Genomic DNA, 55697 nt, shown 5'->3' with positions numbered 1-55697 from the left:
GGTTCCAGGCTGAAAGGCGATGGCTCCTGTATTGCGGACATTCTTGAGGGGGCGTTCTGGTGGACGGGAACCAAACTGCTCACGGCCCATGAGCAGGTTGGGAAAGAGCCGTCACCTGAATGGGGGTTCTTTAAAGTTGCGGCCAGGCTTTACACCAGAACGGAGCACAATGAGCCGCACACGATGGGTTATCGGCATAAAGAATGGCCGGATGACTTGATTATAAAACTTAAAAACTATCCGGGATTGGAGCTTTGGCTCAATGCGCCTCCGCCTCATTTTAAGAATGTCGGAAGCATTAAGGTTTTTGTAATACCTGATTGGCGTCGTCGTGATGGAACGCCACGTCTTATATATTGTGATGGTCTAAATTCTGCTAGTGATGAAGTTGTTGCGAGTGGGTTGAGTCAAACAGAATTGCTGACGTTTAGCAGGCCGGAATTGGAAAATTTAGATTTTCGAAGGCTGAATACCCGTTGTTCAGTCGAGCTTCATAGCTTCGACTTTGTCGGAGGGGATGGTCGTGTAAGTTTGGGTACCAGTTCGTTACGCGGCGCTCCTGAAGCGCTTAGGTTTGTCAGTGAGTATCTTTCTGCTTCAATTATTACAGGGAAGTAATGATGAGTTATATTTTTAATGATCTAGAAAAAACGGAAATTTTCAAAGCCGCAAATGCATGCGGCGGAATGAATTTCCGGGCAGAACATATGAGGTACGAAGCTGAGAAGATGGAGGGGGGGAACTGCACGCGTTTATACCAAGCACTATCCGATATCATTGGAAGTAAATTCAGGGGGGGTGCTGAGTTTGAGGAAGAAGTGGTAGATATAATCAGAAGCGCAAAGCTTTGGCTGGACGTCGCGATTGATGCTAATGGCGGACGGGGCGCTTACTCTGCATTGATCCGTGCTTACACATTGCGGCAAGGTGAGCTCAGGTTAAATAAAGTGTTCAGCGAAATTCAGATGCAAGAGTCGTCCAATCAGGTCGCTGTCAACTTTATGAACTCCCTGATGAACGGCTCGGTTAAATTTGATCTGCCTCCATGGACCGTTCCTTCCATCGATCAAGTCGCCGCGATTGATGCTAGTGCGATTGGAGAGGTGTTGTTTAGCAAGGAGATTGGGATAGAAGATTCTGCTTCAAGTCAAAATGCCGGCTGGTCCGGAACAATCGGCTTTAGCCTGTTAGGCGGAAAACCTCCCTATGAAACCTGGAGGCTGATATCCGCAGGTGATCCAGGTTCAGATATCAAAGGCAGTCATGAACTGGCCAAAGTTAATAGGTTGGATGATTATAAAAATATCCTGTTTGCGATGGATTCCTACAGTGCCGGTTTGAGGTCGGTAATAAAGAACTTCGGTGTCAATATGGTTGGCACTTTGTTTTCAGTGTTGCCAGAGCAAATCAACATCGGCCTGGCCAGCGGAAATATCAACCCGCTCATCCAATATGTTGTGAAAGACACCCCTGTTTCTCCCATCGTTAACCTGATTCTGCGATATGGCCTGAATGACTTTTTCGACATGTTCAGGCGTACCTACGACGGTAATTCTGCCGCGATGCCCACCACCAATGAAACCTTTGCTACTAACGCCTATGCATTTTTTTCGGCCCTTCTACCGACTCAGTCTCAAAGCATCGTTACCAGGACAATCGGGGAATACGGCAGTGCTACTGCGTGGGCGACGTTGGCTGCCGAGGCAACACCGGTCGGCGAAGCTTTGCGCAATTCGCTTAAACAGCTCAGTGAAGTAGTGATTGAACGAGCGGACGGTTACTCGGGACGGGGACTGGAGCTTTACGATCCACAAACTGGCGAAGGCGTCATTACAGAGCAATGGATTGCCGATCGTGCGCAAATGTTGGCCCGATTGATTTCCAGAACCAATGGCTCGTACGGCGAAAATACCTTGCGGAAATTTTCCTACTCGGATCTCGCCTCAGGGAAACAGGCGCCGATGTCGACGGGGGTATCAAACCCGCTGGTCATGTTTGGTGATGATGGGGGGCGATCTTTCGCAGGTGGTGCAAACGCCGATCACCTGTATGGCGGCGCGGGTAATGATTCGATCAATGGATTGACCGGCAATGACTTCGTTGAAGGGGGGCGCGGTCGTGATTCGTTAACCGGAGGCGAGGGTAATGATGCTCTTTATGGAATGGCCGACGATGACGTATTGGTCGGTGGGAGGGGCAACGACTTCCTTATCGGTGGCGAAGGCAACGATCGCTACGAGTTCTCTACCGGTGATGGAATCGATGAGATTTTCGAAGCCGGAATCGCTGGACAGATAGTGATAAATGGCCTGCCAATCCCGGCGCTAAAGCGCAGTACGCTGCTGAGCAACACTTGGTTCACTGACGATCGAGCGATTGCTGTAACGCTCATCGAAGAACTCAATGAAAGTACGTTGAACATCAAATACGGACCTGGCGATCTGATCGTCATCAAGAACTTCCAGCCGGGAATGTTCGGTATTCGTCTGCCTGACTATCAAGGGCAAACAGTCTCCTCCCCTGATCTCATCTTGCAAGGCGACTGGAAAGCCAAAGACACCGATCCTGCTACGCCCGGTGAACAAGTCTCTTACGATGAGTTGGGCAACGTCTTGGTATTGCCCAAAGTAAAACAAAGGAACAAAGCCGACGTGCTCTACGGTTCTGCAAAAGACGACGTCATTCTCGGTCTTGGCGGTTCTGATCGGCTATTTGGCAAAGCTGGCGACGATCGCCTGTTCGGAGATAAACAAACAACGCTCGAGAAAGCCTTGGCCGATGGTTCAGCCAAAGGCAAGGCAAGTCGTGGCGATTGGCTGGACGGAGGGGAGGGAGACGATCTGTTGATCGGCACGGCTTCCCGAGACGTATTGCTCGGTGGAAACAATCGGGACACGTTGGTCGGCGGAGCAGGAGACGATGTTTTATACGGTGATAACTCGACCGGGATGGTCGAACAGAATTGGAGTTTCAAGCAGGTTGAAAGACTTGTCGGCAGCATCAGTTATCACACTACCGTCTTTTCCAAAGCCTCTCCGAATGCTTCATCGGAGGGCGATAACGATGTTCTTTATGGTCAAGGTGGCCGGGACGTACTCAATGGTGGCTGGGGCGAAGATCTACTGGACGGTGGAGCTGAAGATGATCTTTTGTGGGGTGAGGGAGGGAATGACACGCTATTGGGCGGGCACGGCAACGACACATTGTCTGGCGACGATCTCGACAGCAGTGTTGGACTCCAGAGCAAGCACCATGGCGACGATTTACTGGATGGCGGCATGGGCGATGATCGGCTTGCCGGCAATGGTGGTAACGATGTGTTGTATGGCGGTCCCGGCAACGATGACCTGAAGGGTGACGATGTTGGATTGGACGGAGTTGCCGGCAACGCCGCCATTTTTTTCGGACGTGATTTGCTGGACGGTGGCGCGGGAGACGACACTCTCTGTGGCGGCGGCGCTGATGATTCGCTGTTGGGGGGCACCGGTAACGATGACCTGACCGGTGATTACCCCAACCATCCCGTTCGTTATCACGGTGATGACTTTCTTGATGGCGGTGAGGGGGATGACACCCTCAGAGGGGCGGGCGGCTCGGACACACTCATCGGTGGGTCGGGGGCAGATGCGCTGGATGGTGACGCCGCTGAATTGCAATCAGGTGGAGTCAACAATGATTACCTTCAAGGTGATGCAGGAAACGATACGCTTTTGGGCGGTTTGGGCGCCGACACACTTTATGGAGGCGCGGATAATGACGTTTTGGTGGGGGATTACGAACAAAAAGCCGAAGCGGATCATGGTCCGGATTATATGGATGGAGGTTCAGGCAATGACACGCTGCAAGGTGGCGGTGGAAACGACACATTAATTGGCGGGGAGGGAATGGACTATCTTCGCGGCGATTCAGGTAATAACGTTTTCGAGGGGGGGACCGGTAACGACTTGCTCGAAAGCGAGGACGGCGATGATATTTACTGCTTTGGCATCAGTGATGGACTTGATGTTATTAACGATCCCGGTGGCAAGAATGTCATCAGGTTTGGAGCAGGATTCTCTGCAGAAAACTTGCAAGTGGACATCATTGAGATCAATGCAGGACGGGTGTTGCGGCTGTCCAACGGAAAGGGTGATGCGGTTCTGCTCCGACGCCACGAAAACTGGCAGGGTTCGACTTTCAGCTTTAGCGATGGCGTGACTCTCAGCTATCAAGACGTCATGAAGAAAATACAGCGTCCGATAGAAGTGGTCGATCCGCCGGTGACGAATCTGGTAATGATCGAAGAACATAAAGACATAACTGAAGTCAGCAGTACGGGTGACTTTCAGGCTCCTTCAGACGGTAATGTTCTGGATGAAAACGCCGGTTCCGCCTCAGGTAATGGCGCCGATTGTACAAGTCAGTTTCTTGCGGAATTAAAAGAAAAACGTTCGACGAGCAGGCGCGCAAAGGGTTTTATTTTGAATGAAAAGGGTATCTGGGTTCGTAATCAGATAGTCACTAATGATACGGGCTTTACCACCCATACTGATCTGCTCATCGAAAGCGTCGAAAATGGAGCATTGTCTGCTACACCGCAATGGATGGGGTCTGCCGCTGACGATGCTGTGATCAGTGAACGGCAGTCTGAATCCACCTCCCAAGTCGAATACAAAAATGTTAAGGCCGAGGGAGCAATTTCATCATCGGTTCAGAAACCTTACTACTATCGTTCTGGAACGGGCAGTGGGTTTTCGTTCAAGACTGGAGACGTAATAGTCGAGGACAGAAAAGACTCAGGCGCTATTGAGGGATGGTTCATCTATCCGGCGGGAAGCTTTGGCGTTGGCGAGACTGTTCGTAAAGAGTTTCGCTGGAACGTCACGACTGAAACCATCAAACATAAAATCGTGCAGGGCAGCGATGCTGGCGGGCGAGTAAATGTCGAAGTCGGAAACCTTTTCCTGGGAGGTGCAGGGGATGATGTAATCGTCGCCTACGCCGGTTCGCCGCTCGATTATGGCGCAGTGGGGGGCAGAACACTGGGCGCCCTGCTATCTGCCGGGGCAGGTAACGATACGTTGCTTGGCTCTGAAGGCGCGGATTACCTGATCGCTGGTGCAGGGGAAGATTGGCTTTACGGTGAGGACGGTGCCGATACGTACATCGTGCAATCGCATGCTGGCGCAACGACCGTTATTGCGGACGTATTGAACCCTGTTTTTCTCCGGCCTGAAGTGGGCGTTACCGGATGGAGTGACGAATACGGAGTGCTCGACCAAGACACTGTCATCCTTCCTGATGAGGCTATGCGTGATCAACTGCAGTTAAGTTGGGGGGCGGCTCTGATTGAAGCAGTCAATGTTGAGTTGGCACCTGATCCGCATCGCGATGCCTATCGCCGTCCACTTCGGGCAAAGATGCTGTATTCGACGCTCGATATCAGATGGGGAGGATCACAACAGGTTCGGATTGTGTTGCCTCATGCTGGTGATCTGGCCGGTTCGGGTATTGAGATTATAAAGTTTGCTGATGGAACGAGCGTCAGTTTGAAGCAACTTTTAGAGTCGAGCCAGTTAAGTGCGGTGCCAGATACTTACCATCAAGGTGTAATCGTTAATAGCTCAACGCACTTCAAATCCATTCGTGAAGGACAAGCTCTCCCGCTGGTTGGAGGTCATGGCAATGACACGCTAAGCGGGTCAGGAGAGATTCGAGGCTTACGAGGTGATGATCTGTTAACAGGCAATGTTGGCGATGACATTCTGATGGGGGGTGCAGGAAACGACACGCTGTCCGGTGGCGCTGGTAACGACCTTTACAGATATGACGGACTCGGACGAGATGTCGTGATGAATGCCGGGGGCGGTACTGATGGAGTCGACTTCTCCACCTCTGGATTGTCTATTGATAACCTTAAATTTCACCGTGAAAACGACGACCTTGTCGTCGTTGTGGATTACGGCATGTCGCCGAAGATCCGGGTTTCCAATCATTTCTCAGGTGGTGATGCTGCTATCAGTTTTATAAGAGTCAACGAAGCCGGGAAGTCTGTCCGCGACTATTCCGCGAACGAGCTTTCTGGCCTGCTACATCCTCTTCCTCCGCTTCGTGACGTCGAGGATATCTTGACAAGAAATGACGAAGAGGCGTTGCAGGCACTGGCGGAAATAGTGAAATTTTACGACTTGAACGTCTAGCCACAATCGAGAGGCCTGCCCGCGATAGCGTTCGAAAATCGGCCATCGCAGGCATTGACGGGATTCAATACTGCGTCAAATCCGCCAACGGATGCCGCCCCTCCCAGACTTTGTGAAAGTGCGCCTCGACCACCGCATCCGGCACATGGTTGATGTCCGGCCAATGCCAATGCGGTTTCTGATCCTTGTCGATCAGCCGCGCACGAACCCCTTCGCTGAACTCCGGGTGCCGGCAGCAGTTGAGGCTCAGGGTGTACTCCATCTGAAAGACTTCGGCCAGCGACATGTGCCGCGCCCGGATAATCTGCTCCCAGACCAGATGCGCGGTCAGCGGTGAGCCTTCGCTCATGGTTTTCGCCGCCCGTGCGATCAATGGATCGCTGCTGTCGCGTTGCAGGCTGATGGCTTTCCAGGCGCAGGCAACGTCGCTGACATCAAGCAGTTCGTCGATCTGCTGACGGCGCGGCAGCCACTGCGCTTCGGGCATCTGCGCCACGGCTTCCTGTTGCAGGGCCTTGAGCAGACTGTTGAGTTGCATGTCGGTCTGTTCCTGCCAGTTCAATTGCAGCAAGCCTTCGATCAGTTGCGGTTGCTGTTCATCCAGCAGAAAACGATCGGCCAGATCGAGATCGATCGCATCGCGCGCGTTCATGTGCGCGCCGGTCAGACCCAGAAACAAGCCGAGCTTGCCCGGCAGACGTGCGAGAAACCAACTGGCGCCGACGTCCGGATACAGACCAATGGTGATTTCCGGCATCGCCAAGCGGCTGCTCGGCGTGACAATCCGCGTGCTCGCGCCTTGCAACAGGCCCATACCGCCACCGAGCACGTAACCATGGCCCCAGCAGATCAACGGTTTCGGATAGGTGTGCAGGCTGTAATCGAGGCGATATTCCGCGCTGAAAAACTGTGCGGCCAGCGGCGGCACTTCGCCGGGGTGGGCACGACAGGCTTCGACCAGGCTGCGCACTTCGCCGCCGGCGCAAAAGGCTTTGGCGCCATTGCCGCGCAGCAATACGCAGACGATTTGTGGATCCTTGGCCCAGGCGTTCAGTTTGTCGCTGAGGGCGTTGATCATCGGCAGGGACAGCGCGTTCAGCGATTTTTCAGCATCCAGGCTGGCGATGCCGATGCGGGCGCCATCGGTGCCGGTGAGTTCTTCGAAGTGCAGATTCATCGTGACCTCGATCGGGAATTTGAACGATCAGTATGATCGTTGTGGGGGAAAGTGCCGGATCGGTGTCAGAGCAATTGACAAGCGTGGTCGGCTTTCCTAGGGTTCGCCCCATTGTTTTTGCCGGGTATGACCATGACTGCTGACGACCGTATCAAACTCGAACCGAGCTGGAAGGAGGCACTGCGTGCTGAGTTCGACCAGCCTTACATGGCAGAGTTGCGCCAGTTTCTGCAGCAGGAGCGGGCGGCCGGCAAGGAAATCTATCCGCCGGGGCCGATGATTTTCAATGCCTTGAACTCGACGCCACTGGATAAAGTGAAGGTGGTGATTCTCGGCCAGGACCCGTATCACGGCCCGGGCCAGGCGCATGGTTTGTGCTTCTCGGTGCAACCAGGCGTGCCGGCGCCGCCATCGCTGGTCAACATCTATAAAGAATTGAAGCGCGACCTGAACATCGATATCCCCAATCACGGCTACCTGCAGAGCTGGGCCGATCAGGGCGTGTTGATGATCAACACCACCATGACCGTCGAGCGCGCCAACGCCAATGCGCACAAGGACAAGGGCTGGCAGTTTTTCACTGATCGGATCATTGAACTGGTCAGCGAACGCCAGCCGCATCTGGTGTTCATGCTCTGGGGCGCGCATGCGCAAAGCAAGCAGAAGCTGATCGATGCGACCAAGCATCTGGTGCTGACGTCGGTGCATCCGTCGCCGTTGTCGGCTTATCGCGGGTTCCTCGGTTGCGGGCACTTTGGCCGGACCAACAAGTTTCTTGAGCAGAATGGCGAGACGCCGATCGAGTGGCGTCTGCCGCCGATTTGAAGGGCCCCATCGCTGGCTTGCCAGCGATGAAGTCGACACGGTCTTACTCGGGATTACGATTCCAGTACTTGAACAACGGCTCCGCCAGAAACAGCACAAACAGCAACCGCATCACCTGCATCGCCGTCACCAGCGGCACCGACAGTTGCAGCGTCTCCGCCGTCAGACTCATTTCGGCAATTCCGCCGGGCATCATGCCCAGCGTCAGCGAACGCAGATCCAGATGCGTCAGCGCACTCAACCCCAACGCCGCCAGCGTCGCGATCAACATGGTCAACGCCGTGCCGATCAACGTGCGCCCCATGAATGAAGGCGCACGCCGGAAGAATTGCCGGTTGAAGTGACAGCCCAAACCGCTGCCAATCAACCACTGGCCAATCTGACTGCCGCCATCCGGCAAACCGATGTGCAGATCCCAGGCGATACTCACCGTGGCACTCACCAGCAGAGGCCCGAACAGCCACGGGTTCGGTTGGCGCAAACGTTGCCAGAGCCACGCGAGCAAACCACCCGCCGGAAACAAAATCGCCAGCCAGCGCCAATCGACGCTGCCAGCGTGGGCAATCGGGTTGCCGTCGCCAAGCAAATACTTGAACGCCGCCGGCACACACAACACCACCACCAACACCCGCAGACTCTGTCCCGCCGCGACGTGGCTGAGCATCGCGCCGTTGCGTGCGCCGAGGTTGACCATCTCTCCGGATCCACCGGGCATGCTCGAAAAAAACGCCGTGGCGCGATCCTCGCCGGTGCGCCGCATCAGCCACACGCCGACTACCGCCGACAGGCTGGTGACCAGCGCACCGAAGAAGATCAAACCGAAATGGCTGAGCACCTGCTCCATCACCACTGGAGTGAAGTGCAGGCCGATGCCGATGCCGACAATCCACTGGCCGCACTTGCGGCCGCCAGGGATTTCCGTGAGTTGCCAGGGGGTCAGGCAGCGTACGAGGATGATCGCCAACAACGAGCCGACCATCCACGGCAGTGGCCAGCCGATCTGGCTGGCGAGGTAACCGCCGAGCAGACCGACCAGCGGGGTTCCCCACCAGGACTTGAGGGAAGACCGATCAAACATCGGCGATGGCGCGTTGCGCGGCCGAACGTTTACGCCAGATGCGGATGATCGGCATCAGCAGCATGATCGCTGTGAGTACCCAGCAACCGAAGGTGATCGGACTCGACCAGAGAATCTCCAATGCACCGTTGGAGATCGACAGGGCACGACGCAGGTTCTGCTCCATCAGACCACCGAGGATGAAGCCCAGCAGCAGCGGCGACAACGGGAAATCCAGCTTGCGCAGGATGTAACCGAAGATGCCGATGCCGATCATCAGGAACAGGTCGAACGTGGTGGCATGCACCGCGTAAACGCCGATCCCGGTAATGATCGCGATGACCGGCACCAGTGCCCAGTTCGGCACGGCGAGGATGCGGGTGAATACGCGGATCATCGGGATGTTGAGGATCACCAGCATGACGTTGGCGATGAACAACGACGCGATCAGGCCCCAGACGATGTCTGGTTGTTGCTGGAACAGCAGCGGGCCGGGAGTAATGTTGTACAGCGACAGCGCGCCGATCATCACCGCCGTGGTGCCCGAACCGGGTACACCGAGGGTCAGCATCGGCACCAGAGCGCCGCACGCTGCGCCGCCGATGGCGGTTTCCGGGGCGGCGAGGCCACGGGCATCACCTTCACCGAACTTGCCGGTGGTACCGGCAATGCGTTTCTCGGTCATATAGGCCACGGCGCTGGCAAGGGTCGCGCCGGCACCCGGCAATACGCCCATGATGAAACCGAGGACGCCGCAACGCAGGTTCACGGTGAATACCGATGCCGCTTCCTTGAAGTTGAACATCATGCGACCGGTGGCTTTCACCGCTTCCTGGCCGTGGTGGGTTTTTTCCAGCAGCAGAAGAATTTCGCTGATGGAGAACAGGCCCAGCACCAATACGACGAACTGAATGCCGTCGGTCAGGTGAATGTTGTCGCCGGTGAAGCGATAAACGCCGCTGTTGGCGTCGATGCCGACGGTCGAGAGGAACAGGCCGATCAACGCCGCGATAAAGGTTTTCAACGGCCGGTCACCGGCCATGCCACCGAGACAGACAATCGCAAACACCATCAATACGAAGTATTCCGCCGGGCCGAAGGCAATCGCCCATTTCGCCAGCAGCGGGGCGAACAGCACCATGCCGCAAGTGGCGATAAACGCACCGATGAACGAGCTCCACGCCGACAGCGACAGCGCCACACCGGCCAGGCCTTTGCGGGCCATCGGGTAGCCGTCGAGGGTGGTCATCACGGTGGAGGCTTCGCCCGGAATGTTCAGCAGGATCGAGCTGATCCGGCCACCGTATTCGCAGCCCAGATACACCGCTGCCAGCAGGATCAATGCCGACTCCGGTGGCAAGCCGAGTGCAAATGCGATCGGGATCAGCAACGCCACGCCGTTGATCGGCCCCAGGCCCGGCAGCAGGCCGACCACGGTGCCGATCAGCGTGCCGCACAGCGCGGTCACCAGGTTGTACGGGCTCAGCGCGACGCCGAAACCCTGACCCAAATAGCCAAGAGTATCCATATCAGTTCTCCAGAACGCTGAGCAGGCCGAGAGGTAGCGGAACGTCCATCACACGGTCGAACAACAGGTAAAGACCGATGGCCATCAGGCTGATGATCACCGCGCTCGGCAACCAGCGGCCACCGTAGAGGCGAGCCATCGGTACGCCGGTGAGGATGCTGGCGACGATGAAGCCGAGGGGTTCGAAGGTGCCGGCGAACACCAGCAGCAGCACCACGCAGATGCCGATCTTGGTCAGGGTTTCGCGATCCAGCGGCGGCTCGTCATCACTGTGTTTGATCGCTGCCGGACGGAACACCATGTACAGCAGCGCCGCGCCCATCAGCGCAAGCATCAATAGAGGGAAAGCGCGCGGGCCGACGGGTTCGTATGAAAAAGCCGCTTGGTACGGCCACGCCATCAGTGCCAGGCCGACGCAGACCAGCAACAGCATCGAGGCGAAAATGCGTTGTAAAAGTGTGGACATGACAAACTCCTGGGCCATGCCCCCGTCAAGGGACATGGCCGTGGGATGCAGGGACGGTTACTGGATCAGGCCGAACTCTTTGGCCAGCACTTTGTAGTCCGCGACCTGCTTCTTCACGTAGGTGTCGAGTTCCGGGCCGGTCATGGCGAACGGGAACAGTTCACGCTGATCGCGCAGCTTGGCGAACTCGTCGGAGGCCAGCAGTTTGTCAAACGCGTCTTTCCACCAGGCGTAATCTTCATCGCTGACTTTTGGCCCCAGATAGAAACCGCGCACCACTGGCCAGACGATGTCGTAGCCCTGCTCGCGAGCGGTGGGGATGTCTTTCATTTCCGGCTCGTCGAGACGCTTGTCGGCGAACACCGCGAGCAGGCGCATGTCGCCGCTCTGGATGTGCGGCATGGAGTCGGAGATGTCGGTGCTGCCGACCTGGATGTGGCCGCCGAGCAGGGCGGTGGCGATTTCGCCGCCACCTTCGAGCGCCACATAGCGCAGGTCACGCGGGTTGATCCCGGCGGCCTTGGCGATCAGTGCGGTTTGCATCCAGTCCTGGCTGCCGACCGTGCCACCGGAACCGATGACCACCGAGCCTGGATCTTTCTTCAACGCCTGAACGAGATCGTCGAGGGTCTTGTAGGGCGAATCGCTTTTCACCGCGATGGCGCCGTAGCTAGTGCCAACCGCTGCCAGCCAGCGCACGTTGGTCTCATCGAAACGACCGAACTTGCCTTGCGCCAGGTTCAGCAGCGAACCGCTCGACCACGCGACCAGCGTGCCGGCATCGGCCGGACGCTGAGCAACCACCGCGTTGTAAGCCACTGCGCCGACACCGCCGGGCATGTAGGTGACGCGCATCGGTTTGCTCAGCAGTTTCTGATTGACCAGTGCGCTCTGCACCAGTTTGCAGGTCAGGTCAAAACCACCGCCCGGCGATGCCGGCGCAATGCATTCCGGACGTTTTGGTTCAGCCAGCAACTGGCCAGCAACCAGCATCATGCCGGCCGCCAAAGCAACTTTACGCAGTGAAAAATTCATTGGTCTCTCCACAGTTTTTTTGTTGTAAGGGCTTTTGTGTAGGAGCTGCCGAGGGCTGCGATCTTTTGATCTTTTGATCTCCCGACCACAACACCAAGGCATTTCAATCAATTACCAAAGGGCAACGCTATAGCTCACCAGCAAACGCACTTCATCCGCATCGCGAGCCGAGTAATTGGAACGGTAAGTAGCATTCCTCAAACGCACCGCGACATCCTTCAAGGCGCCGCTTTGTACTACATATTTGATCTCGGTGTTGCGCTCCCACTCTTTGCCTTCTTCACCGTTCTTGAGCTTGATGTTGTCACCGCTCAAGTAGCGGCTCATGAAGCTCAGGCCGGGGATGCCAAACCTGGCGAAGTCAAAGTCGTAGCGCGCCTGCCAGGAGCGTTCTTCAGCGCCGGCGAAGTCGTTGATCTGCACGAAGTTGACCAGGTACGGGTCGCTGCCATCGACGTAGGGGAAGGCGCTGTCGCCGGACATGTGCTGATAACCGGCGCTGAATTTGTGGCCGCTGAGTGCGTAGCTGACCAGACCGTTGAGCGAGCGGTTGTCGATCTCGCCGCCACGGGCCGCGCCTTGGTCATCACTGACGGCGAAACGCAGGTCGGTGGCGAACGTGCCCGGCCCCATCGGCCGCGAGGCAACGAGGCCAAAGAAGTGCTGGTTGTAGACATCGTCCAGTTGCGCGAAGTGATAACTGCCGGTGATCTTGTCGGTGAACTTGTAGTCGACGCCGCCAAAATCGAAGTGTTTGCCGGCAGCGGTACCGGCGAAACGGCTGTTCTTGTTGTTGAGGGCGATGTCTTCGAAGTCGGTGCTGTCGCGATCCTTGGCTTTCTCCAGTCGACCACCGGTGAACGTCAGGTTCTTGATCTCTTTGGAGGTCAGCAAACCGCCTTCAAACGTCTGCGGCAGGATGCGTCCGTCGTTGGGTTTGAGGATCGGCAGTTCGGGAATCAGGCTGCCGATTTTCAGTTCCGTGGCGGAGATTTTCACTTTGCCGGTCAGACCCAGCTTGGAGTATTCGTCTGCTGCACGCCCGTCGTCATGGGTCGGCAACAGACCGGTGCCGGTGCGGTCCGGGCTTGAATCGAGTTTCACCCCCAGCATGCCCAGCGCATCGACACCGAACCCCACGGTGCCGTCGGTGTAACCCGATTGCAGATTGAGCATGAAGCCTTGGGCCCATTCGTCACGCTTGGACTGTTGAGCGCTGGTGCCATCGCGAAAGTCGCGGTTGAAATACATGTTGCGGGTTTCGAAAGTGGCGCTGCTGTCTTCGATGAAGTCGGCAAAACTCAACGGCGAAAAACCGGCAAGAGCGGCGGCGCTGGCGAGGGCGGTGTGGCTGAGACGGGAAGGGCGAACAGGCGTGGACGCCTGCGGCTGCATGGACGGCATGCGGGTGTACTCCGTTTATTGTTCTTATTGGTCGAAAACGCTTCGTGGCGTTTTTCGTAGCGCTGTGTGGCAGCAGCGACGGCAGCCGGGACTGTCCGTGGGCCGACTCTAACCGGCTAACCTTTCGCTAACCTTTCAGCTGACTTTCAGCGTTTTCGGGCTTCACAGCGCCAGTTGCGGCTGTAAACTCCGCGGCAAAGCGTGGCGTCGGCCATCCCTGAACGAGGTAAAAATCCATGCGTGTTCTGCTCGTCGAAGACCATCTGCAACTGGCCGAAAGTGTCGCGCAGGCGCTCAAGAGCACCGGTCTGACCGTGGATGTGTTGCACGATGGCGTGGCCGCCGATCTGGCCTTGAGCAGCGAGGAGTACGCGGTGGCGATCCTCGATGTCGGCCTGCCGCGCATGGACGGTTTCGAAGTACTCGCGCGTTTGCGCGCACGCGGAAAAAATCTGCCGGTGCTGATGCTGACCGCGCGCAGTGATGTGAAGGACCGCGTGCATGGCCTCAATCTGGGCGCTGACGATTACCTCGCCAAACCATTTGAACTGACTGAGCTGGAGGCGCGGGTCAAAGCCCTGCTGCGCCGCAGTGTGCTCGGCGGCGAACGCCAGCAGCGTTGCGGCGTGCTGGCGTATGACCTCGACACCCGGCGTTTCACCCTAGGCGAAGAGTTGCTGACCCTGACCTCCCGCGAGCAAGCCGTGCTGGAAGCGCTGATCGCCCGACCGGGCAGGGTAATGAGCAAGGAGCAATTGGCTTCGCAAGTGTTCGGCCTCGACGAGGAAGCCAGCCCCGATGCCATCGAAATCTACGTGCATCGCCTGCGCAAGAAACTCGACGGCCAACCGGTGGCAATCGTGACTTTCCGTGGTCTCGGTTATCTGCTGGAAAGCCGCGATGCATAAGCCCAGCAGCCTGCGTTGGCGGTTGCTGTGGAACCTCGCGTTATTGCTGGTGGTGTTGATGCTCGCCAGTGGTTTGAGCGCCTATTGGAATGGACGTGAAGCGGCCGACACCGCGTATGACCGCACCCTGCTGGCCTCGGCGCGAACCATCGCTGCCGGGCTGTCGCAGCGTGACGGCAGCCTCAGCGCCGACGTGCCTTACGTGGCGCTCGATACCTTCGCCTACGACAGCGCCGGGCGGATTTATTATCAGGTCAACGATATTCATCAGAAGCTGATTTCCGGCTACGAAAACCTCCCCGGACCGCCGCCCGGCACCAAGCGCACCGACAGCTATCCGGCGCTTGCGCGGTTCTACAACGCGTCCTACAACGGCCAGAACGTGCGCGTGGTCAGTCTGTTGAAAGCGGTCACCGAACCGAACATGAACGGCATGGCGGAAATTCGCGTCGCTGAAACCGACGAAGCGCGAGTGAGCATGGCGCGCAGTCTCGCGGCCGATACGTTGCTGCGTCTGGGCATGCTGGCAATCGGCGCGTTGCTGTTGGTGTGGTTCGCGGTCAGCGCTGCGTTGCGTCCGTTGGAGCGTTTGCGCACGGCGGTTGAAGAGCGTCAGCCCGACGATTTGCGTCCGCTGCCGTTGGTCGAGGTGCAGCATGAGCTATGGCCACTGGTGCGTGCGCTCAATCATTTCACCGAGCGTCTGCGCGGGCAGTTTGAACGGCAGGCGCAGTTCATTGCCGATGCGGCGCATGAGTTACGTACACCATTGGCGGCGTTGAAGGCGCGGCTTGAGTTGGGCCTGCGCTCAACGGAGCCTGAGACCTGGCGCAGTACTTTGGAGTCGTCTGCGCAAAGCACTGATCGCCTGACTCATCTGGCCAATCAGTTGCTGTCGCTGGCACGCGTCGAAAACGGTGCGCGGGCGATTGCCGAGGGCGGGGCGCAGTTGCTCGATCTGAGCCAGTTGGCGCGCGAACTGGGCATGGCCATGGCGCCGCTGGCGCACAAGCGCGGGGTAGCGCTGGCGCTGGAGGCGGACGAACCTGTCTGGTTACGCGGTGAGCCGACGTTACTGAATGAGTTGCTGAGTAATCTTGTGGACAACGCATTGGCGCACACGCCACCGGGCGGCAACGTGATTTTGCGGGTGACTGCGCCGGCGGTGCTGGAGGTGGAAGACGATGGGCCGGGGATTCCGTTGGAGGAGCGTGATCGGGTGTTCGAACGCTTCTATCGGCGTAATCAGCAGGTGGCGGGTTCTGGCCTGGGCTTGGCGATTGTCGGTGAGATCTGCCGGGCGCATCTGGCGCAGATCAGTCTGCATGATGGCGAGCAGGCGGGGTTGAAGGTGCGGGTCAGTTTTATCGCCGGGTGATGGGCAAATTGGCTTTTGTGGCGAGGGAGCTTGCTCCCGCTCGGCTGCGCAGCAGTCGTAATTCCTCAAATCGCGGTGTATCTGATAAAAAAAATCGCCGGGTTTTGGGGCCGCTTCGCAGCCCAGCGGGAGCAAGCTCCCTCGCCACCGGTTTTAGTAAAACATCGTCCGCGACTCTTCCAGGTCCGCACACAACGCCTTGTTCTCTGGATCGATCCCAAGCTTCCTGAACGCCGGAACACTCAACGGATCAATCCGCGCAAATGGATGGTCGGTGCCCTTGTGGCAATACAGGCTCGCCACTTGCACCAGATCGACGTAATCAATGGCCGTCGAGTCGCGCTTGAAGTCCTGATAGCGCCCCGGCAATTCCACCAGGCGCTCCGGAAATTCCCAGACCCGCAGCAGCTTGTCGCCCAGCAACGGATGAATGTGGTCGATCACATGGTTGAGACTGACCGGGTCGGAAAGCAATTCGTAGTGATCTTCGGCGTAGGTCAGGATCGGCAGAACGCCGATCTGGTGTACCAGCCCTCCGAGCGCTGCCTGATCCGGTTTGAGTTGGGTGTAGCGGCGGCACAGGGCATAACTGACCCCGGCGATTTCCAGGCTCATGCGCCAGACTTCGCGCATCTTGTGTTCGACCACTTCGGAGCTGGCGTGGAAAATCTGCTCCATCACCAGGCCAATCGCCAGGTTGCTGCTGTAGTTGATGCCCAGCCGGGTGATGGCGGTGTGCAGGTCGGTGACTTCCTGTGCGGCGCGCAGCAACGGGCTGTTGACCACTTTGATCAGGCGCGCCGATAACGCCGTGTCCCGGCCGATCACTTTGCTCAGGTCGCTGACGCTGATTTCCGGGTCTTCGGCGGCCTTGCGAATTTGCAGGGCCACTTCCGGCAACGTTGGCAGAACCAGGTCATCGTTATCGATGGCCTCAACCAAATCCTGTTGGACCTTTTCCGCCAGTTCGCTCATTTAAACTCTCTAGGGTGTTGCGACAAATGCTGCGATCAGCGCTGGATTTCGCGGTCGCGATCCAGTTCGTACGGCAGGTCGAGCAAGTGCAGCGCCGGGCCTTCGAGGGTGCCCAGATGTAAATCACCGGCTTCGGCAGCTTCGGCTTGCAGCACCGCCAGGAGTTCAATGTTTTGTCCGGCATTGGCGGCCAGCACCACTTCGCCGATCGAACTGTTGTGGCTTGGCGCGAACAACTGTGTGCCAGGCTCCGGCAAGTCGGCAGCGTCCAGGCTCAGGCGATACAGGCGGCGCTTGAGTTTGCCGAGGTATTGCATGCGCGCGACGATTTCCTGGCCGGTGTAGCAGCCTTTCTTGAAACTCACGCCGCCCACGGCTTGCAGGTTGAGCATTTGCGGGATGAACAGCTCGCGAGTGCTCGGCATGACCTGACCGATACCGGCGCGGATCTGGCCCAGCAGCCATTGGTTCAGCTCGCCTTCCGGCAATGTTGCCGCCAGTTTGGCTTTGATCGCCTGAGCCTGATCGGCAGGCACCCAGAGTTCTGCGCGGTCTGGCGAAACACGAATGGCGATCAGGTTGTCGTTACGCACGACACCGTCGGTTTCTGCCGGCAGCTCGAGACCCAGGCCGGTCAGGGCGTTATCGCCATGTGCCAAGCCAAAGCGCACCCAGGCGGCGCTTTCATCGGTGAGTTTCGATTTGGAGAACACTGCGTACTTTTTCAGATCCGCCAGTTGCGGCTCGAGCAACTCGCTGGCCATCGCCAGGACCACGCCGTCACCTTCCAGCAGAATGCGGAAACTCGACTGCATCCGGCCTTTCTGGGTGCAACGGGCACCGAGGCTGGCGCGAGTGTCGCTCAGGTAATTGAGATTGCAGGTCAACTGGCCTTGCAGGAATTTTCCGGCATCCGCGCCGCGAACCGCGAGAACGCCTTCATGAGACAGGGTGCAGAAAAAAGCAGAATCGGCCATGGGTCATCGCAGGGTAAATAGACTGGGGCACATCATAAGGGCGCGTTGTTGAAATGGGTAGTTGATAAAGGATCGATGGTGCCCGACCAAAGCCGACTGTGCGACCCGTCTCGGGGCTGTATACTTGCCGGCAAATTTGAGGAGGGCCCCATGGTCGAACAAGTTGAACTGAACCGCCTGTTTTGGCACAGCCGTCGCGGCATGCTTGAGCTTGACGTGTTGCTGGTGCCATTCGTGAAGGAGGTCTACGCGACTCTGAACCAGGTGGATCGCGATCTGTATGTCCGTTTGCTGACATGCGAGGATCAGGACATGTTCGGTTGGTTCATGGAGCGCAGCGAGTCTGAAGACCCGGAACTGCAGCGCATGGTCCGGATGATCCTGGATCGTGTCCAGCCCAAGTAATTCGTTCGAATGCCGCTGGCATGCCTCTCGGCAGTTGCTGGCGGCGTATCTGTCGGCCCAGGCGTTCGCTCTGGGTGTGGTGTTTCTCCTATCGATTCCACTCTGGGCCAGTCTGCTCGCGGCGTTCGGCTGTGTGCTGCATGGCTTTTGGGTGTTGCCACGGCAGATTCTGCTGACGCATCCGCAGGCATTTTGTGGATTGCGTCGGGATGCCGATGGCTGGCAATTGTGGAATCAGGCGAAGGGCTGGCAAGCGGTGCAAATGCGCCCGGACAGCCTGGCGCTGCCGCTGATTGTGGTGCTGCGCTTTCGTCTGCGCGGGGAATGGCGGGTCAGATCGATCTGCGTGCCGCGAGACTCGCAGGTCGCCGATGTGCATCGACGCCTGCGAGTACGGCTCAAGTTCAGCCGGCGTAGGTGGGCGGCACCAGAATAGTGTCGAGCGCTTCGGGCAGCATGTCCGGATAGTCGAGGGTGTAATGCAGGCCGCGACTTTCCTTGCGTTCCATGGCTGAGCTGATCATCAGTTCGGCGACCTGGGCGAGGTTGCGCAGCTCGATCAGGTCACGGCTGACTTTATAGTTGCTGTAGAACTCATCGATCTCATCGAGTAGCAGGCGCACGCGGTGCTGCGCCCGTTGCAGACGCTTGTTGGTGCGCACGATGCCGACGTAGTCCCACATGAACCGGCGCAGCTCATCCCAGTTGTGCGCGATGATCACGTCTTCATCGGAGTCGGTGACCTGGCTGGCGTCCCAGACGGGCAGGGCGCTTGGCGCATCGACATCGTCCAACTGCGCGAGAATGTCCGCCGCCGCCGAACGGGCGTAAACGAAGCACTCCAGCAGCGAGTTGCTGGCCATGCGGTTGGCGCCATGCAGACCGGTGAAGCTGGTCTCGCCGATTGCATACAGTCCAGGCACGTCGGTGCGGCCGTTTTGGTCGACCATCACACCGCCACAGGTGTAATGCGCGGCGGGGACGACCGGGATCGGCTGTTTGGTGATGTCGATGCCGAAACCGAGGCAGCGCTCATAAACAGTGGGGAAGTGCGTCTTGATGAAGTCTTCGGGTTTGTGGCTGATGTCGAGATAGACGCAGTCGACACCCAGGCGCTTCATTTCATGGTCGATGGCCCGGGCAACGATATCGCGCGGCGCCAGTTCGGCGCGTTTGTCGAAGCGATACATGAAGCGTTCACCGTTTGGCAGCTTCAAGTGCGCGCCTTCGCCGCGCAGTGCTTCAGTGATCAGGAAGCTCTTGGCCTGCGGGTGATACAGGCAGGTCGGGTGGAACTGGTTGAATTCCAGGTTCGCTACCCGGCAACCCGAGCGCCAGGCCATGGCAATGCCATCACCGCAGGCGCCATCGGGGTTGCTGGTATAGAGGTAGACCTTGGCGGCGCCACCCGACGCCAGAATCACGAAGCGCGCGCCGTAGGTGTCGACTTCGCCGGTCTTGCGGTTCAGCACGTAGGCGCCGAGGCAGCGGTCGCCTTCCATGCCCAGGCGGCGTTCGGTAATCAGATCGACGGCGACGCGCTGCTCAAGCAACTCGATGTTCGAGCGTTCTTTGGCTTGGGCCAGCAAGGTTTTGAAGATCGCCGCCCCAGTGGCATCGGCCGCGTGGATGATGCGTCGATGGCTGTGACCGCCTTCCCGGGTCAGGTGAAACTCGAATCCGCCGTCTTCAGTGCCGGATTGTTCGTCGCGGGTGAACGGTACGCCTTGATCGATCAGCCACTGAATGGCTTCGCGGCTGTGCTCGACGGTGAAGCGCACGGCGTCTTCATGGCACAGTCCGCCGCCGGCATTGAGGGTGTCATCGACGTGGGATTCGACAGTATCGGTGTCGTCGAGAACGGCAGCGACGCCACCTTGTGCCCAGAAAGTGGAACCGTTGGCGAGATCGCCTTTGCTCAACACGGCAATGCGCAAATGACCCGGCAGGGTCAGCGCGAGACTCAAACCGGCAGCACCGCTGCCAATGACCAGAACATCATGTTGGAATTGTTGGCTCATTACAGGATTCCGCTCAAAGCGACCCGGGTCGGGGGTGGCGCAAGACAGCTGGTTCGGCGAGTCAAGACAGCCACACAGCCCACTAGTATATAGAGGGGTGGGGCGGCACAATAGCCGGCCACATATGGCATTGTGAAACTACTGTGACGGAAAAAACCGTGTGCTTCGTCGGATGTTTTTTTCGCCTGTATCGGGAAAAGACCACTGTATCGCCGCTGAAACACCGTTTTTCTGCACCGGGTCGCCCAATGTCAGTGGGGTGCGGCTATAAATATTTGGAACTTTTGCCAAAGGCCCAAGATCAATAGTCGGTGCCAGAAATAAGGGACGTGTCGGCTTCAGTGCGGAATCCGCGATTGGATTCCTGCCGGCGAAACCGATGACAAGATTATTCGCGCAGCCGGTTTATCCCGCGCTGCGTTTTTCGTGCGTGCCAAATCAGAGCGCGCAGGAAACTTGCCTGGAGGGGGAGAACTTTTGCGAAAAGCCCGAGTCTATGTTTGCAAGTCTGGTCGTTTAGTTATGCAAGTCTCCTTCGGGCTTATCGAGGAGTGTTCATGCTAACCCAGGAAGAGGATCAGCAGCTGGTCGAACGCGTTCAGCGTGGCGACAAGCGAGCGTTCGATCTGCTGGTGCTGAAATATCAGCACAAAATTCTCGGGTTGATCGTGCGTTTTGTGCACGACACCCATGAAGCCCAGGACGTGGCTCAGGAAGCCTTTATCAAGGCGTATCGAGCACTTGGAAACTTTCGCGGCGACAGTGCGTTTTATACGTGGCTGTACCGTATTGCCATTAACACGGCAAAGAATTACCTGGTTTCACGCGGCCGTCGGCCGCCGGATAGCGATGTAAGTTCCGAGGATGCAGAGTTCTACGACGGCGATCACGGCCTCAAGGATCTCGAATCACCAGAACGTGCACTGCTGCGGGATGAGATCGAAGGCACCGTCCATCGAACCATTCAGCAACTGCCAGAGGATTTGCGTACGGCGTTAACTTTACGTGAATTCGATGGTCTGAGTTACGAGGACATTGCGAGCGTCATGCAGTGTCCGGTGGGTACCGTGCGCTCCCGGATTTTCCGCGCCCGGGAGGCCATCGATAAAGCCCTGCAGCCGTTGTTGCAGGAAAACTGAGACAGCGGCGACAGCCAAGAGAGGAACGCCATGAGTCGTGAAGCCCTGCAGGAATCGCTGTCCGCAGTGATGGATAACGAAGCGGACGAACTGGAATTGCGTCGAGTGATCAATGCACTTGATGACGTAGAAACCCGTGAGACCTGGGCTCGTTACCAGATCGCTCGGGCAGCCATGCACAAGGATTTGCTGCTGCCACGTCTGGATATCGCTGCGGCAGTGTCTGCTGCGCTGGAAGACGAAACAGCACCGGCGAAAGTATCGCGCAGTCCATGGCGTAGCCTCGGCCGCCTGGCTGTTGCAGCCTCGGTGACTGTTGCCGTTCTGGCCGGTGTTCGCCTGTACAACCAGGACGAGATCGCTGGTGTCGAACTGGCACAGCAATCCAATCAGCCAACCCTGGCCACTCCACAGGTCAAAGGTCCGGCTGTTCTGGCAGGCTATAGTGAGAGTTCGGAAGCTACTGGCCCTATGGCCAACGGCGTACTGCAAGGTCAACCAGGCTGGCACGATCAGCGTCTGCCAGGCTACTTGCGTCAGCACGCTCAACAGGCTGCACTGAAAGGTACTGAAAGCGCGCTGCCTTACGCACGTGCTGCAAGCCTGGAAAACCGTTAAGGAGGATCATGCGCGCCATACCTCTACTTTCGCTTCTGCTGAGTGGCTGGTTCATTGTTCCAGCCCACGCCGATGAGGCTCAGGACTGGTTGACCCGCCTGGGCCAGGCCGAGCAGCAGCAAAGCTTTCACGGCACCTTCGTTTACGAGCGTAACGGTAGTTTTTCTACCCACAACATCTGGCATCGCGTCCAGAATGGCCAGGTCCGCGAGCGTTTACTCCAGCTCGACGGTTCGGCACAGGAAGTCGTGCGCATTGATGGGCATACTCAATGCGTCAGCGGCACCCTGATAGCCGGACTGGGGGATTCTCCCAACTCTGCCGCTCGTCCTCTCGATCCGCAAAAGCTGAAAAATTGGTATGACCTTGCCGTCATTGGCAAGTCGCGCGTGGCCGGACGCGATGCGGTGATCGTATCGCTGACCCCTCGCGACCAGCATCGATACGGTTTCGAACTGCATCTGGACAAACAGACCGGTCTGCCCCTGAAGTCATTGCTGTTGAATGACAAAGGGCAGTTGCTCGAACGTTTCCAGTTCACCAGTCTGGACACCGATGACGTCCCGTCGGACAAGGATCTTCTGGCTGACACCGACTGCAAGCCCGTTACGCTCGATAGCGACAAGGCTTCAGCCGTGAAGACTGCGCAGGTCTGGCATTCGGACTGGCTGCCGCCGGGTTTCGAATTGACCAGCAGCACCTCGCACAAAGATCCGGAAACCAAGACGCAGGTCAACAGCCTCATGTATGACGATGGCCTGGCGCGATTCTCGGTCTTCCTTGAGCCGCTGAACGGTGCAACTGTCACCGATACGCGGACTCAACTGGGTCCGACGGTTGCCGTTTCGCGTCGCCTGACCACGCCGCAAGGTGAAATGATGGTTACGGTGGTGGGTGAGATTCCGATCGGCACCGCCGAAAGAATTGCCCTGTCCATGCGTAACAATGACGGCACTTCAACCAGCAAGCAGTGAGCTGATTTCAGTCATTTCCACCTCTTATTCGAGACGTAGATGAAATGTTTGCTGAGCATTTTCATTTGCAAATACCCCGAAAATTTTTTATAGGTCAGAGCTTCACGGCTCTGGCCTTGTTTGTTGTTGCCGGAACAAAAATGCCGGTCGGTGGTTTCCGGTGTTCCTTGCTCCATATCGCTTAACCCTGCTCGTCGTAACGGGAGCTGTATGTCGATACCTAGCTTGAAGTCTTATCTCTCCATTTTCGCCACCGTGCTGGTGCTGGGCCAGGCAGTCCCTGCTGCGCAAGCAGCCGATCTGCCTGATTTCACCCAGCTGGTCGAACAAGCCTCGCCTGCGGTAGTGAACATCAGTACCACGCAGAAGCTGCCGGATCGCAAAGTGAACCAGCAGATGCCTGATCTGGAAGGCTTGCCGCCCATGCTGCGCGAGTTCTTCGAGCGCGGCATGCCGCAGCAGCGTTCGCCGCGCGGTGATCGTCAGCGTGAAGCACAGTCGCTGGGGTCGGGCTTCATCATTTCCCCGGACGGTTACATCCTCACCAACAACCATGTGATCGCCGATGCTGACGAAATCCTCGTTCGCCTCGCTGATCGCAGTGAAATGAAAGCCAAGCTGGTCGGCACTGATCCACGTTCCGACGTGGCCTTGCTGAAAATCGAAGGCAAGGATCTTCCGGTGCTCAAGCTCGGCAAATCCCAGGATCTGAAAGCCGGCCAATGGGTCGTAGCGATCGGTTCGCCATTCGGCTTTGACCACACGGTGACCCAAGGCATCGTCAGCGCCGTCGGTCGCAGCCTGCCGAACGAAAACTATGTGCCGTTCATCCAGACCGACGTGCCGATCAACCCGGGTAACTCCGGTGGCCCGCTGTTCAACCTGAACGGTGAAGTAGTCGGCATCAACTCGCAGATTTACACCCGCTCCGGTGGTTTCATGGGCGTGTCGTTCGCCATTCCGATCGACGTGGCGATGGATGTTTCCAATCAACTGAAGAGCGGTGGCAAAGTCAGCCGTGGCTGGTTGGGCGTCGTCATCCAGGAAGTGAACAAGGACCTCGCCGAGTCATTTGGACTGGAAAAACCGGCCGGTGCACTGGTTGCGCAGATTCAGGATGACGGCCCGGCTGCCAAGGGTGGGCTGCAAGTCGGCGACGTGATTCTCAGCATGAACGGTCAGCCGATCGTCATGTCTGCCGACCTGCCACATCTGGTCGGTGCACTGAAGGCTGGCGCCAAAGCCAATCTGGAAGTGATTCGTGAAGGTAAGCGCAAAAACGTCGAACTGACGGTTGGCGCCATCCCGGATGAAGACAAGGAGCTGGATGCACTACCGAAGACCGGCGCTGAAAGCACCAGCAATCGCCTCGGTGTTTCGGTTGGCGAACTGACCGCCGAGCAGAAGAAAACCTACGACCTCAAAGGTGGTGTGGTGATCAAGGAGGTGCAGGACGGCCCTGCTGCCCTGATCGGTCTGCAGCCAGGTGATGTGATCACGCACCTGAACAATCAGGCCATCGGCTCTACCAAGGAGTTCGGTGAGATCGCCAAGGCGCTGCCGAAGAACCGTTCAGTGTCGATGCGTGTTCTGCGTCAAGGTCGCGCCAGCTTCATTACCTTCAAACTGGCTGAGTAATCCAGCGGTAAGTTAAAAAAGAAACCGCCTCGAAAGAGGCGGTTTTTTTGTGCCTGAAGCTTTTGTCTTGCGCTGATGAACTCAGCCCATCATGTCCTTGATCATGCGTTCCTGCTCCATCAGCTCACGCTGACGGGCATCGATCCGCGAGGACAGCGGGAAGTTGTTGCCGGCCTTGCGCTTGGCGAAGTCCAGTTGCTGGATCGCCTGACGATAATCGCCTACCAGCGCAAAGTATTCGGCGCGGGCCTGATGCAGGCCGATGATATTGCCCGACAGGCCGCGAGTCTCGGCCACCTGATACCAGACGTCCGGATCATCCGGGCGCGACTTGAGCAGGCCTTCCAGCGCCTTCTCGGCATCCGCCGCACGATTCTCTTTTAGCAGCAGATCGACACGAACCTGATTCAGCGGGTAGTTGCCCGGATATTGCGTGAGCATCCGGTCAACCCGCGACTGTGCGTCGGGCAAGCGATTGTTGGTGATGTCCAGATCGACTTGCGCGAGGTTGTAGATGATCTCGTTCGGCGACTTCGCCAGCAGTTGTTTCAAGTTTTCGCGCGCTTCATTCAATTGGCCGCCCTTGATTTGCGCGATGGCCAGGCCATAACGCGCGACATCGCTTTGCGGGTTCTCATCCAGCTGCGCGCGGAAGCGTTTGGCGCCCAGGCCCGGAGTTTCTTCGTAGATCAACTGCACGCGCGCGCGAATCAACTGATAGCGCATGGTGTCTTCGATGCCGCCCGGTTTGGCCTGTTCGGCGCGGTTACGGGTGTCGGCGATACGCGACTCGGTTACCGGGTGAGTCAGCAGGAATTCCGGCGGTTTGGCGTCGAAGCGATATTGGCGCATCAGACGCTCGAACATGGTCGGCATCGAGCGCGGATCGTATCCGGCCTTTTCCAGATTGAGGATGCCGATGCGGTCGGCTTCCTGTTCGTTCTGCCGGGAGAAAGTCCGTTGCGACTGAATCGCCGCCGCTTGCGTACCGGCAATGGTCGCGATCCCGGCTTCACCGCCGCCGGCCGCCGCAATGACGATGCCGGCGAGCAGCGCGGCCATCATCGGCACCTGCATGCGCTGCGAGGCTTCGACGCCACGGGCGAAGTGGCGTTGCGACAAGTGAGCCAATTCGTGCGCCAGTACCGACGCGTACTCGCCTTCGGTCTGCGCATTGAGGAACAGGCCGCCGTTGACTCCGACAACGCCACCAGGCGCTGCGAAAGCGTTGAGCTGCGGACTGTTGATCAGAATGAATTCGAGGCGGCGGTCGGTGACCTGGCTGGTCTCCACCAGCTTGTAAACGCTGGACTCGACGTAGTCCTTGAGCTGCGGATCGTTGAGCTGTGAAACCTGGCTGCGCAGCATGGCCAGCCAGGCGCGACCGAGCTGATATTCCTGTTGCGGTGAGACGATGGCAGAACTGGCGTCGCCAAGTGACGGCAGATCGTCGGCAAAGCCCGGTGAGGCGAGCAGGCAAGCGAGCGTCAGCAGGGTAGGGCGCAGAAAAGTCATGCACAAAGCCTTAGAAGACAAAGACCTTACTGTAGCCGGACACCGGGCCTGCGACCAGATATTCTAGGCAGCTCGACGACCACAACCGGAGTGACGCAATGACTGACGCTGTAGCCCATGATGTTGAACTGGACGCCAGTGGCCTCAATTGCCCGTTGCCGTTGCTCAAGGCAAAAATGGAACTGAACAAGTTGGCCAGTGGTGCGGTGCTCAAGGTGATCGCCACCGATGCCGGTTCGCAGCGCGACTTCCGCACCTTTGCCAAATTGGCCGGTCATACGCTGCTGCGCGAAGAAGACGAAGCAGGCATTTACCGCTATTGGTTGAAAAAAGCCTGATACCGCCAGCGTAAAAGACCTAAGGAATATTGATGTTCAAAGTGTTACGCGACTGGATTCAGCGCTACTTCTCCGATGAAGAAGCCGTGGTGCTGGCGGTGCTGTTGTTTCTCGCTTTTACCGCCGTGCTCACCCTCGGTGGCATGCTCGCGCCAGTGTTGGCGGGAATGGTGCTGGCGTATCTGATGCAAGGGCTGGTCGTCAGCCTCGAACGCCTGCGCGTCCCCGGCGCCGCCGCAGTGGGACTGGTATTTGCGTTGTTCATGGGCGTGCTGATGGTATTCATTGTCGTGGTCGTGCCGTTGCTCTGGCACCAGTTGATCACGCTGTTCAACGAACTGCCGGGCATGCTCGCCAAGTGGCAATCGCTGCTGCTGTTGCTGCCGGAGCGCTATCCGCATCTGGTCTCCGACGAGCAGGTGCTGCAAGCCATCGAAGTGGCGCGCGGCGAGATCGGCAAGTTCGGCCAGTGGGCGCTGACGTTTTCGCTCTCGAGTCTGCCGCTGCTGGTGAACATCATGATCTATCTGGTGCTGGTGCCGATCCTGGTGTTTTTCTTCCTCAAGGATCGCGCCATGATCGGCGAGTGGGTGCGCGGTTATCTGCCGCGTGAGCGGGCACTGATTACCCGGGTCGCGCAGGAAATGAACCGGCAGATCGCCAACTACATTCGCGGCAAGGTTATCGAGATCGTGATTTGTGGCGGTGTGACCTACATCGCTTTCGTTGCGCTCGGACTCAACTACGCGGCGCTGCTGGCGTTGTTGGTCGGCGTGTCGGTGGTGGTACCGTACGTTGGCGCCGTGGTGGTGACCGTGCCGGTGTTGCTGATTGCGCTGTTCCAGTGGGGCTGGAGCGATCAGTTCATTTATTTGATGGCGGTCTACGGGATCATTCAGACACTGGATGGCAACGTGCTGGTGCCATTGCTGTTCTCGGAGGCGGTCAACCTGCACCCGGTGGCAATCATCTGCGCGGTGCTGTTGTTTGGCGGCTTGTGGGGATTCTGGGGAGTGTTCTTTGCGATCCCGCTGGCGACGCTGTTCAAGGCTGTGCTGGATGCGTGGCCGCGCAAGGAGCCTGAAGTTTCGCCGCTGCTTTGAAAGCAAAGATCGCAGCCTTCGGCAGCTCCTGCAGGGGTCGTGTTACCGCGAAATATGCGATCGGACATCGAACCCTGTAGGGGCTGCCGCAGGCTGCGATCTTTTGATCTCAGGCCTTGTTCAGATCCTGAGCAGCAGCCAAAACCGCATCAACATGCCCCGGCACTTTCACGCCACGCCATTCCTGGCGCAGCACACCGTCCTTATCGATCAGGAAAGTGCTGCGATCAACGCCCAGGTATTCTTTGCCGTAAAGTTTCTTCAGCTTGATCACGTCGAACAGCTGGCAGACAGCCTCGTCCTTGTCGCTGATCAGTTCGAACGGAAAAGCCTGCTTGCCCTTGAAGTTCTCGTGGGACTTCACGCTGTCGCGCGAAATGCCGAAAATTTCCGTATTGGCAGCCTGAAAAGCTGCGTATTGATCACGAAAGCCCTGGCCTTCCGTGGTGCAGCCCGGGGTGCTGTCCTTCGGATAGAAGTAAATCACCACTTGCTTGCCTTTCAGGGCAGACAGGCTGACGGTCTGCCCGCTGGTGGCAGGTGCTTCGAAATCCGCAACCGGTTGGTCGATGACAACGGCCATGAAAGCTTCCTTACATTGGGTTTTGTGGGCGCCAAGGCTCGATCAGTGCGTCCAGGTTCATCGCATCGGCGAAGTCGAGGAACTGATCACGCAGCCAGCTGATCTGGGTGCCGGCCGGCAGGGTCACGGTGAACGTGGCGTTGAGCATGGTGCCGCCGGTCTGTGGCGCCTGATACGTATCGCACGTCAGGTTTTCCAGTTCGACATTGTGATCCATGAAGAACTGGCACAGCTCATTGATGATGTCCGGGCGATACGCGGAACTGACGTAAGCCACGTACGGCAGGGCCTGTGGACGATTTTCCAGCGCGGCGCTGCGCACCACGTTAACGGTGAACGCGTGCTTTTTGGCGAGCCCCGACAGGCTGCCTTCCAGGCGGGCGAGGGCGTCCCAGCTGCCGGTGATCTCAAGGATCAGCGCGCTGCACTCGCCGTGGCGGGTCAGGCGTGACGTGACTACGGCGCAGCGATTTTCATGGCTGGCGCGGCACAGGACGTTGGTCAGCTCCATGGGGTTGGCGCCGAGGGCACTGATGACAAGGAATTGTTCGCGGACTGTGGGGGTGGACATGCAGCATTCCTAAAGCGATGAGCGGTCGGTAGGTTAACGGGCGTTGGTCGCCGGGAGTGCCTGTGATGACCCGATCTGGCTGTCCTTTCAGAAAACTCCGGCAAGCTCGCGGCTCGCTCCACTATAGCGGGAGCGCGTCGATGCGACGCAGGAACGGGGTCTGGGAGGCCGTAAAGGGAGGCTGGAACCCGGCGTACAAGCTGATCAATACCGATCAAAGTCTGAAGGGTAGCGAAAAGCGGCGCCAAGGGGAATGGCGGCAGCGCAGTACTTCGCTTGTGCAAGCATCTTGGCGCCAGTACCATTACCGCTCTCTTTTTCCGGCAGGAGCGGTTTCATGATTGCGGGCAGTATGGTGGCACTGGTCACTCCCATGGATGCACAAGGGCGTCTTGACTGGGACAGCCTCAGCAAACTCGTGGACTTCCATCTCAAGAACGGCACCCATGCCATTGTCGCGGTCGGTACTACCGGCGAGTCGGCAACCCTTGATGTTGAAGAACACATCGCCGTCATCAAAGCCGTGGTCAAACAGGTTGCAGGGCGTATTCCGGTCATCGCCGGCACTGGCGCCAACTCGACCCGCGAAGCCGTCGAGCTGACCCGCAACGCCAAGGAAGCCGGTGCCGATGCCTGCCTGCTGGTCGTTCCGTACTACAACAAGCCGACCCAGGAAGGCTTGTACCAGCACTTCAAGTTCATCGCTGAAGCGGTCGACATTCCACAGATTCTCTACAACGTTCCTGGCCGCACGTCTTGCGACATGCAGGCCGAGACCGTGATTCGCCTGTCCACCGTGCCGAACATCATCGGTATCAAGGAAGCCACTGGCGATCTGAAGCGCGCCAAGGCGATCATCGATGGTGTGAGCAAGGACTTCATCGTGCTGTCCGGCGATGATCCGACCGCCGTCGAGCTCATCCTGCTGGGTGGCAAAGGCAATATCTCTGTTACCGCCAACGTCGCTCCGCGCGAAATGGCCGACCTGTGCGAGGCCGCGCTCAAGGGCGACGCCGACACCGCACGGGCAATCAACGAAAAACTGATGCCGCTGCACAAAGACCTGTTCATCGAAGCCAACCCGATTCCGGTGAAATGGGCTTTGGTTGAAATGGGCCTGATGCACGAAGGCATCCGCCTGCCGCTGACCTGGCTGAGCACACCTTGTCATGAAACGTTGCGCTCGGCCCTGCGCCAGTGCAGCGTCCTGGTTTAATTGAGGAAGTACAACGCATGAAGCGAATGGCCGGACTTTCCGCACTTGCCTTGATTATCTCCAGCACCAGTGGCTGCGGATGGGTCTGGGGCCCGGAAGGTTATTTCCGTGACCGTGGTAGCGATTACCTGGAAGCGCAACAGACTGCACCGATGCAACTGCCACCGGATGTCAGCACTTCCAAGCGTCTGGATCCGCTGCTGCCGATCCCGCGCAACGTTGCTGATGACACCGCCAAGGGCGAGTACGTGGTTCCACGTCCTCAGCCGTTGTCGGCGATCGCCGATGCCACCGACTACTCGCTGCAGAAGAGCGGCGATTCGCGTTGGGTCATGGCCCAGCATCCACCGGCCGAAGTCTGGCCAGTGGCGGTGCAGTTCTTCCAGGACAACGGTTTCCGTCTGGATGAACAGCGTCCGCAAACCGGCGAATTCACCACCACCTGGCAGCATTCCGATGAGCTGTCCGCGTCGATGGCCAAGCGCCTGAGCGCGGCCGGCATCGCCAGCGACAGCGAAACCCGCGTCCGTGTCCGCATCGAGCCAGGCGTGCAGCGCAACACCAGTGAAATCTACGTGGTCAGCGCCGAGCGTCCTGCCGGCAGCACTGCCGATGTCGATTTCACCAACCGTTCGGTCAACACTGGCCTGGACGCAGCCCTGGTCGACGACATGCTCGCGAGCATGAGCCGGATCTCCGAGAAGGGCGGTTCGGTGTCGATGCTGGCCTCGCGTGATTTCGATACGCCGAGCCGTGTCAGCCTCAGCGAAGACGGCAGCGGCAACCCGGTGTTGAACGTCGGTACCGATCTGGACCGTGCCTGGTCGAGTGTTGGCCGTGCGCTGGAGCAAGGCGAATGGCGCGTTGAAGACATCAACCGCAGCCTCGGCCTGTACTACATCAACCTGGCCGAAAAAGCCGAAAAGAAAGACGACAAGCCTGGTTTCTTCAGCAGCCTGTTCGGCAGCGCGCCGACCAAGGAAGAAGTTGAGTCCCGTGCCGAGCGTTATCAGGTTCGCCTGAGCAAGGTTGGCGAGAACATTCAGGTGACCGTCGAGAAAAACATCAACACCGTTGCGCCGGCTGAAGTGGCGCGCAAAGTGCTGAGCGTGATTCAGGACAACCTGGGCTGATCAACCATGCGTTTTGCCGTTCTCGGCAGCGGTAGCCAAGGGAACGGCACGCTGATCGCCAGTGCTGATACGTATGTGCTGGTGGATTGTGGTTTTTCCCTGCGGGAAACCGAAAAACGCCTGTTGCGCCTGGGTGTGAACCCGGCGCAACTGAGCGCGATACTCGTAACCCACGAACATGCCGACCACGTGCATGGCGTGGGTTTACTGTCTCGGCGCTACAATCTACCGGTCTACCTCAGTCGCGGCACACTGCGCGGGATGCGCAAACCGATTGAACCCGCAGGCTTTCTGGCCGGCGGCGAGCAACTGCAGATCGGTGCTCTGAACATCGGGGTCATTGCCGTGGCCCATGATGCGCAGGAACCGACCCAATATGTTTTCAGTGATCACGAGCAGCGGCGCTTCGGCCTGCTGACCGACCTGGGTTCCTATTGCGAGCGGGTGCTGGACGGTTATCGGGATCTCGATGCGTTGATGATCGAGTCCAACCATTGTCGCGACATGCTGGCCCGTGGTCATTACCCGTACTTTCTCAAGCAGCGGGTGGGCGGCGAGCTGGGACATTTGAACAACCATCAGGCGGCATTCCTGGTGTCCGAGTTGGGTTGGCAGGGTTTGCAACACCTGGTCCTGGCCCATCTGAGCAGCAAGAACAACATGCCGCAGCTGGCCCGGCAATGTTTCGTCGACACCCTCGGGTGCGACCCGGACTGGCTGCAACTGGCCGATCAAGATTCAGGGCTCGACTGGCGCCACATCGCCTAGCCCACCTACTTAGCAAGCGGAGCCCATCATGGAAAAACGTAAGAACTCTACCGCGGCAAAGCCAAATCGGTTTACAAGACCGACGACGCTGACCGCTTGATCCTGCTGTTTCGCAACGACACCTCGGCGTTCGACGGCAAGCGCATCGAGCAGCGCGCCCGCAAAGGCATGGTCAACAACAAGTTCAACGCCTTCATCATGCAGAAACTCGAAGCGGCCGGCATTCCGACCCAATTCGACAAACTGCTGGCCGACAACGAAGTTCTGGTGAAGAAGCTCGACATGATCCCGGTCGAGTGCGTTGTGCGTAACTACGCTGCCGGTAGCCTGGTCAAGCGTCTGGGCGTCGAAGAAGGCCTGAAGCTCAACCCTTACACCTTCGAACTGTTCCTCAAGGACGACGCCAAGGGCGACCCGTTCATCAACGAATCCCACGTCGTGGCATTCGGTTGGGGCACCGCTGAGCAACTGGTTCGCATGAAAGAACTGTCGCTCAAGGTCAACGAAGTCCTGACCAAGCTGTTCGACGACGCCGGCCTGCTGCTGGTCGACTTCAAGCTTGAGTTCGGCGTATTCAGCGACGGCTCCATCGTCCTCGGTGACGAGTTCAGCCCGGACGGCTGCCGTCTGTGGGACAAGGACACCAAGAAGAAAATGGACAAGGACCGCTTCCGCCAGGGCCTCGGTGACGTCATCGAAGCCTACGAAGAAGTCGCCAATCGTCTGGGCGTACCGCTTTAATCGACGCAAGCATCTGATAGCACGAAGAAATTTTCGAAAGAGGGTTTGCTTTCGGTAAAAGTGTTGTTATGATGCGCGCCGTTGGAGAGATGCCAGAGTGGCCGAATGGGACGGATTCGAAATCCGTTGTACCTTCACCGGTACCTAGGGTTCGAATCCCTATCTCTCCGCCATTACATAGAAAAAGCCCCGTAGCTGAGAAGCTACGGGGCTTTTTTGTTTCCGGATTCCATGAATTTCAATGCTCATTCTTTTAGAGAACGACTCGGCTGCTTTCAATAGGGTTGCGCACGATCTACTCAGTTTGAGTGCCTCTCTGTCCGCCATCCCTTTGCAGTGATATCGTCAGGCTATCACGGAGTCGGAAAGGGTGAGCAGAATGAAGATAATACTGGTCGTAGCTGCTTTAGCATCAGCGGTGGCATTTTCAGCCGGCGTGCAGGCGCGTGGCAGCAGCTCCTTTGGGCATTCGTCGTACAAGTCCAGCTATTCATCTGGAAGTCGTTCTGATCACTCCGTTGCTGGATATACACGAAGCAATGGCACCTATGTTCGACCCGCCCATGCTACAAATCCAGATTCCACAAAAAACAATAACTACAGTACTAAGGGAAATGTGAATCCGTACACTGGAAAATACGGTACTAAATCTCGTGATGGTCAGTAATCACTAGATTTCTGTGTTTCGTTGGAGCATTGCGAGGTGGTTGATGAAGGCACTTTATGGCGTCTGTTTGCTCGTATCGATGGCTGGATGCGCAACTGCCCTTGCTGATACATTCGACAGCTACGAATGCACGGATGATTGCTCAGGACACCAGGCCGGCTATGACTGGGCCGAAGAAAACGACATTGACGATGAGTCCTCTTGCGACACCCCGTCGCAGTCCTTCAATGAAGGTTGTCAGTCTTTTGTCGAGGGTGGCGGAGCATCTATATCTTCAGATGACGACGATGATGACGACGATTGAATGCCATCGACGGTCTTCGCAAATCTCGTATTTTGTCTACAACAAAGCCCCACAGGCCTGAACCCGTGGGGCTTTTTCATTTGCGCAAGGCTACATCACCCCGCGCCCCAGCCGTTCACGGCTGCGAGTGGCCCAACTTGCGTTTGATCAATTCATACACATCCTTATGCGTCGAGTTATGCAGCGACTTGTCCATGCACGCGGTTGTCAGGAAGGTTTTCACTTCGTCCCTGGCATGCGGGTAGAGGCCGGCGACATAGTCAGCTTCGTGTTCTTGCGTGCAGTTGAAGTGCTTGTCGTCTTTCGCTTTGTCTCTAGCCATTTCTGCGGCTCCTTTTGAGTTCGAGTGATGTGGCGAAACAGGGCTGAATCGCCCCATACGTCGATGAGCGTAGGAGCGCAGAAATGGCTCGCCAGTCGTTCGGTCAAAAAAGGAAGTGGCTGTAGGACGCAGCCCTGCATTGGCTCGCGCGATTAAATTTCCCTCACCGGGGTGTCGCCCTGCACGGCTTTGATCAACTCGATCACATGAATGCAGTCGGCCTTGTTCACGTATGACTCGCCACTGGCGATGGTCTCGTGATTGCCCGCGCGCAGCCTCCAGCGCCATTGCCCTTTGCCCGTGCTCGGGATGCCTCTGGATTGCCTGTAAATCTCGAAATACATTCAGTTCGCTCCATGCGATTTATGTGTGCGACATCCTGTGTGACGCATCGACGCAAGCCTAGCGCAGGCGGGTATTTTGGCTATCGGACATTTGTTTCCAATCGTTGGTGAATGTTTCTGAAGGCCACGGGCTAGCGCGCAGCAATCGGCCTCTGGATTGGCCAATATGACGCCGCCTGACCCTTGCAACGCCGACGACGCTACTGCTTAATACGGGACGGCTCATGGCATCGAAAATCATTCGATGACCGACAAACACTATAAAAAGAGCACTCCCTTGACCGAGCACGGAACGCAACAGGTTGCGCGGGTAACGTTGTCGCTGGTGATCCCTGTTTTTAACGAAGAGGACAGCCTCGACACGTTTCTGCTGCGCATCGACGAAGTCTTTCAGACACAAGCGTTGATCGACCTTGAGCTGGTATTCGTCAACGACGGCAGCACTGATGCCACGCTTGAACGCCTGCTCGAGCGTCAACAGCAAGACTCGCGTGTGCGGATCGTCGACCTGAGCCGTAATTTCGGTAAGGAAGCGGCGTTGTCTGCTGGTTTGCAGATTGCCACCGGGCAGATCGTCGTACCGATCGATGCTGATTTGCAGGACCCGCCCGAAGTCATCCTGCAAATGATCGAGCGCTGGCGAGAAGGCTTTGAAGTGGTGCTCGGCCACCGCATCAGCCGGCGCAGCGATACCTGGGCCAAACAAACATCGGCCCACTGGTTCTATCGCCTGCACAACAAGATCGCCGAACAGCCATTGCCCGAAAACGTCGGTGATTTCCGCCTGATGGATCGCTGCGTGGTCGATGCCTTGCTGACCTTGCCCGAATCCCGTCGATTCATGAAAGGCCTGTTTGCCTGGGTCGGCTTTCGTACCACTCACGTCGATTACGAGCGCCCCGAGCGCGCGGCCGGGCAGAGTAAATTCAACGGCTGGCGGCTGTGGAACTTCGCCCTCGAAGGCATTACCAGCTTCAGTACCGAACCGTTGCGAGTCTGGACGTACGTCGGCGCGCTGGTGTCGCTGGTGTCTTTTGCCTTCGCGATTTTCATTGTCGTGCGCACGTTGGTCTCGGGCATCGATTTGCCCGGTTATGCCTCATTGATGGTTGCCGTGACGTTTCTCGGAGGTTTGCAATTGATCGGCATTGGCGTGCTCGGTGAATACCTCGGCCGTACCTACATTGAAGCGAAGCGCCGACCGGTTTTTCTGGTGCGTCGTGTCTACGACTCGAAGGACTGAAACATGGATCTCAAGGAAACCGACATCCTCGGCGACAGCATCAACGAGCATTGGTATTACTGCTCCAAAGCGGCGGCAACCACGCGTTTGCTGGGTGATGCGCCGATCAGACGAATCCTCGACGTGGGCGCCGGTTCCGGATTTTTCTCGCATCATCTGCTGACGCATACCGCCGCGCAGGAGGCATGGTGCGTCGACATCAGCTATCCAGCCGACTCGAGCACGACGACTGCCGGCAAACCGGTGCATTACCGGCGCGGGATTGAAAACCTCGACGCCGACCTGGTGTTGCTGATGGACGTGCTGGAGCACGTTGACGATGACCTCGGCCTGCTCAGGATGTACGTCGATAAAGTGCCTTCCGGCAGCCGTTTTCTGATGACGGTGCCGGCGTTCCAGTTCCTCTGGAGCGGCCATGACGATTTCCTTGAACACAAGCGCCGCTACACCCTGGCGCAGTTCGAAACGCTGGCGCGCGATGCCGGCCTGACCGTGCAGCGCGGTGCCTATTATTTCGGCGCGGTGTTCCCGATTGCGGCGGCGTTACGGTTGTTGCCGCAAGGCCCGCAGGCCTCAGCGCCGCGCTCACAGCTCAAGCGTCATCACCCGCTGGTAAACGGCGTACTGAAAACCCTGTGCAGCCTTGAACTGCCGCTGATGGGCATGAATCGTCTGGCCGGTTTGAGCGTTTTCGTGTTGGCGCAAAAACCGTGACCTCAGGCGAAAAATCAGCGCTGATCCAGCGCGGTTTACGCTTTGCCGTGACCGGTGTGTTTGTCACGGCTCTGCATGCGCTGGTCGCGGTGTTGTTCATCAACTTCATCAGCCCGCAGCCGCCCTTGGCCAACGGTGTTGCGTTTGCCGTGGCGACGGTTGTTTCCTACGTGATCAATACCACCTGGAGTTTTTCCGCCCGACTGCGTGGCAGAACGTTGCTGCGCTTTCTGCTGGTATCGGTGGGCGGATTCCTGTTGGCGATGTTCGTTGCCTGGGCTGCGCAGATGGCCGGGTTGCATTATTTGTTGGGAATCGTCGCGGTGGCGCTGACCATTCCGGCATTCACTTTTGTACTGCACAACTTCTGGACGTATCGATGAAGGATTCCACAAAACGCCTGGCTGTCACTCTGTTGCCGTTGATGATCGGCGTATTGGCGTTCTTCATCGTCGTCGGCCCTCGGGCGCTTGATCCGCAGAATATTGCCTGGCTGGGGCAAGGCGATCCGGCAACGCACTATCTGGGATGGGCATTTTTCCGTCAGGCGCCGTGGACGTTTCCGCTCGGCCTGAATCCGACATACGGACTGGAGTTGAGCAACGGCCTGATCTTTTCCGACTCCAATCCGCTGCTGGCATTGTTGTTCAAGCCATTTGCTGCATGGCTTCCGCAGACATTTCAGTATTTCGGAATCTGGTTTCTCGCCTGTTTTGTCCTGCAAGCATGGTTCGCCTGGAAACTGGTCGGGCTGGTCACCTCCAGTGTCACTTTGCGGGCATTGGGTTGTGCACTTTTTCTGTTTGCTCCGCCGATGATCATCCGCATGCCGACCCATTTGTCGCTGGCCGGACATTTTCTGATTCTGGCCGCCTTGTACCTGGCCTTGCGCCCGGTGGACCCGCGGCGACGTCTGGCCTGGGGGATTTTGCTGGCGTGCACCGCGCTGATTCATGCGTATTTTCTGGCCATGGTCGCGCTGCTCTGGCTGGCCGATCTGCTCGCTCGGTATTTCAAAGCGCGGCTGACCTTGCGTGATGTCGCCATCGAACTGGTTCTGCTGTTTGCCTTGGTGAGTTTTTGCTGCTGGCAGGCGGGGTATTTTTCCGTCAACGGCTCCGATGCGGTTTCCGACGGATTTGGCTTGTACCGAGCCAATGTGCTGACACTGTTCAGTCCCAATCACTGGTCATACCTTCTCAAGGATCTGCCTGGTGGTCTGGGTGATACGGAAGGTTTCAGTTATCTCGGACTGGGCCTGTTATTGCTGGCCGTCTGTGGGCTGGTCGGGTGGCTGCAAGGGCAGACCGGGTTGGCGCAGTCGCTGCGTCGGCACTGGCTTGTGCTGATCGCGCTGGCCGGGCTGACGGTGTTTGCGGTGTCCAACAACATTGCCGTTGCAGGGGCGAATTTCACCTATCCGTTACCGGACAAGATAATCGCCATCGCCAATATTTTCCGGGCCTCGGGACGCATGTTCTGGCCGGTGTATTACGCGTTCATTCTGTTGATCATTTACCTGGTTGTTCGCGCCAATAAACCGCGTGTGGCAACCGTGCTGATGGCGCTGGCGCTGGCCGTTCAAGTTGCGGATACGCACAGCGGCTGGTCGTTGGTGCGCAAGCAGTTGATGGTCGCGCCAAGCACGCAATGGAAGACGCCCTTTGTCGACCCGTTCTGGAAAAATGCCGCCGAGCATTATCAGAAAGTCCGCTGGATCCTTCCGCAGAACCTGTCGCCGGAGTGGATGAACGTCGCCGCATTCGCCGCAACGCATGGGCTGCCGACCGACGCTGTCTATCTGGGACGGATGGGCAAGGACCAGTGGGAGGTGGCTGATCAGCACAGCCGCACGATGTTGGCTTCGGGGCAATATGACGCGGATTCGTTGTACCTGCTCAGTGATCGGGCACTGCTGCAGGCAGTTTCCACCGTCAATACCGAAACGGATCTGTTCACCCGTATCGATGGATTCCGGGTGCTGGCGCCGGGCTGGAAAAAGTGTCGTGAATGCGTGCAGGTGCCCGTCGATCAGACGCCACAACAGCTAGTGCCTGAGTTCGTCTCCGGAGCAAAAGCGCAGTTCAGCTATGGTGCTGCTGGTAAGGATTATCTCGCGCGCGGCTGGTCGGATGCCGAAACCTGGGGCGTCTGGTCCAGCGGTGCCGAAGCGGAAATGGTCATGCGAGTGAACGATTCGGCCCGCACCCTGCATCTTCAGGCCACGGCGTTCCTTGCCCCGGGGCATATGCGCCAACGCGTGGTGATCAAGCTCAATGGCATCGAAGCACTGGCGACCACGCTGGACCAGCCGGAAGGCAACAGTCTCCAATTGCAGCTCACTCCGGCTATCCGCCAACGCATCACGCAAGAGGGTTTGCTGCGGGTGCAACTGCAGTTCGCCGATGCGATCAGTCCTGAGCAGTTGGGCGTCGGCCAGGATCGCCGACAACTCGCCATAGGCCTGAAGGCAATGTCGATCAACTGAGCCGTGTCCGCATAGACGTTGTCGGCGGACCTTTCTACACTGCCCTTCAGACTGGGGATCGGGGGGCAATGGATGAACCGCAATGAACTACGCAAGGCCGACATCAACCTGATGGTGGTGTTCGAGACCTTGATGCTCGAGCGCAACGTGACCCGGGCGGCGGAGAAACTGTTCCTCGGCCAGCCGACCATCAGCTCGGCGCTCAATCGCCTGCGCACGATGCTCAACGATCCGCTGTTCATCCGCGTCGGCCATCGCATGGAGCCGACCGCCCGGGCCGAAGATATCTTTCGCCATCTCAAGCCTGCGCTCGACTCACTGTCGGTGGCACTGAGCCTGACCCGCGATTTCGATCCGGCGGTCAGCACCATGACCTTTCGCATCGGCCTGTCCGACGACGTCGAGTTCGGCTTGCTGCCGCCGCTGTTGCGCGCCTTGCGCCAGGAAGCGCCGAACGTGGTGTTTGTCGTGCAGCATGTCGATTACTGGCGGATTCCCGATTTGCTCGCCGCTGGCGACATTACTGTCGGCATCAGCCAGACCCGTGGCCTGCCGGCGAATGCCAAACGCAAACTGCTGCGGCACATTCAGCCAAGCATCCTGCGCGCGGACGCGTCGGCTACACCGCTGACCCTCGACGAATATTGCGCACGGCCGCACGTACTGGTGTCGCACACGGCGAATGTCAGTGGTTTCGCTGATGAATGGCTGGCGGAACTCGGGCGCACTCGCCAGGTGGTGCTGTCGGTGCCGCAATACAGCGCGTTGCCGGCGTTGCTGGCTGGTACCGATCTGATCGCCAGCCTGCCGGATTACACCGCCGCCGCGATGGCCACCTCGGGATTGCTGTTCAAGGAACCGTTTCCGTTCAAGACGCCGACACTGGACCTGTCGATGGTCTGGCTCAGCCATGTCGACAGCGATCCGGCCGAGCGTTGGTTGCGTTCAAGGCTGGAAGCTTTCATGAGTGAACGACCGGTGATTCCATCCTGATCAACACCGCACCTGTAGGAGCTGCGGCACGCTGCGATCTTTTGATCTTTGAATCTCAAGATCAAAAGATCGCAGCCTCGTTTCACTCGACAGCTCCTACAGGGAAAAATGCGCAGAGCTGCTTGTGGTATATGTACGAACTTTCCGCTGACTCACTGGAGCCTCCCGATGCCACACCTGCACTTGGAATACACCGCCAACCTGCCGCAGTTGAACGCCGACGTCGCTTTGATCCGGCTTAACAATACGTTGGTGGGGTCCGGTCAGTTCGCGGCGGAGTTCGATATCAAGAGCCGCGCGACCAAGGTCGAGACGTTCAAGGTCGGCACGGCCATGGCCGAGCGCGCCTTCGTCTACGTGAAACTGGCGCTGCTCAGCGGTCGTTCGGCGGAGATCAAGAAACAGCTGTCGCAGAGTTTGCTGGCGGTGTTGCAGGATCTCTGCGAATGGCCGGACGGGCTCGAAGTGCAGTTGTGTGTCGAGTTGGTCGACATCGAACGCGAGTCCTACAGCAAAACCGCCATCGGCGTTTAAGCCTCAAGCCGCTTCCAGCTCACTGCACACCGTGATCACCTGTTCGCGCAGCCAGACATTGGCGCTGTCCTGATCGACCGTCTGGCTCCACTGCATGTCGAGGGTGAACCCCGGCAGGCCGTTCGGCGCCTCGCAGTGATTGAACACCGCTTCGTTGGTGAGCAGACGCTGAATGCGCCGGGGCAGGGTGAGGATGAAATCGGTGCCGGTGATCATCTTCAACGCGGCGCTATAGCTGTTCGAGCGTGCGACAATCTGGCGTTTCTGCGCTTGCCGTGCCAGCCAGCCGTCGACCATGTTGGTGGTCGAGGTCCACGGTGTCGGGAACACGTGCCGCCGCTCGGTAAAGGCCTGCAGACTCAGGCGCGGTTCCAGCGGCGTGGCACGTTTGTCGAAGACGCAGACCAGATCGTCTTCGAGCAACATCCGTGACTTGAGGTCGGTGTGATGGCGGTGGAAGTTGGGGCCGAAACTGATCACCAGGTCGAGGCTGCCGTCGCGCAACTCATCGGCTGGCACGTCGGTTTCAAACTTGTGCATGTTGACCATCACTGGCAAGTCATCGAAATCGAAGCGCTTCAACAGCCGTGGCAGGATCAGTTGCTCGAAGTATTCCGGGGCACAGATATTGAACGTGACGGCCTGCTGGCTCGGGTCGAACGCCGGGGCACCGGCATGACACAGGTTGATGCTTTCGAGGATCTTCTGCACATGGCCGTACATGCTGCTGGCCTTGTAGGTCGGCCGCATGCCGGTGCGCGTGTTGATGAACAACTCGTCTTCAAAACTGGTGCGCAGTTTCTTCAGGCAGTAACTGACGGTGGACTGGCTGACAAACAGCGTTTCCGAGACATCGGTGACGCTGCTTTGCTCATACACGGCGATAAACACCATGAGATCCTGCATGTCGAGCTTTCGAAGCAAGTTACTGTTCAGCATCCGTTCCGTCCCGCTGTGCTCCTTGCGCTGAATCCGCGCAAACGTGTGCGAACGATCCTAACGGAACGATGGTGCCAGGACAAAGCCTTGTAGGACATTTCACGGACAGTTGTGGGACAGAAACTTTTAGCAACACGACGTCGTCCGACAAAGGGCTAAAACATGGCCAGAGGCCTCTAGTCGGTTCAGTCAAAGTGCCGCGTGTAATGCCGGGGATCGAAGCGCCACACCATCAACAGCATGATCACCATCACCGCCGTCAGCGACCACCAGGCCCATTCGAAACTGCCTAATTGATCGCGGACAATCCCGGCCATCAACGGCGAGAGCCCGGCAATCAGGTAACCGATGCCTTGCACAAAAGCCGTCAGGCCCCCGGCGCGTTGCGGGTTATCGAGATGATCCAGCGAGACGATCAGACTCATCGGAAACAGCCCGCCAATGCCCAGCCCCAACAAACAGAGCCAGAGCAGGCTGAGATGTTGCGGACTGAGGATCAAACCGCAGAAACCGGCGATGATCAGCCCGAGCAAGGCCATCAGCACCCCGCGCCGGTCACGGCTGCGATTGGCGATGGCCGGCACTACCAGGCCGGAAATCACCTCCATCGCCGTCAGAAAACCTAACAGCAGCCCTGCGTTTTGTTCACTCCAGCCCTTTTCCACGTAGTACGGCGCCAGCCAGGCGAGCACACAGGTGTAGGACGCCGTGCCCAAGCCGAAGAAGATTGCGAGTAGCCAGGCGCGGGAATTGTTGAAGAACGACTCTTTCTGTGTCGCCACGGCAGCCGGGGATGACAGATTTTTACGCTGCGTCCAGCCAGACACAAAGGCCAGCAATGCCAACGCAGCCCAGACAGCCAGTGCGATCCGCCAACTGCCGGTGTGCGCCAGCATCAGTGGCGCGAACGACGCCGCGATGGCCGCACCGCCCATGATCGAAGTGACGTACAAGCCCATGCATAGCGCCACGTTGTCGGGGAAGCGCGATTTGATCAGCGCCGGCATCAATGCCTGAATCAGCGCAATGCCAATGCCCGCCAGCACGGCACTGGCAATCAATTCGGCAGCAGAGTCGATCATCAGCCGCGACAGCGTCGCCAATCCGATGATCAGTAACGACAGCAGTACGGTGCGCAGTTCGCCGAGACGCTGACTGATGCGAATGCCGAAAAACATCGCCAGCCCCATCGCCATCACCGGCAGCATGGTCAACAGCGAGGCGAGGCTGAAACTCAACGCAATGTCACCACGAATCGCCGAGAGCAACGGCCCGACCGCCGCCATCGAAGGACGCAGGTTGAGCGCGACGAGTATGATCGCGAACATCAGCCAGACTGCTGGGCGGGCGGTGGTGGTGCGGACGTTTTCCATCATCGGACCTTTGAGCGGAGCTGACGATTTAGCGCAGCCCCGTCACCGCCGCGCAAACCAGAAAACCCGCCCCGCAACCTAAAAATCAAATACCCGCTACGACGCCTGTAGGAGCTGCCGAAGGTTCGGGCCGCGTTCGGACGATCTTTTGATCTTGAAGCAGGATCAAGATCAAAAGATCGCAGCCTGCGGCAGCTCCTACAGGGGTGTTTTCTGAATAAAAGCTGAATCATTCTCAAATACTTGGCATGTTTCAGAGTATTCCGACAAGCCAACTAATCGTTGGCGTCTTTTTCACAAAAAATTGATGGTTGCCTGCTTAAAGTTTGTCACGCCTTGGTTAATGAAATTTTCACAAATAACCGAGGCGCGTCCTTTCGGGAAGTAATTACCTTTATGTTGAAGTTAAAAGCCGTGCGCCCGGAATGGGTGACGTTAATTGCCAGCGCCTTTCTTTTGATCGGTTTCAATTTCGTGCTCTGGCAGCATCTGTTCGACATCACTGCCGCAGACGGCAAAGGCATCGCCATGCGCGTGGCTTTCGCGGTGATGATCTTTGCGGCGTTCAACATTGTGCTGACGTTCCTGGCCTTTCGGCCACTGCTTAAACCGGTTCTGACGTTGATGTTCTTGCTCAGCGCCGGCGTGGCTTATTTCATGAGCCAGTATGGCGTGATGATTGATGCGGGGATGTTTAGAAACTTCGCCGAAACCAATATCACCGAAGTGCGTGATCTGCTGTCGTTGAAGTTGTTGGCTTATATAGTGTTGCTCGGTGTCTTGCCTTCATGGTTGTTGTGGAAAGTTCCGGTCAACTATCGTCGCTGGCACCGCGAGTTGTTCAGTAAAGTTATTGTCAGTGTGGCGTCGACAGCAGTCATCGGTGGTGTTGCACTGGCCAACTACCAAGGGTTGTCGTCGCTGTTTCGCAATCACCATGAAATTCGTTTGATGCTGGTGCCGAGCAACTACATTGGCGCATCGGCCGGCTATCTTCGCGAGCTGGTGGCTTCGGCAGAGCAACCGTTTATCAAGATTGGTGAAGACGCTCAGCGTAATCCCGATGTGAAGCTGCAGCCGCGTAAATCGCTGACGGTATTGGTGGTGGGTGAAAGTGCCCGTGCCGAGAACTTTGGCATTCTCGGCTACAACCGGGACACCACGCCGCAACTCGACAAGGAAGCCGGGCTGATTGCCTTCACCGACGTGCATTCCTGTGGTACGGAAACCGCTGTCTCGGTGCCGTGCATGTTCTCCAACATGGGGCGCAAGGATTACGACGCGAGCAAGGCGAAGAACGAAGAAGGCCTGCTCGACGTGCTCAAGCGTGCTGGTATCGATGTGATCTGGCGCGATAACCAGTCAGGCTGCAAAGGTACCTGTGATCGCGTGACGGTGCAGGATGTCAGCAACTTGAAAGACCCGACCCTGTGCGCCAACAGCGAATGCCGTGACGAAATTCTGCTGCTAGGCCTGCAAAGCTTTATTGATCATCTGGACAAAGACACCGTGCTGGTTCTGCACCAGATGGGCAGCCACGGCCCGGAATACTTCAAGCGTTATCCAAAAGAGTACGAGCACTTTACGCCGGTCTGTGAAAGTAACGCGCTGAACAATTGCAGCCGCGAAAGTATCGTCAACGGCTACGACAACACGCTGGTGTACACCGATCATGTGCTGTCGAGCCTGATCGACGTGTTGCGCAACAATCAGGACAAGGTCGATACCGCCATGTTGTATCTGTCCGATCACGGCGAATCGCTGGGCGAGTACAACCTGTTCCTGCACGGCACGCCTTACATGCTGGCGCCGGAGCAACAGAAACACGTAGCGATGCTGGCGTGGTTCTCCGATAGCTATCAGAAGGCCTATTCGGTCGACACTCATTGCCTGCAAATGAGCCGCGACAAACCGCTGAGCCAGGACAACCTGTTCCATTCGATGCTCGGCCTTCTGGAAGTGAAGAGTTCGGTGTATCAGCCGGGTCTGGACATGTTCGCCGGCTGCCGTGGCGCCGTGATCGACGGCGTCCTGGCCAAGGACTGAAACATTCCCCTGTAGGAGCTGCCAAAGGTTCGGGCCGCGTTCGGACGATCTTTTGATCTTCAATAACAGGATCAAAAGATCGCAGCCTTCGGCAGCTCCTACAGGTAATGGCCGCGTTTGATCCTTCTGTCAGACTATTCTTGCTCTTGGGCAGGACATTTCGTTACAGCTCTTGCCCTTCGCAGGCGCGTAATTCGCCAGTGGCGATATATACTGCGCGCCATTCTTCAAGGGAGAGCCGTGTGGCCATCGATATTCACTGGATTCGCGACAACGATAGCCTCGCGCAGTTTTGCGCCGAGTGGCAGCAGTTGCCTTTCGTTGCCCTCGACACCGAATTCATGCGGGTCGACACCTTCTACCCGATTGCCGGCCTGTTGCAGGTCGGCGACGGCAAACGCGCCTACCTGATTGATCCGCTGACCATCAATGCCTGGCAACCGCTCGCCGCATTGCTGGAAAACCCGGCCGTACTCAAAGTCCTGCACGCCTGCAGCGAAGACCTCGAAGTGCTGTTGCGCTTGACCGGCAGCCTGCCGGCGCCGATGTTCGACACACAATTGGCCGCCGCTTACCTGAACCTCGGTTTCTCCATGGGCTATTCGCGCCTGGTGCAAGCGGTGCTCGGTATCGAACTGCCGAAGGGCGAGACGCGCTCCGACTGGTTGCAGCGACCACTGTCCGAAACCCAGATCAGCTACGCCGCCGAAGACGCCGTGCACCTGGCGGAAGTTTTCGTACAACTGCGGCCGAAACTGTCTGACGACAAGTTCGCCTGGGTGCTGGAGGACGGCGCCGAACTGGTTGCCAACCTGCGCCGTGAAAGCGATCCGTACGAGGTTTACCGCGAGGCCAAACTGGCGTGGAAACTCTCGCGCGCGCAATTGGCGGTTCTGCGTGAACTGTGCGCCTGGCGTGAAACCGAAGCCCGTGCCCGGGATCTGCCGCGCAACCGAATTGTTCGTGAGCATTCGCTGTGGCCGCTGGCCCGCACGCAACCGGACAACCTCGCGGCGCTGGGCAAGATCGAAGACATGCACCCGCGTACCGTGCGTCAGGACGGTCAATTTCTGCTTGATCTGATCAAGCGCTCTGGCAGTGTGGGGCCTGATCAGTGGCCTCCTGCCGTGGCGGAACCGTTGCCGATCGAAGCCGCCGCGTTGATCAAACAACTGCGCGCACTGGGTCAGGCCGAAGCTGAACGCCTCGATATCGCCCCGGAATTGATGCTGCGCAAGAAAACCCTCGAAGCCCTGGTCAAAAGCGGCTACCCCGAGGGTCCTTACCAATTGCCTGAGTCGTTGCGTGGCTGGCGCCGCGAACTCATGGGCCAGAAGCTGCTCGACAGCCTGGCCACCGCCGGAGAACAGCCTTGAAACGTATTTGCTCTATTTACCAAAGCTCGAAGCGCAAGGGCATGTATCTCTATGTGCTCAAGAGCGATGAGCTGGAACGCGTGCCCGAGGCCCTGATGGCGGCCTTCGGCAAAGCCATATTTACCTTCAGTCTGGTGTTGACGCCCGAGCGTAAACTGGCCAGCGAAGACATCGTCCTGGTTCTGGAAAACCTCGACAAGCAGGGCTATCACCTGCAAATGCCGCCGGCCGAGGACGAGTACATCGAGCACTTGCCCGAAGAGTTGCTGCGACGCAACGATCCGGTCTGATCTGCAAGGCCCTGTCCTGGGCCTTGGTTAACCCTGGAACTGTTTTTACCGCGATGGCCGCCCTGAATCCGGTGGCCATCTGCACGGTTTGCGAAAGGTTTGAAGATGCGCGTTCTGATTGCTGAACACGACCACGCGATATACGCCCGACTGCTGCGTCAGGCAGTGCCGGAACTCGAAGTGCTGACCAGTGGCGACTCTGCCGAACTGGCGCGTCAGGCTGCCGATTGCCCGGTGTGGCTGGGGCAGCCGGATCTGTTGGCGACGCTGTTGCGCCAAGGGCATCAGCCACAATGGCTGCAATCGACCTGGGCCGGCATCACGCCGCTGCTCGCCGACGGCTTGCGTCGCGATTACCGTCTGACCCGGGCGGTGGGGATTTTTGGCCAGGTCATGGCTGAATATGTCCTCACTTACATGCTCGGTCATGAGCGCGAAGTGCTGGCGCGTCTGGTCAGCCAGGTCGAGCGCAAGTGGGACAATCGCACCGGCCAGAGCCTGGTCGGACGCAAGGTGCTGATCGTTGGCACCGGTGACATCGGCCAGAGTGTTGCGCAGTTTCTGCGGCCGTTCGGCGTCGAGCTGTATGGCATCGCCAGCAGCGCCCGCGAGCAGGCGCCGTTTGTCGAAGTCGGCTCGATGGCCGATCTGCCACGGCTGGTCGGCGAAGTCGATTACGTGGTCAATCTGCTGCCCAACACCGAACACACCCACGATATCTACGACGCGGCGCTGTTCCGGCAATTCAAGCCGACCGGGTTGTTCATCAATGCCGGACGCGGTGTCGCGGTGGTCGATGCGGATCTGGTGGAAGCGCTGAAGGAAGGGCATTTGGCGGGCGCGGTGATCGATGTCTGCCGTCAGGAACCGTTGCCGCAACGTCATCCGTTCTGGACCGCGTGGGGCTTGCTGCTGACCGGGCACAGCTCGGCGCCGACGTCACCGGCGTTGATGGTGCAGCTGTTTGTCGAGAACCTGAAGGCGTATCAGGCGAGTGAGGCGTTACGCGGCGAAGTGGATTTCAATCGCGGGTATTGATCTCCTTGCTTCAGATCATTCCCACGCGGAGCGTGGGAACGATCATTTGCGCTGTGGCTTAGAGGGTAAAGTCGCCTTCAGCCGCCAGTTCGTTCAGCGGACGACGCGGGCTTGGCTCTTCGCGCGCTTGCAGGTAATCCGCCAGGGTTGCCTTGTCACCGAGTTTGCCCACTGCCACAGCCGCGTGCAGCGCATAACCCTCGGGAATGTTCAGCTCCTTGCGTGTCTGCTCTTGATCGAAACCGGCCATGCCGTGGGTGTGCCAGCCGCTGATGCTCGCTTGCAGCGCCAGATGGCCCCACGCCGAACCCGTGTCAAACGTGTGCCACAGCGCCGGCGTTTCTTCAGTGGCGCCCGGTGCCGTGAACGTGGTTTTCGAAATCACGATCACCAGCGCCGACGCATGCTGCGCCCAGCTACGGTTGAACTCATTGAGCAGGCCCAGATAACGCTGCCAGTTCGGCGTATCGCGACGGGCGTAGAGGAAACGCCATGGCTGCGAGTTGTACGCCGAGGGCGCCCAGCGCGCGGCTTCGAAGAAACTCAGCAGGGTTTCTTCCGGGATCGCTTCGCCAGTGAAGGCGCGCGGCGACCAGCGGTCGGTGAATTGCGGGTGAATGGCGTAATCGGCAACGCGAGGGTTGGCACTCATCAAGAGATTCCTTGCTACGTTTGAGTAAAAGATTCGAACGAAAACCCGGCGGGATCAGTTGCGCTGAACAATGGGAGTTTTCCGAGCCTGACAGTTCACCGCAATGCAACGCGGTCGGGCGTTAATGGCTTGCGGGCAAGGCTCCTTGCGACTGGCAAAGCTACGCGCCGCCACAAAAACTGACAAGTCCTGCACAACCGGCAGTCGCCAGCGCTTGGCCCGCAAGGCCTTGGGCACTAGACTGGCGGCCTTTTCACCACCTGATGTTGATGCTTGAGCCATGGTCGCCAAAGTCGAACCGTTCTGGAAACGCAAAACCCTCGATCAACTCGATCTGGAGGAATGGGAATCGCTGTGCGACGGTTGTGGACTGTGCTGCCTGCAAAAACTCGAGGATGAAGAAGATAACAGCGTCTATTACACGCGCATCGCCTGCAAACTGCTGGACCTGAAAACCTGTCAGTGCAGCGATTACCCGAATCGCATCAAGTTTGTCCCGGACTGCATCCAGCTCACCCCGGGCCAGGCTGAAGAATTCAAATGGCTGCCGCCGACCTGCGGGTATCGACTGGTCAGCGAAGGCAAGGATTTGCCGTCGTGGCACCATCTGGTCAGCGGTGATCGCGATGCCGTGCATCACCAGCGGATTTCGCAATCCGGGCGCATGCTCGCCGAGGGCAGCGTGCCGGAGGATGACTGGGAAGATCACCTGATTTTCCGCGCAGGTTAACTGAACAATCTGTAGCGAGGGAGCTTGCTCCCGATCATTCGGGTCTGCGAGCAGGCTCGCTAGCCACAAGGAGTGTGTATGGCTGTGGGATTGCCTCAGGCGCTGCTCGTCGTACTTCTGGCGCTGAGCGCGCCGGTGTGGGCGGCGCAGAAAGTCGATCTGGATTATCACGTGCGCCTGTTGCCGCAGAGCGATCAGGCCGAAGTGCGCCTGACCCTCGCCAAGGGCGAAGCGGTGCGCAGCCTCGATTTTGACCTGGGCGATGGCAGCCATTACAGCGACTTCAAGGCTGACGGCCAGTGGCTGCTCAACCCGGGTAAGCAAACTCGCGGTGTCTGGCGTCCGTCCAGTGACAAGGCCAGCCTGACCTACCGCGTGCGTATCAGTCACGGCCGCAAGAATGGCAGCTTCGACACGCGCATGACGCCGACTTGGGCGTTGCTGCGCGGCGATGAATTGGTGCCGCAGGCCAAGCTCGACCAACAGGACGGCGTTGAACTGGTCTCGCGTCTGCAATTCGAATTACCCGACGGCTGGAAAAGCGTCGAAACCGCGTGGCCACGCATCGGCAAGAACAAATTCCGCATCGACAATCCCTCACGCCTGTTCGACCGCCCGACCGGCTGGATGCTTGCCGGCCACCTCGGTACGCGGCGCACCCGTCTGGGCGAAACTGAGGTCACTGTGGCCTCGCCGCAAGGGCAGGGCATGCGGCGCATGGATGTGCTGACGTTGCTGACGTTCGTCTGGCCGCAGGTGCAGGCCGTCTACCCGCGACATCCGAGCAAGCTGTTGATCGTCGGCGCCAATGATCCGATGTGGCGCGGCAGTCTGGGCGCGCATGAGTCGATCTACCTGAATACGCGCTTGCCGCTGGTCAGCGAAAGCGGCAGCAGTGCGCTGGTGCGCGAGTTGGCGCAGGTGTTCGGGCGGATCAACGATGAGCAGCGCAGTGCCTGGATCAGCGAAGGCTTTGCCGAGTATTACGCGATCGAACTGGTGCGCCGCGCGGGTGGCATGAGTGATGAGCGCTATCAGGGCTTGCAGGAGAAATTGCTCAGGGACAGCCAGAAGGTCACGACCTTGCGCGGCCAACAGATCAGCCCGGCGCAGTTGGCAAAAGCAGTGGTGTTGTTACAGGAACTGGATCGCGAGATTCGTTTGAAAACGCGTAACAAGCGTTCGCTGGATGATGTGTTGCGTGGGGCGATGCATCTGGGCACGGTGAGTACCAAGGCATTTGTTCAGTTGGCCGAGAGCGTTCTCGGTGAGTCCTCCAAAGTCCTTGATACCGCGCTGCTACAGTAAAGATCAAAAGATCGCAGCCTGCGGCAGCTCCTACACCGTCCATGTAGGAGCTGCCGCAGGCTGCGATCTTTTACTTTCAAACCCCGGTTTTTGGTGATTTCACCGAATCATTGCCGGTCACGGTGGCAGTTTTGGTCGCCGCCTCGGCATTCGCCTTCAGCTTGCTCAACTCTTCCCCGGCCCGCTCGATCTTCGCCCGCACGTTGTTCATGTCCTGACGACTTTTCTCAAACAGGCTCTTTACCGAACTGTGCCCGGTAATCCCGCGCGCCATCGCCACACCGCCAATCGCCACCTGAATCAAACCGAACACACCGCCACGGCGCAGGCCCTTGCCGACCATGATCACGCCACCGGCCAGGGAGCCGATGCGCTCCCAGCCCTCGACGTTCTGCTCGGAATGGCTCTGGAACGGGGTGGATTCGATACGCTCGACGCGTTTGAGCTCGGTCATGATCTTTCTCCAGGCAATGAGTAATGGATAAACAAGCTGACTGCTCAAGCGGTCAGCTTGTTCCATCGGATGTGCGACGCTTCAGCGGAATTTTGGCCCGGAGCGGGTGTTCAGGCCCTTGGCCATGCGGTCGTAGAGCACGACGTTGACCGTGGCAGCGAGGTTCATGCAGCCGGTGGTCGGGATGTACACGACGTCTTCGCACCAGTCGCGGATCTCTTTATCCAGCGAGCCGTCTTCCGGGCCGAAGATGTACAGGGCGCGATCCGGGTGGGTGTATTCCGGCAGCGGGCGGGCGCCCTCGACCAGTTCCACGGCGACCGGTACGCAGTTGAGCGGGAGGATCTTTTTCAGATCGTCGATGCCGATCAGCGGAATGTCGTAGTGCACGCGCTTGGTGTCGGTGACGAAGTCGGCGGCGCGTTCATAACGCTTGCCGGTGTAGAACACCGATGCCACGCCGTAGCAGCCTGCGGCGCGCATCACCGAACCGACGTTCTCCGGTGATTTGGGGTTATACAAACCAATGCAGCTGTACCGTTTGTCTGCCACGAGCGGGGTGCCTTCGGGAAAAAGAGCGCGATTATACGGGGATAAGATCAAAAGATCGCAGCCTTCGGCAGCTCCTACAGTTGAATGGCGTACACCCTGTAGGAGCTGCCGAAGGCTGCGATCTTTTGCTTTTTAATCTTCTTTCTTCATCAACCCGGCGAGGGCGGCAAACGGGTTATGCGTTGCCTTGGCAATCTTCGGCGTGCTCAGCGAGCCCTCGCTGAAGTATTGCTGATCGGTATAGCGCGAGTGTTCGTTGTCGTGGCAATACAGGCACAACAATTCCCAGTTCGAGCCGTCCTGCGGGTTGTTGTCGTGATTGTGGTCGCGGTGGTGCACGGTCAGTTCGCTCAGGCGCTTACCGGAAAATTCACGGGTGCAGCGGCCACAGACATGCGGGTACATCTTCAGGGCCTTGTCGCGGTAGCCCATTTCCTTGTCACGCTGGTTGTCGGCGAGGATGCGATCCAGCTTCGACGTATTGGTTGGGGTGGACGAACTCATGGGTTCACCTTTGTAAAAGACTAATGACGGTTATGTGCAGAGTTTAGCTCAGCCCTTGAGCTTCTCGGCAATCCAGATCGTGTGGCGCGTGCCCTTGTTGCCGTGGGCGAAGACCTGGACTTCTTCGGCCTTGAAACCGGCCTTCTTCAATTTGTCGGAAAACAGCCGATCGGCGCTGGCCGACCACACGGCGAGCACGCCTTTCGGGCGCAAAGCCTTGGCGCAAGCATTCAGGCCGGCGGCGGAATACAGCCAGCTGTTGGCCTTCTGGGTCAAGCCTTCGGGGCCGTTGTCGACGTCGAGCATGATTGCATCGAAGCCATTCGGCTCGCTTTGCAGCACCTTGGCGACGTCTTCCTGACGAATCACCGTACGTGGATCGAGCAGCGGCCGGCCGGACTTTTCGCCGAGCGGGCCACGGTTCCACTCGACTACACCGGGCACCAGTTCGGCGACCACCACTTCAGCGGTCTTGCCCAGATGCTTGAGCGCCGAAGCGAGGGTGAAACCCATGCCCAGACCGCCGATCAAGACCCGCGAAGCCGGCCGGCCGGCAACCTTGCGACAAGGAATTTCGGCCAGCGCATCTTCGGAACCGTGCATGCGTGTGTTCATCAACTGCCCGCCGTCGCCGCCCTGGATCTTGATGACAAAATCCTCGCCATATTCGAACAGGCACAGGGCACCGCCGCTTTCAGGGATCGGGGTGGTGTCGAGCAGAACGAAACGTTTCATGGAAATCTCTACAAGGGGGAAGGCAAGCAGGCCCGTTGGGAGTAGCCTGAGCGCAGACTAGAGGCCAAACGGAGCCCTTGATGAAGCGCACCATTCTAACGGTCATTGCCCTGGCCGTGCTCTCGATTCCTGCAGTGCAGGCGCAGCAGACGATTCCGCTCAGCCCGGCGCCGCAAGCCGGCTCGCCCGGTACCGCGACACCGACGCCGTATCCGCAGATCACGCCGATCAATATTCCCAAGTCCGGCGCGGGCAGCGGCAGCCCGCCGTTGGTGCCGATCGAAATGCCCAGCCCGCCGAGCAAGGATCAACCGGTGCCGGGCATTGAACCCAACGGCACCAAGACGAAATCCCCCGGCGGTTAAACCTGTTGCGCCGCCAGTTGGCCGTCGGCCATGCGCAGGCGTTTCGACAGCGAGACGGCGAGGGCGCGGATGATCTTCGCAGCGATCTTCGGCGCGTCGTTGAGCATTTTCTCCAGCGAGTCCTTGCCCAGATTCAATAGCTGGCAGTTCGTCGCTGCGACGCAAGTGGCCGATCGACGTTCGCCATCCAGCACGGCCATTTCGCCGAACGCCCGACCGCTGCGCAGGGTGGCCATGGTGATGACCTGGCCATCGGGCCCGGTTTTCTGCACAGCGACCTGGCCGGTGTGGAGGATGCACATGAAACTGCCGGCATCGCCCTCACGGAAAATCGCTTCGCCTTCAGCCACGGTGCTGATGCTGAAGTAGCCGGAAGCGGCCGCAAAGTCGGCCAGTTGCAATTGATCGAACAGGCCGCAGTCCATCAGCCAGTCGCGGATTTCATTGTTCAGGAAGGTTGGTTCTGACATGTCGTCACGGTCTTTTTTGTTTTCACATTTTCAAGGCTGTACACCGCCCCTTTGGGAGCGAGCCTGCTCGCGAAAGCGTAGTGTCAGTCACCGACGATGTGGATGACAGGTCGCATTCGCGAGCAGGCTCGCTCCCACAAAGGGATCTTGGGGGTATCGGCCTCTTGGGTCTGGAATTAAGACCCAAGAGACCGACGGAGTTCCTCAAGCCAGGCCCAAAACCTTGAAAACAAATGCGTATTCGAGCGCTACGTCACGTAATCCCTGATAACGCCCGCTCATCCCGCCATGCCCGGCGCCCAGTTCAGTCTTGAGCAGCAGCACGTTGTCATCGGTCTTGGTCGCGCGCAATTTCGCCACCCACTTGGCCGCTTCCCAATACTGCACGCGGCTGTCGTTGTAGCCGGCAATCACCAGCGTCGCCGGATAATGCTGCGCACGGACGTTTTCGTACGGCGCGTAAGCCTTGATCCGCTCGTAGACCTCCGGCTCCTCGGGATTGCCCCACTCGTCATATTCGGTGACGGTCAGTGGCAGATCTGGGTCGAGCATGGTGTTAAGTACGTCGACAAACGGCACTTCGGCAATCGCCACGCCGAACAGGTCCGGGCGCTGGTTAAGCACTGCACCGATCAGTAAACCGCCGGCGCTGCCACCGCTGATCGCCAGTTTCTCGGCGGTGGTAATGCCGTTGAGGATCAGAAACTCGGCACAGGCAATGAAGTCGCTGAAGGTGTTGTGCTTGTGCTCCTGCTTGCCGGCGCGATACCAGGCTTCACCCAGTTCTCCGCCGCCGCGCACATGGGCGATGGCGAAGGCCATGCCGCGATCCAAAAGGCTCAGGCGGGCGTGGGAGAACCACGGATCGAGACTCGAGCCGTAAGCGCCGTAACCGTACAGATACAGCGGCACTGCTTTGCCGAGCATTTCGCGCTTCATCACCAGACTGATCGGCACTTGTGTACCGTCCGGCGCCGTCGCCCACAGACGCTGGCTGACGTAGGCGTCGGCGTCGAACGGGCCGAGCACCGGAGTTTCTTTCAAAACAGTTTGTTCGCCGCTCGCCAAGATCAACTGGCGCACTTGCGCCGGCCGATTCAACGCCTCGTAGCGCAGACGAATACGGTCGCTCTCGAACTCCTGGCTGTTTTGCACATACAGGCTGTAGGCCGCATCCGGCAGTTGCACGCGATACGGCGCCAGACCCTGCGGGTGAACCTCGATGATCGGCAGACCACCTTCGCGCAGGCTCAGGGTCATGGCTTCGGTGTTGAGACTGACGCCGTCGAGCATCACCGTGTCGCTGTGCGCGATCAGGTTCTGCCAGTCGGCTTCAGTCGGCGCCGTGCCGGTGTCCGGGGCCTGATACAGGGCGTAGTTGATGCCGTCACGGTTGGTGCGGATAAACCACGTCCAGACGCCATCGAGCAGACCGTGATCGACATCGTATTCATGATCTTCGACCCGTGGCGCCAGGCAAGTGAACGGCAGGTGCGGCTGGTTGGCATCGAGCACCCAGACTTCACTGGTGGTCTTGCTGCCCAGCGACAGCAGCAGTTGCTGTTCGGAACTGGAACGGTAGCAATGCAGGAAGAAACGCCCGTCCGCCTCGTGGAACACCTCTTCGGCAGCCGTGCCATCAAGGCGATAGCGGAACAGTTTGTGCGGGCGATGAGTGTCGTCGAGTACGCCGAAAAACAGCGTCAGGCTGTCGTTGGCCCAGGTCATGCTGCCGTCGCAGTCTTCGAATTCCAGTTCACTGACCTTGTCGTTGGCCAGTTCCTTGACGAACAGTGTGTAGATCTCATCGCCCGAGGCGTCGACGCTGTAGGCCAGGCGCTGGTGGTCGGGGCTGATGCTGAACGCGCCCAGCGAGAAGAATCCACCGTTGGCCAGTTCATTCGGATCGAGCAGCAATTGTTCGCGGCTTTCGTCGAGGCTCAGGCTGTCGTCCGCCGGACGCGGGCAGCGATAGTGCCGAGCGTATTCGTCGCCCGCCGTGGTGCGCGTGTAATACAGGTACGGGCCCCACGGCGAAGGCAGCGACAGGTCGGTCTCCAGAATCCGCCCCTTGATCTCTTCGAACAGGGTTTCGCGCAATTCGGCCTGATCGGCGGTTTGCGCTTCCTGGTAGGCGTTTTCGGCCTTGAGGTAATCGAGCACCGCGTCGGTGTCGCGTTCCTGCAGCCAGGCATACGGGTCGGCACCGGCAGCCTTGTGGGCAATCGGGGCACTGATGACGTTGGCGGATTCAGGCATGAATGGCTCTCGGACAAATTACGGAATAGGGTTTTCGCAGCTTTTGAAACCGTCGCAGACCCTGTAGGAGTGAGCCTGCTCGCGATAAGGCCGGCACATTCAACATCAATGTTGTCAGGCTGTCCGTCATCGCGAGCAGGCTCACTCCTACAGGTCGTGTGTCTATTGGGACAAGCCTGGCGGGCGAAAAGTCGTTACTATAAGCGCCTCTTTGCCTGCCTTGCCATGGACACCATGACCGAGAACGACTATCTGATCGCCTGGGGCCTCTACGCCTTTGCCGCTGTGGGCTGCCTGTTGGTATGGATGCGCCTGACTACCTGGA

General features: G+C 58.3%; 54 protein-coding genes, 1 tRNA gene and 1 pseudogene (2 of these 56 running past the window's edge). 33 read left to right on the top strand and 23 right to left on the bottom strand.

All coding sequences use genetic code 11. The features are described 5' to 3' along the window. Positions 1 to 618, top strand: the 3' portion of a protein-coding gene (locus ACIPZE_RS06555) for a hypothetical protein (protein WP_400772016.1). The gene continues 243 nt to the left of window position 1, outside the view; 618 of the gene's 861 nt are visible here — the last part of the coding sequence; the start codon falls outside the window, past its left edge; the stop codon is at positions 616 to 618. A gap of 2 nt (positions 619 to 620) precedes the next feature. Then, positions 621 to 6179 (top strand): calcium-binding protein, encoded by a 5559-nt coding sequence (locus ACIPZE_RS06550; protein WP_400772014.1) that lies wholly within the window; start codon positions 621 to 623, stop codon positions 6177 to 6179. A 64-nt stretch (positions 6180 to 6243) separates the two neighbouring features. Here the strand turns inward: ACIPZE_RS06550 and ACIPZE_RS06545 are convergent, their stop codons facing one another. Beyond that, positions 6244 to 7356: an enoyl-CoA hydratase/isomerase family protein gene (locus tag ACIPZE_RS06545; RefSeq protein WP_129390384.1), complete on the bottom strand. Its 1113-nt coding sequence runs from the start codon at positions 7354 to 7356 to the stop codon at positions 6244 to 6246. Between the two features lie 132 nt (positions 7357 to 7488). On the opposite strand from ACIPZE_RS06545, the gene ung reads away from it, so the two are divergent. Further along, positions 7489 to 8181, top strand: a complete 693-nt coding sequence (gene ung / locus ACIPZE_RS06540; RefSeq protein WP_064119805.1) for a uracil-DNA glycosylase — start codon at positions 7489 to 7491, stop codon at positions 8179 to 8181. Positions 8182 to 8224: 43 nt separating this feature from the next. On the opposite strand, the gene ACIPZE_RS06535 is transcribed toward ung, so the two are convergent. From ACIPZE_RS06535 to ACIPZE_RS06515, 5 genes are all read right to left on the bottom strand, one after another. After that, positions 8225 to 9259 (bottom strand): AbrB family transcriptional regulator, encoded by a 1035-nt coding sequence (locus ACIPZE_RS06535; RefSeq protein ID WP_400772012.1) that lies wholly within the window; start codon positions 9257 to 9259, stop codon positions 8225 to 8227. Further along, complete coding sequence (locus ACIPZE_RS06530; RefSeq protein WP_129390390.1) at positions 9252 to 10766, bottom strand: tripartite tricarboxylate transporter permease; 1515 nt, start codon at positions 10764 to 10766, stop codon at positions 9252 to 9254. The genes ACIPZE_RS06535 and ACIPZE_RS06530 overlap by 8 nt, the downstream gene beginning before the upstream one ends. A 1-nt stretch (position 10767) precedes the next feature. Next, positions 10768 to 11232 (bottom strand): tripartite tricarboxylate transporter TctB family protein, encoded by a 465-nt coding sequence (locus ACIPZE_RS06525; RefSeq protein ID WP_283437359.1) that lies wholly within the window; start codon positions 11230 to 11232, stop codon positions 10768 to 10770. A 57-nt stretch (positions 11233 to 11289) separates the two neighbouring features. Next, positions 11290 to 12267: a tripartite tricarboxylate transporter substrate binding protein gene (locus tag ACIPZE_RS06520; RefSeq protein ID WP_129390396.1), complete on the bottom strand. Its 978-nt coding sequence runs from the start codon at positions 12265 to 12267 to the stop codon at positions 11290 to 11292. A gap of 111 nt (positions 12268 to 12378) precedes the next feature. Next, the gene (locus ACIPZE_RS06515; protein ID WP_400772011.1) at positions 12379 to 13671 is read right to left on the bottom strand and encodes an OprD family porin; all 1293 of its coding nucleotides are present in this window, start codon (positions 13669 to 13671) and stop codon (positions 12379 to 12381) included. Positions 13672 to 13907: 236 nt separating this feature from the next. Between ACIPZE_RS06515 and ACIPZE_RS06510 the strand changes: the two genes are divergently transcribed. Both ACIPZE_RS06510 and ACIPZE_RS06505 read left to right on the top strand, forming a co-directional pair. Next, on the top strand, positions 13908 to 14579 hold the full coding sequence (locus ACIPZE_RS06510; protein ID WP_038358340.1) for a response regulator: 672 nt from the start codon (positions 13908 to 13910) through the stop codon (positions 14577 to 14579). Beyond that, entirely contained in the window at positions 14572 to 15957 is a 1386-nt protein-coding gene (locus tag ACIPZE_RS06505) for a sensor histidine kinase (protein WP_283437357.1), read from the top strand. Before ACIPZE_RS06510 ends, ACIPZE_RS06505 begins: the two co-directional genes overlap by 8 nt. A gap of 153 nt (positions 15958 to 16110) precedes the next feature. Here ACIPZE_RS06505 and ACIPZE_RS06500 read toward each other — a convergent pair whose 3' ends face one another. Continuing rightward, positions 16111 to 16932, bottom strand: a complete 822-nt coding sequence (locus ACIPZE_RS06500) for an HDOD domain-containing protein (RefSeq protein WP_283437356.1) — start codon at positions 16930 to 16932, stop codon at positions 16111 to 16113. A gap of 35 nt (positions 16933 to 16967) precedes the next feature. Next, positions 16968 to 17909, bottom strand: coding sequence for a folate-binding protein YgfZ (locus ACIPZE_RS06495; RefSeq protein ID WP_283437355.1), 942 nt, complete (start codon positions 17907 to 17909; stop codon positions 16968 to 16970). Between the two features lie 150 nt (positions 17910 to 18059). Between ACIPZE_RS06495 and ACIPZE_RS06490 the strand changes: the two genes are divergently transcribed. Together ACIPZE_RS06490 and ACIPZE_RS06485 are read left to right on the top strand one after the other, a co-directional pair. Beyond that, complete coding sequence (locus ACIPZE_RS06490; RefSeq protein WP_053118052.1) at positions 18060 to 18314, top strand: succinate dehydrogenase assembly factor 2; 255 nt, start codon at positions 18060 to 18062, stop codon at positions 18312 to 18314. Next, positions 18298 to 18750 carry a protein YgfX gene (locus ACIPZE_RS06485; RefSeq protein ID WP_283437354.1) on the top strand — a complete coding sequence of 151 codons (453 nt, stop codon included), beginning with the start codon at positions 18298 to 18300 and terminating at the stop codon, positions 18748 to 18750. The genes ACIPZE_RS06490 and ACIPZE_RS06485 overlap by 17 nt, the downstream gene beginning before the upstream one ends. On the opposite strand, the gene nadB is transcribed toward ACIPZE_RS06485, so the two are convergent. After that, the gene (gene nadB, locus ACIPZE_RS06480) at positions 18719 to 20335 is read right to left on the bottom strand and encodes an L-aspartate oxidase (protein WP_283437353.1); all 1617 of its coding nucleotides are present in this window, start codon (positions 20333 to 20335) and stop codon (positions 18719 to 18721) included. The two genes, ACIPZE_RS06485 and nadB, sit on opposite strands and share 32 nt — an antisense overlap. 557 nt (positions 20336 to 20892) lie before the next feature. Between nadB and rpoE the strand changes: the two genes are divergently transcribed. The 4 genes from rpoE (at position 20893) to ACIPZE_RS06460 (ending at position 24704) form a co-directional block, all read left to right on the top strand. Further along, complete coding sequence (rpoE, locus tag ACIPZE_RS06475; RefSeq protein ID WP_003172477.1) at positions 20893 to 21474, top strand: RNA polymerase sigma factor RpoE; 582 nt, start codon at positions 20893 to 20895, stop codon at positions 21472 to 21474. A 30-nt stretch (positions 21475 to 21504) separates the two neighbouring features. Beyond that, entirely contained in the window at positions 21505 to 22092 is a 588-nt protein-coding gene (locus ACIPZE_RS06470; protein WP_283437352.1) for a sigma-E factor negative regulatory protein, read from the top strand. Between the two features lie 8 nt (positions 22093 to 22100). Continuing rightward, positions 22101 to 23066, top strand: a complete 966-nt coding sequence (locus tag ACIPZE_RS06465) for a MucB/RseB C-terminal domain-containing protein (protein ID WP_400772008.1) — start codon at positions 22101 to 22103, stop codon at positions 23064 to 23066. 210 nt (positions 23067 to 23276) lie between these two features. Then, positions 23277 to 24704 carry a DegQ family serine endoprotease gene (locus tag ACIPZE_RS06460; protein WP_283437350.1) on the top strand — a complete coding sequence of 476 codons (1428 nt, stop codon included), beginning with the start codon at positions 23277 to 23279 and terminating at the stop codon, positions 24702 to 24704. Between the two features lie 81 nt (positions 24705 to 24785). Here the strand turns inward: ACIPZE_RS06460 and ACIPZE_RS06455 are convergent, their stop codons facing one another. Further along, positions 24786 to 26219, bottom strand: coding sequence for a M48 family metalloprotease (locus ACIPZE_RS06455; RefSeq protein WP_129390430.1), 1434 nt, complete (start codon positions 26217 to 26219; stop codon positions 24786 to 24788). Between the two features lie 98 nt (positions 26220 to 26317). On the opposite strand from ACIPZE_RS06455, the gene ACIPZE_RS06450 reads away from it, so the two are divergent. Both ACIPZE_RS06450 and ACIPZE_RS06445 read left to right on the top strand, forming a co-directional pair. Further along, a complete protein-coding gene (locus tag ACIPZE_RS06450) occupies positions 26318 to 26557 on the top strand; it encodes a sulfurtransferase TusA family protein (protein WP_129390433.1) in 240 nt (79 codons plus the stop codon). A 32-nt stretch (positions 26558 to 26589) separates the two neighbouring features. Beyond that, on the top strand, positions 26590 to 27660 hold the full coding sequence (locus ACIPZE_RS06445; RefSeq protein ID WP_283437349.1) for an AI-2E family transporter: 1071 nt from the start codon (positions 26590 to 26592) through the stop codon (positions 27658 to 27660). Between the two features lie 109 nt (positions 27661 to 27769). On the opposite strand, the gene ACIPZE_RS06440 is transcribed toward ACIPZE_RS06445, so the two are convergent. Both ACIPZE_RS06440 and ACIPZE_RS06435 read right to left on the bottom strand, forming a co-directional pair. Then, entirely contained in the window at positions 27770 to 28243 is a 474-nt protein-coding gene (locus tag ACIPZE_RS06440) for a peroxiredoxin (protein ID WP_129390439.1), read from the bottom strand. A 10-nt stretch (positions 28244 to 28253) separates the two neighbouring features. After that, positions 28254 to 28814, bottom strand: a complete 561-nt coding sequence (locus tag ACIPZE_RS06435) for a glycine cleavage system protein R (RefSeq protein WP_129390441.1) — start codon at positions 28812 to 28814, stop codon at positions 28254 to 28256. 337 nt (positions 28815 to 29151) lie between these two features. Between ACIPZE_RS06435 and dapA the strand changes: the two genes are divergently transcribed. The 6 genes and pseudogenes from dapA (at position 29152) to ACIPZE_RS06405 (ending at position 33643) form a co-directional block, all read left to right on the top strand. After that, positions 29152 to 30030, top strand: coding sequence for a 4-hydroxy-tetrahydrodipicolinate synthase (gene dapA, locus ACIPZE_RS06430; protein ID WP_129390447.1), 879 nt, complete (start codon positions 29152 to 29154; stop codon positions 30028 to 30030). Between the two features lie 17 nt (positions 30031 to 30047). After that, positions 30048 to 31163, top strand: a complete 1116-nt coding sequence (bamC, locus tag ACIPZE_RS06425) for an outer membrane protein assembly factor BamC (RefSeq protein WP_283437347.1) — start codon at positions 30048 to 30050, stop codon at positions 31161 to 31163. A 6-nt stretch (positions 31164 to 31169) separates the two neighbouring features. Beyond that, a complete protein-coding gene (locus tag ACIPZE_RS06420) occupies positions 31170 to 31931 on the top strand; it encodes an MBL fold metallo-hydrolase (protein ID WP_129390454.1) in 762 nt (253 codons plus the stop codon). 28 nt (positions 31932 to 31959) lie between these two features. Then, positions 31960 to 32672, top strand: a pseudogene (gene purC / locus ACIPZE_RS06415) (phosphoribosylaminoimidazolesuccinocarboxamide synthase). Between the two features lie 83 nt (positions 32673 to 32755). Further along, a tRNA-Ser gene (locus ACIPZE_RS06410) sits at positions 32756 to 32845 on the top strand. A 537-nt stretch (positions 32846 to 33382) separates the two neighbouring features. Next, complete coding sequence (locus tag ACIPZE_RS06405) at positions 33383 to 33643, top strand: hypothetical protein (protein WP_283437345.1); 261 nt, start codon at positions 33383 to 33385, stop codon at positions 33641 to 33643. A 115-nt stretch (positions 33644 to 33758) separates the two neighbouring features. Here the strand turns inward: ACIPZE_RS06405 and ACIPZE_RS06400 are convergent, their stop codons facing one another. Then, the gene (locus ACIPZE_RS06400) at positions 33759 to 33965 is read right to left on the bottom strand and encodes a hypothetical protein (protein ID WP_283437344.1); all 207 of its coding nucleotides are present in this window, start codon (positions 33963 to 33965) and stop codon (positions 33759 to 33761) included. A 152-nt stretch (positions 33966 to 34117) separates the two neighbouring features. After that, positions 34118 to 34309, bottom strand: coding sequence for a DUF1508 domain-containing protein (locus ACIPZE_RS06395; RefSeq protein ID WP_129390466.1), 192 nt, complete (start codon positions 34307 to 34309; stop codon positions 34118 to 34120). A 277-nt stretch (positions 34310 to 34586) separates the two neighbouring features. Here ACIPZE_RS06395 and ACIPZE_RS06390 point away from each other — a divergent pair, with 277 nt between their 5' ends. The 6 genes from ACIPZE_RS06390 to ACIPZE_RS06365 all read left to right on the top strand — a co-directional run bounded on the left by ACIPZE_RS06390 (position 34587) and on the right by ACIPZE_RS06365 (position 40281). Continuing rightward, positions 34587 to 35552 carry a glycosyltransferase family 2 protein gene (locus ACIPZE_RS06390; RefSeq protein ID WP_283437343.1) on the top strand — a complete coding sequence of 322 codons (966 nt, stop codon included), beginning with the start codon at positions 34587 to 34589 and terminating at the stop codon, positions 35550 to 35552. A 3-nt stretch (positions 35553 to 35555) separates the two neighbouring features. Continuing rightward, complete coding sequence (locus ACIPZE_RS06385) at positions 35556 to 36266, top strand: class I SAM-dependent methyltransferase (protein ID WP_400772003.1); 711 nt, start codon at positions 35556 to 35558, stop codon at positions 36264 to 36266. Then, positions 36263 to 36649, top strand: a complete 387-nt coding sequence (locus tag ACIPZE_RS06380) for a GtrA family protein (RefSeq protein WP_283437341.1) — start codon at positions 36263 to 36265, stop codon at positions 36647 to 36649. Before ACIPZE_RS06385 ends, ACIPZE_RS06380 begins: the two co-directional genes overlap by 4 nt. After that, positions 36646 to 38754, top strand: a complete 2109-nt coding sequence (locus ACIPZE_RS06375; RefSeq protein WP_283437340.1) for a DUF6311 domain-containing protein — start codon at positions 36646 to 36648, stop codon at positions 38752 to 38754. The genes ACIPZE_RS06380 and ACIPZE_RS06375 overlap by 4 nt, the downstream gene beginning before the upstream one ends. 72 nt (positions 38755 to 38826) lie before the next feature. Beyond that, positions 38827 to 39747, top strand: a complete 921-nt coding sequence (locus ACIPZE_RS06370) for a LysR substrate-binding domain-containing protein (RefSeq protein WP_283437339.1) — start codon at positions 38827 to 38829, stop codon at positions 39745 to 39747. A 168-nt stretch (positions 39748 to 39915) separates the two neighbouring features. Then, positions 39916 to 40281 carry a 5-carboxymethyl-2-hydroxymuconate Delta-isomerase gene (locus ACIPZE_RS06365; protein ID WP_400772000.1) on the top strand — a complete coding sequence of 122 codons (366 nt, stop codon included), beginning with the start codon at positions 39916 to 39918 and terminating at the stop codon, positions 40279 to 40281. A 3-nt stretch (positions 40282 to 40284) separates the two neighbouring features. On the opposite strand, the gene ACIPZE_RS06360 is transcribed toward ACIPZE_RS06365, so the two are convergent. Next, a complete protein-coding gene (locus ACIPZE_RS06360; protein ID WP_400771998.1) occupies positions 40285 to 41220 on the bottom strand; it encodes a LysR substrate-binding domain-containing protein in 936 nt (311 codons plus the stop codon). Positions 41221 to 41405: 185 nt separating this feature from the next. Continuing rightward, positions 41406 to 42593 carry a cyanate transporter gene (locus ACIPZE_RS06355; protein WP_283437337.1) on the bottom strand — a complete coding sequence of 396 codons (1188 nt, stop codon included), beginning with the start codon at positions 42591 to 42593 and terminating at the stop codon, positions 41406 to 41408. 396 nt (positions 42594 to 42989) lie between these two features. Here ACIPZE_RS06355 and ACIPZE_RS06350 point away from each other — a divergent pair, with 396 nt between their 5' ends. The 4 genes from ACIPZE_RS06350 (at position 42990) to ACIPZE_RS06335 (ending at position 47343) form a co-directional block, all read left to right on the top strand. Continuing rightward, positions 42990 to 44639 carry a phosphoethanolamine transferase gene (locus ACIPZE_RS06350; RefSeq protein WP_400771996.1) on the top strand — a complete coding sequence of 550 codons (1650 nt, stop codon included), beginning with the start codon at positions 42990 to 42992 and terminating at the stop codon, positions 44637 to 44639. Between the two features lie 242 nt (positions 44640 to 44881). Next, positions 44882 to 46015, top strand: coding sequence for a ribonuclease D (gene rnd / locus ACIPZE_RS06345; RefSeq protein ID WP_283437335.1), 1134 nt, complete (start codon positions 44882 to 44884; stop codon positions 46013 to 46015). Further along, positions 46012 to 46305, top strand: a complete 294-nt coding sequence (locus ACIPZE_RS06340) for a YcgL domain-containing protein (protein WP_129390498.1) — start codon at positions 46012 to 46014, stop codon at positions 46303 to 46305. Before rnd ends, ACIPZE_RS06340 begins: the two co-directional genes overlap by 4 nt. A gap of 105 nt (positions 46306 to 46410) precedes the next feature. Further along, positions 46411 to 47343 carry a D-2-hydroxyacid dehydrogenase gene (locus tag ACIPZE_RS06335; RefSeq protein WP_400771994.1) on the top strand — a complete coding sequence of 311 codons (933 nt, stop codon included), beginning with the start codon at positions 46411 to 46413 and terminating at the stop codon, positions 47341 to 47343. A gap of 58 nt (positions 47344 to 47401) precedes the next feature. On the opposite strand, the gene ACIPZE_RS06330 is transcribed toward ACIPZE_RS06335, so the two are convergent. Beyond that, complete coding sequence (locus ACIPZE_RS06330) at positions 47402 to 47995, bottom strand: nitroreductase family protein (RefSeq protein WP_283437332.1); 594 nt, start codon at positions 47993 to 47995, stop codon at positions 47402 to 47404. 280 nt (positions 47996 to 48275) lie between these two features. Here ACIPZE_RS06330 and ACIPZE_RS06325 point away from each other — a divergent pair, with 280 nt between their 5' ends. Next, the gene (locus ACIPZE_RS06325; RefSeq protein ID WP_129390508.1) at positions 48276 to 48725 is read left to right on the top strand and encodes a YcgN family cysteine cluster protein; all 450 of its coding nucleotides are present in this window, start codon (positions 48276 to 48278) and stop codon (positions 48723 to 48725) included. Positions 48726 to 48803: 78 nt separating this feature from the next. Next, positions 48804 to 50033, top strand: coding sequence for a hypothetical protein (locus ACIPZE_RS06320; protein WP_400771991.1), 1230 nt, complete (start codon positions 48804 to 48806; stop codon positions 50031 to 50033). A gap of 76 nt (positions 50034 to 50109) precedes the next feature. On the opposite strand, the gene ACIPZE_RS06315 is transcribed toward ACIPZE_RS06320, so the two are convergent. The 4 genes from ACIPZE_RS06315 to ACIPZE_RS06300 form a co-directional block, all read right to left on the bottom strand. After that, positions 50110 to 50487 carry a DUF2892 domain-containing protein gene (locus tag ACIPZE_RS06315; protein ID WP_129390514.1) on the bottom strand — a complete coding sequence of 126 codons (378 nt, stop codon included), beginning with the start codon at positions 50485 to 50487 and terminating at the stop codon, positions 50110 to 50112. 81 nt (positions 50488 to 50568) lie between these two features. Then, a complete protein-coding gene (locus ACIPZE_RS06310) occupies positions 50569 to 51039 on the bottom strand; it encodes an RNA methyltransferase (RefSeq protein ID WP_007911337.1) in 471 nt (156 codons plus the stop codon). A gap of 132 nt (positions 51040 to 51171) precedes the next feature. Continuing rightward, complete coding sequence (locus ACIPZE_RS06305) at positions 51172 to 51543, bottom strand: YajD family HNH nuclease (RefSeq protein ID WP_007911336.1); 372 nt, start codon at positions 51541 to 51543, stop codon at positions 51172 to 51174. Between the two features lie 48 nt (positions 51544 to 51591). Next, positions 51592 to 52278 carry a spermidine synthase gene (locus tag ACIPZE_RS06300; protein ID WP_129390517.1) on the bottom strand — a complete coding sequence of 229 codons (687 nt, stop codon included), beginning with the start codon at positions 52276 to 52278 and terminating at the stop codon, positions 51592 to 51594. A gap of 80 nt (positions 52279 to 52358) precedes the next feature. Between ACIPZE_RS06300 and ACIPZE_RS06295 the strand changes: the two genes are divergently transcribed. Further along, a complete protein-coding gene (locus tag ACIPZE_RS06295; RefSeq protein WP_283437329.1) occupies positions 52359 to 52643 on the top strand; it encodes a hypothetical protein in 285 nt (94 codons plus the stop codon). On the opposite strand, the gene ACIPZE_RS06290 is transcribed toward ACIPZE_RS06295, so the two are convergent. Together ACIPZE_RS06290 and ACIPZE_RS06285 are read right to left on the bottom strand one after the other, a co-directional pair. Beyond that, a complete protein-coding gene (locus tag ACIPZE_RS06290; protein ID WP_034153174.1) occupies positions 52640 to 53113 on the bottom strand; it encodes a cyclic nucleotide-binding domain-containing protein in 474 nt (157 codons plus the stop codon). The genes ACIPZE_RS06295 and ACIPZE_RS06290 overlap by 4 nt on opposite strands. A 204-nt stretch (positions 53114 to 53317) precedes the next feature. Then, on the bottom strand, positions 53318 to 55372 hold the full coding sequence (locus ACIPZE_RS06285; protein WP_400771988.1) for a S9 family peptidase: 2055 nt from the start codon (positions 55370 to 55372) through the stop codon (positions 53318 to 53320). Between the two features lie 225 nt (positions 55373 to 55597). Here ACIPZE_RS06285 and ACIPZE_RS06280 point away from each other — a divergent pair, with 225 nt between their 5' ends. Beyond that, on the top strand, positions 55598 to 55697 hold the 5' portion of the coding sequence (locus ACIPZE_RS06280) for an MFS transporter (RefSeq protein WP_283437327.1). Its footprint extends 398 nt past the window's final position; only the first 100 of its 498 coding nucleotides appear in the window; the start codon lies at positions 55598 to 55600; its stop codon lies off the right edge, out of view.

Origin of the sequence: Pseudomonas sp. NPDC089741, assembly GCF_044748825.1 — a bacterium.
GTDB lineage: Bacteria > Pseudomonadota > Gammaproteobacteria > Pseudomonadales > Pseudomonadaceae > Aquipseudomonas > Aquipseudomonas helmanticensis.
Note: the sequence above shows the minus strand (reverse complement) of the source record. Positions and strands in the feature narration are given on the sequence as shown.

What these genes read in the sequence shown, in the direction of transcription:
- ACIPZE_RS06360 (WP_400771998.1), bottom strand. Translation starts at nt 41,220, where the DNA reads ATGCTGAACAGTAACTTGCTTCGAAAGCTCGACATGCAGGATCTCATG.
- ACIPZE_RS06470 (WP_283437352.1), top strand. Translation starts at nt 21,505, where the DNA reads ATGAGTCGTGAAGCCCTGCAGGAATCGCTGTCCGCAGTGATGGATAAC.
- ACIPZE_RS06490 (WP_053118052.1), top strand. Translation starts at nt 18,060, where the DNA reads ATGGTCGAACAAGTTGAACTGAACCGCCTGTTTTGGCACAGCCGTCGC.
- ACIPZE_RS06420 (WP_129390454.1), top strand. Translation starts at nt 31,170, where the DNA reads ATGCGTTTTGCCGTTCTCGGCAGCGGTAGCCAAGGGAACGGCACGCTG.
- ACIPZE_RS06530 (WP_129390390.1), bottom strand. Translation starts at nt 10,766, where the DNA reads ATGGATACTCTTGGCTATTTGGGTCAGGGTTTCGGCGTCGCGCTGAGC.
- ACIPZE_RS06455 (WP_129390430.1), bottom strand. Translation starts at nt 26,219, where the DNA reads ATGACTTTTCTGCGCCCTACCCTGCTGACGCTCGCTTGCCTGCTCGCC.
- ACIPZE_RS06300 (WP_129390517.1), bottom strand. Translation starts at nt 52,278, where the DNA reads ATGAAACGTTTCGTTCTGCTCGACACCACCCCGATCCCTGAAAGCGGC.
- ACIPZE_RS06515 (WP_400772011.1), bottom strand. Translation starts at nt 13,671, where the DNA reads ATGCCGTCCATGCAGCCGCAGGCGTCCACGCCTGTTCGCCCTTCCCGT.
- ACIPZE_RS06365 (WP_400772000.1), top strand. Translation starts at nt 39,916, where the DNA reads ATGCCACACCTGCACTTGGAATACACCGCCAACCTGCCGCAGTTGAAC.
- ACIPZE_RS06460 (WP_283437350.1), top strand. Translation starts at nt 23,277, where the DNA reads ATGTCGATACCTAGCTTGAAGTCTTATCTCTCCATTTTCGCCACCGTG.
- ACIPZE_RS06535 (WP_400772012.1), bottom strand. Translation starts at nt 9,259, where the DNA reads ATGTTTGATCGGTCTTCCCTCAAGTCCTGGTGGGGAACCCCGCTGGTC.
- ung (WP_064119805.1), top strand. Translation starts at nt 7,489, where the DNA reads ATGACTGCTGACGACCGTATCAAACTCGAACCGAGCTGGAAGGAGGCA.
- ACIPZE_RS06330 (WP_283437332.1), bottom strand. Translation starts at nt 47,995, where the DNA reads ATGAGTGCCAACCCTCGCGTTGCCGATTACGCCATTCACCCGCAATTC.
- ACIPZE_RS06405 (WP_283437345.1), top strand. Translation starts at nt 33,383, where the DNA reads ATGAAGGCACTTTATGGCGTCTGTTTGCTCGTATCGATGGCTGGATGC.
- ACIPZE_RS06525 (WP_283437359.1), bottom strand. Translation starts at nt 11,232, where the DNA reads ATGTCCACACTTTTACAACGCATTTTCGCCTCGATGCTGTTGCTGGTC.
- ACIPZE_RS06440 (WP_129390439.1), bottom strand. Translation starts at nt 28,243, where the DNA reads ATGGCCGTTGTCATCGACCAACCGGTTGCGGATTTCGAAGCACCTGCC.
- ACIPZE_RS06520 (WP_129390396.1), bottom strand. Translation starts at nt 12,267, where the DNA reads ATGAATTTTTCACTGCGTAAAGTTGCTTTGGCGGCCGGCATGATGCTG.
- dapA (WP_129390447.1), top strand. Translation starts at nt 29,152, where the DNA reads ATGATTGCGGGCAGTATGGTGGCACTGGTCACTCCCATGGATGCACAA.
- ACIPZE_RS06505 (WP_283437357.1), top strand. Translation starts at nt 14,572, where the DNA reads ATGCATAAGCCCAGCAGCCTGCGTTGGCGGTTGCTGTGGAACCTCGCG.
- ACIPZE_RS06375 (WP_283437340.1), top strand. Translation starts at nt 36,646, where the DNA reads ATGAAGGATTCCACAAAACGCCTGGCTGTCACTCTGTTGCCGTTGATG.
- rpoE (WP_003172477.1), top strand. Translation starts at nt 20,893, where the DNA reads ATGCTAACCCAGGAAGAGGATCAGCAGCTGGTCGAACGCGTTCAGCGT.
- ACIPZE_RS06385 (WP_400772003.1), top strand. Translation starts at nt 35,556, where the DNA reads ATGGATCTCAAGGAAACCGACATCCTCGGCGACAGCATCAACGAGCAT.
- ACIPZE_RS06285 (WP_400771988.1), bottom strand. Translation starts at nt 55,372, where the DNA reads ATGCCTGAATCCGCCAACGTCATCAGTGCCCCGATTGCCCACAAGGCT.
- ACIPZE_RS06450 (WP_129390433.1), top strand. Translation starts at nt 26,318, where the DNA reads ATGACTGACGCTGTAGCCCATGATGTTGAACTGGACGCCAGTGGCCTC.
- bamC (WP_283437347.1), top strand. Translation starts at nt 30,048, where the DNA reads ATGAAGCGAATGGCCGGACTTTCCGCACTTGCCTTGATTATCTCCAGC.
- ACIPZE_RS06395 (WP_129390466.1), bottom strand. Translation starts at nt 34,309, where the DNA reads ATGTATTTCGAGATTTACAGGCAATCCAGAGGCATCCCGAGCACGGGC.
- ACIPZE_RS06320 (WP_400771991.1), top strand. Translation starts at nt 48,804, where the DNA reads ATGGCTGTGGGATTGCCTCAGGCGCTGCTCGTCGTACTTCTGGCGCTG.
- ACIPZE_RS06335 (WP_400771994.1), top strand. Translation starts at nt 46,411, where the DNA reads ATGCGCGTTCTGATTGCTGAACACGACCACGCGATATACGCCCGACTG.
- ACIPZE_RS06290 (WP_034153174.1), bottom strand. Translation starts at nt 53,113, where the DNA reads ATGTCAGAACCAACCTTCCTGAACAATGAAATCCGCGACTGGCTGATG.
- ACIPZE_RS06545 (WP_129390384.1), bottom strand. Translation starts at nt 7,356, where the DNA reads ATGAATCTGCACTTCGAAGAACTCACCGGCACCGATGGCGCCCGCATC.
- ACIPZE_RS06315 (WP_129390514.1), bottom strand. Translation starts at nt 50,487, where the DNA reads ATGACCGAGCTCAAACGCGTCGAGCGTATCGAATCCACCCCGTTCCAG.
- ACIPZE_RS06325 (WP_129390508.1), top strand. Translation starts at nt 48,276, where the DNA reads ATGGTCGCCAAAGTCGAACCGTTCTGGAAACGCAAAACCCTCGATCAA.
- ACIPZE_RS06550 (WP_400772014.1), top strand. Translation starts at nt 621, where the DNA reads ATGAGTTATATTTTTAATGATCTAGAAAAAACGGAAATTTTCAAAGCC.
- ACIPZE_RS06435 (WP_129390441.1), bottom strand. Translation starts at nt 28,814, where the DNA reads ATGTCCACCCCCACAGTCCGCGAACAATTCCTTGTCATCAGTGCCCTC.
- ACIPZE_RS06510 (WP_038358340.1), top strand. Translation starts at nt 13,908, where the DNA reads ATGCGTGTTCTGCTCGTCGAAGACCATCTGCAACTGGCCGAAAGTGTC.
- nadB (WP_283437353.1), bottom strand. Translation starts at nt 20,335, where the DNA reads ATGAGCCAACAATTCCAACATGATGTTCTGGTCATTGGCAGCGGTGCT.
- ACIPZE_RS06495 (WP_283437355.1), bottom strand. Translation starts at nt 17,909, where the DNA reads ATGGCCGATTCTGCTTTTTTCTGCACCCTGTCTCATGAAGGCGTTCTC.
- ACIPZE_RS06465 (WP_400772008.1), top strand. Translation starts at nt 22,101, where the DNA reads ATGCGCGCCATACCTCTACTTTCGCTTCTGCTGAGTGGCTGGTTCATT.
- ACIPZE_RS06350 (WP_400771996.1), top strand. Translation starts at nt 42,990, where the DNA reads ATGTTGAAGTTAAAAGCCGTGCGCCCGGAATGGGTGACGTTAATTGCC.
- ACIPZE_RS06500 (WP_283437356.1), bottom strand. Translation starts at nt 16,932, where the DNA reads ATGAGCGAACTGGCGGAAAAGGTCCAACAGGATTTGGTTGAGGCCATC.
- ACIPZE_RS06400 (WP_283437344.1), bottom strand. Translation starts at nt 33,965, where the DNA reads ATGGCTAGAGACAAAGCGAAAGACGACAAGCACTTCAACTGCACGCAA.
- ACIPZE_RS06295 (WP_283437329.1), top strand. Translation starts at nt 52,359, where the DNA reads ATGAAGCGCACCATTCTAACGGTCATTGCCCTGGCCGTGCTCTCGATT.
- ACIPZE_RS06445 (WP_283437349.1), top strand. Translation starts at nt 26,590, where the DNA reads ATGTTCAAAGTGTTACGCGACTGGATTCAGCGCTACTTCTCCGATGAA.
- ACIPZE_RS06305 (WP_007911336.1), bottom strand. Translation starts at nt 51,543, where the DNA reads ATGAGTTCGTCCACCCCAACCAATACGTCGAAGCTGGATCGCATCCTC.
- ACIPZE_RS06370 (WP_283437339.1), top strand. Translation starts at nt 38,827, where the DNA reads ATGAACCGCAATGAACTACGCAAGGCCGACATCAACCTGATGGTGGTG.
- ACIPZE_RS06355 (WP_283437337.1), bottom strand. Translation starts at nt 42,593, where the DNA reads ATGGAAAACGTCCGCACCACCACCGCCCGCCCAGCAGTCTGGCTGATG.